This is a genomic window from Myxococcus sp. CA051A (genome assembly GCF_013336705.1).
GTDB lineage: Bacteria > Myxococcota > Myxococcia > Myxococcales > Myxococcaceae > Myxococcus > Myxococcus llanfairpwllgwyngyllgogerychwyrndrobwllllantysiliogogogochensis.
In genome coordinates, this window is record NZ_JABUMS010000006.1 from 1 (window position 1) to 57,671 (window position 57,671).

Consider the following 57,671-nt stretch of genomic DNA (forward strand, 5'->3'; position numbering starts at 1 on the left):
TGACCGCCGCTACCTCGACATGGCCCTGCTGACTTCAAACCCAGACACCGCTGAATGAATCCGCCAAGGAGCCTTCCTCCCCCGTTCCCCCTCCGAACCAACTACACACGATTCGGGACTTGACCCGAGCTGACGCAGAAGGAATTCGCGGACAGACACCAGGTCTCGCTCGGTGCCTTCCAGTACTGGCTGTACAAGAAGTCGAGGGCCACGCCGGTTCGACGGTCCGAGACGGCGGGCAGCCCTCGAGCGGCGTTCCTTCCCGTGGAGGTCATCGCGCCCCCCCGCGCCGCGAGTCCGAGAAGGATTCATGCTTGAGGTGGCGCTGCCGCGCGGGCTGCGCTTGCGCTTCCCGGAGGGGACACAGGCCGAGTACCTCGCGCACCTGGTGGCGGTGCTCGGCTGATGCTGCTGTTGCCCCGAGCGGTGCGAATCCTGCTGGCGCGCGAGCCGGCCGACATGCGCAACAGCATTGATGGGCTGGCCGCGATTGTGGAAGGAGAGTCTCTACGCCGGCCACCTCTTCGTCTTCGTCTCGCGGCGCGGGGACAAGGTGAAGATTCGCTCCTGGGAAAGGCAGGGCGAAATGCGGTCGACACTGCAAGCGATTTGGAAGAAGTCACCATCACCCTGGCGGTCCATCCCTTCCACGGCAGATGGTTTCAGTCTTGCGTGTCGACCGCGACGTATCCCCGTCACTTCCTCGATACGTCTCAGGCTCCAACCCAACCGCCCCAGGGCGATGACCTGCTGCTGCTTCTCGTCGCTCAAGACGTTGCCCATTCCCCGGGCGGACTCCACGTCCTACCCGCGCGTCAACGTCTCGGCCCTCCCCTTTGGCCGGTTTTCAGGGGACCTTCATTGGCCGGTTTTGGGTGACCACTGAGGCCTTTGTTGATGGCCGTGTGAACCGGCTGGGTGATGGCCTTCAGCGCAGATGTGCCACCGCGTGCCAGGCAGGTTGATTGCCATCAGCGACCTGCGCGGCAGTGGCGCACGACTGCTGATGGGAAGGGCTCGCCGGCCCTCCTTCCGCTGCTGGCTGCCACAGTCCCCCGAAGTGCACGGCGCCTCGGCCGAGCGGCGAAGCCTTGGCCGCACCGCGCCCCTCTCTCACCAAGCCGCCTCACGAAATCGCTGGCACCCGAGAACGCATCAGGCATGCCCTCCTCGGGGGTAGTTGCTGCGGGCGGCTTGGTCTTTCGGCACGCCTTGTCGCACGGCCCTTCGTACGCTCAGTAGCATCGGAACAGCGTATGGAAGACGTTGACCAACCCGTGTCGCGCGCGGTCATGCATGCTGTGAAAGGTGTCGGGCAGCGCCGAGCCAAGCACACGCGCCTTCCACGCAGGAGCGCCGGTCGGCATTAGATGCAGCGAGCGGCCTGACTCAAGCCGCTGTTCTATCTCGAAGGCCCATTCGGAAACCTTGCGTGCCTGCACATACCCCAGCATCCCGACGTCGCGGAGATCCGCGCCGTACCTACCGGACACGAAACAGCCGAGCCCGTCCCTGCCGAGGAACGCAGCCACGTGGCGGGGCGTCTTTAGCCGCTTCGCTTCGAATTGGAACCAAGGCCGTGGTCCGGGCGCTGCCCGCTCGATCGCGATGTCCACACGGGGGCGTCGCTTTCCGAGCCTCCGCCCCCCCTTCAACGGCGGGTCGTCATGGAACGAGAAGTGCTCTGCGTTTCGCGGGCAGAGCCGCCCCTTCACAACCTCCCGCATCTTCTCGACGAGCAATCCCGTGATCTCTGGCTCCTGCAGTCGCGAGAGTCGTGCCGGCACAAGACGACTAACGGCGAGGCGCAGCACTTCGTGCACTGCGCGTACGAAAGCGCGCCTGTAGGCGTCCGCTCCGGGCGGGCGTGCCGCCGGTAACCGCCTCGCCTCGCGCATCGACATCTAGGCACCCTCCCCAAAAGGAGCGGCGGCAGCGGCAAAGATTTCATCCGCGTCGTACAATGCTTGGCTCTCGGTCCACCAAAGTCGCTGGAGGGGCTTCAGGATGACCGTCCGGTCCTCCAGGTACAGAAAAACGTTCCGGTCGAAGTAAATCCATTGCGGATCCAGTGCATCGCGGCCTTTGGTGAGCCGAGTCATCTCGCGGCTGACCTCGGGGGAGGCAGTCCGTACGCGCGATCGGCGCTTCGAGAGTCGCGTCTCGAGCCTCACCTCCACGGCGCCCCAGGGCCCGCCATTGAGCACGGTGACCGCGTGCCGGAGCGGCTCGCCTTCGACGAATGCATCTAGTTCCGTCTCAAGCCGACGCGCGTAGGCTTCGAGCTCCTCGGCCTCCGGCTCCCCCACTGACAAGTCCGGAACCTGCCCGTCGATCATCGGCATGCGGACATGCACTAGATCGTGGACGAGCACGCGCTGCTCCTCGGTCAGGTCAAACAAGTTCGCGACGAGCGCGTTGAGCCTCGCCTCAAGCGGCATGAGCGTGTCCCCGTCCGCTTTTCCGACCCATTGCCGTCGCTGTGTCGCCACAAGCTCGTCGTGAAGCGCGACCCATTCCCGGAGTTGCGCGCCTTCAAGCTGCTCAAGCGGCGTCGGCAACCGCTTCAACGTTTCGAGCGTGGAGCGTCCGCCGCGGATGCCTCCCTCGGGAGAGAGGAGGAATTCGCAGTACGCGGCGAGTTCCGAGTTCAGGAACAGGCTCACTGCTTTGAGCAAAGCCGAGCGCGACGGCGCGCCCGCTATGCCGATCTGGCGATCGGGAAAGACCACGAACTCGTCCGAGTATGCAGCGAACGTGCGGCCCCCACTCACAATGACGTGCGGAGGGCGGCTGACCAGCAAAGGACGAGGCCCGCCCCGCTTTCGGTAGAAGCCTAAATCGGGGCCAATGCGCGACAGTGCATCTTCAGGAAGCACGTAGAGCCGTCCCCGATCCTTCAAAGCGCTCGGTTCGAGCCATAGCTTCCCGACAACCTCGGGAAGCGGCTCCACCGGCTCTCCGGCATCCTGCGTCCGGAGCTGGAGCCCTTGCGAGACGATTAGCTCATGCCGTCGGGCGAAATCCTCGAAGCTCGGAAAGTGCGAGACAGTCTCGATCAGCCGCGCATCCCGCAGCGAGCCCCACATAGCGAGCTTCCACGGTAGCGCCGCACCCGTTCGAATCTCGTTCCGCGAGACCGAGCGCACCTCGCTCGCGTTGAGTGTGATGGTCCAAGGGCGCAGCCGTTCACCGGGCGCCGATCTCACCGCAGACTGATTCGCGGCCATTGGCGAGAAGACCAGCACCCTTCCGTCGTCCTCGTCAGGCCTCGAGCGAAAGAAGATTGCTGCGGTCGGCGTCTCGGCTCGCCCACCGAAGAGATCCCGCCTCAGGTTCGAGAAGTTCGCGACGCCCTTGATCGACACCGCGTCGAAGAACCGGCGCCGGAACGCGTCGTCGTCCTTGACCAGCGTCATCGCGGGCAGAAGCAGGCCGACCGTGCCGTCTTCGGCAAGATGATCAATCGCCTTCCACGCGAATGCCTCAGCCACGTCGCGTTTTGTCACCGGCGCAGTTGCCGCGTGCGCGTCGATCCACTGGCGGCCGGCGTCGTCGTCGCCGGCCTTCACCCAAGGCGGATTCCCGACGATCCAGTCGAAGCGCCGTCGCCCGCTCGCTGTCCACGGTGGGTCGGCCTGGAAAAAGTCCCCGTGAAACACGTTCTGGCCCAGCAGGTCAGGTAGCTTGAACTGTGGGGTGCTCTGGAGGTCCGGCGGGGTGAGATAGTCGAGCATCGCGAGCGTGAGACTCAGAGCCGCCACGCGGCAGGCGTCCAGATCGCTGTCGACACCGTAGATGCTTTTCGTCAGCAGATCGCGGAGCGTCGTCGGCCGGAGATCGCCGCCATCCCGCCGGTGCCTTGCGATCAGCCGCCGGTAGCACTGCACGAGGAACGCCCCCGAACCGCAGGACGGGTCCAGCACCTTCATGCCTGGGGCCAGTTCTCGCAGGTCGTCCAGCTCCGCGAGCATGAAGTTCACGAGCGGGATCGGGGTATAGTAGGCACCCTTCTCCTTGTTCGTTCCCTCGACAGCGAGGAACTGCTCATAGACGACCGACAGCGTCTCTACCGGGATAGACGAGAAGTCGTAGGCCTCGAACGGCAGGTGCCGCTGCCCCGTCGTCGGGTTGTCGCCAAGGAAGACCGAGGCCACCTCCTCGATCTGGGTCTTCGTCGGCGCATCCTCACCGGTGAATGGAAATGGAAAAATTGAGCCGTTCAGCCAATTGTCAACGTGGCCAACGAGTGCCTTGATGTCGCTCGGTCGTGCGCCACGCCCGAGCACCGTCCCATCCAGGCCCCAGTCGGCGAGCCGACGATCGGAGAGGATCTCCCGCGCGCGCAGGTAGCGTAAGTAGACGAACTTCCCGATGAGAGCGTGCGCGACGTGCCGCTTTAGTTGCTGCGCTTCGGTGAGCTTCTGCCCGAGCGCGCGGAGGTGCCCAAGCAGTCGCTCGTCAACGCGCGAGGCCCGGCGCATAGCGTCTGCGCGTGACTGCCAAACCGACCCGTCGTCGATGCGCGCGGCCTGGAGGTCGCCGAGTCGTCGCAGGACGTCGTTGAAGCCGACGAGCGCCTCGAGTACCCCTCGCTGCTCGCTTTGGACGCGCTCCTCCCCGCGCTCCCACGAGAACCCCGAGTAGAGCCGTACGCCGCCCGGCAGCCGCACGAGTAGGAACGGCACCACGTTCTGATTCCAGACGGCGTGATGGATCGCGTCAGCGGCGCGCTCCGACTCCGCTTCCGCCACGTAGACGACAGGCGTCGACGTCGCGTTCTCGTCCGAAGAGTCTCGCCGGAGCAAGTAGACGCCCCGCACGTTCCATTGCCGGGCCGCTCGCTCGAAGACGTGCGCAAACTCAGGAGCGCTTCCGAACGCCGCCGGACGCAGGAAGCGGGGGGAGTCGGTGTAGCCAAGGGTTTGGAGCAGGTCGTCGGTCTGCATCACACAGTTGAAGCGGGCAGCTAGATGCCGTGAGCCGCAGTTTGCGGGCACCTGAAAGGCGAGCATCATAGCAGTCGGAGCTGATAAGCCTCAGAACATCTCCCCTGCTCCTCCTGTCCGCAGCGACCGCCCCTGCGTAGGAGCCGGCCACCCCACGCTGCGCAAGATGAGGTACTTGAACGTATAGGCGGAATTGGCGGCCACTCTCACCTCGAAGTATAGGACGGATAGGCGCCCTGTTGAGGGCGGCGGGCTGGTGAAGAGGGGCGAAGAGGGGCCCCTGGAGGGTGACACGCGGGCTGTGCGCCGGACCGGAGCAGAGTCTGTGCTGCGCAGCGCGGGAGACACCCGCTTCACCTTCCTGGTCAACATGGTGGGGCACTACGCCATCGGCCTGCCGCTCACGTGGCTGCTGGGGCTGGGCGTGGTGGGCATCTGGTGGGGCCCGTGCGCGGCGGGACTCATCGCGGTGGCCTTCGCGCTGCTCTGGCGCCTCCACCGCGTGAGCGCCGGCATGCTGCGCCCGCTCGAGGCCTGAGCGGGCGCCAAGGCCCGGTGACTACCAGGGCAGGTACTGCTGAATCATCTCCCGCCACACGGGCCAGTCGTGATTGCCGCCCTGCCAGATGGCGAGCTGGTGGGCCACGTCCTTCTTCCACAGCAGGCTGGAGAGGGCCTCGTCATGCGCTGAAATCAATATGCGCTGAAATCAATCTGCAGGACGGGTGTGTCCGCTTCGATGTCGCGCCGGAACCGCCCCCACCGGTCGAGCGTGCTCTCGTCGAGCACGGCCGGGTCGCGATACTGGTGGAACAGCGCGTAATTCATCGAGCGCTGGAGCGCGAGCAGGTCCGGCACGGCCGCGAGCCACTCGCGATCCATCCGTCGGAGCTCCCGATACCCTTCGAGGAACGGCCCCAGGAACGCGGCCACAGCTTCGTCGCGCGCCTCTCGAGCCTCGCCTCGCGCAATGTAGAAGAGGAGGACCGCGATGTCCTTGACGAACCACGCGTACTCGCAGTTGTCGAAGTCGAACGCGGTGATCTTCCCTTCGGCGAAGCAGAAGTTGTGCATGTGGAGATCGGCGTGGATCAGCCCGTAGCTCTCCGGTGTTCGCGGGAGCCGGTTCAATCGCGCGATGATCGCCGCGGTGCGCTCGCGAACGAGCTTCTCCTCGGGGGGCGCGAACCGGTCGATGTCGACCACGTCGTACTCATGCCATTCCTGGCGCTTGAGCCTGGGGCTCGAAGGCGCGTAGGTCTCCGCGCGGTTGTGGAGCCGCGCGAACAGCCGGCCCATGTCGCGGAACAGGGGGGGCTTCCAGTAGCGCTCCTTGAGCGGAGGCGCGTCGTCGAAGACGACGCCCGGCGCGCGCTCGAACGCGGTGACGACGAAGTAGCTGCCGGGCTCGCGGTCTTCGATCCGCTCCACGAACTGCCCCGAATCGGAGAGGATCGGCGATGCGACTGGAATGCGCGCGGCGGCCAGATAGCGAACGAACTCGACCTCCCCCTGCGTGTAGTCAATCGTTCGCCGCGTACTGTGCGAGATGCGCAAGATAAGGCCATCGCCGTCGTCGTTCTCCGCCTCGTAGACGAAGTTCTCGAAGGCCTGGAGCTCGGTGAGCTGCTCGGGCGACAGGCCATACCGGCGCGCGGCCTCATCGCGAATCGGTTCGTGGAAGCGGCGGACAAGCTCTGGATGCATCGAACCCTCTAGTCCTTCAACGTGAGGCTGCTCCCACCGTAGCCCAGCACGGTCGAGGCAGAGTCGCTGGTGACCGAGACGCCCAGGCCGCGCGCGAGGGTCTCCGCCAACGGGGGGCCATTGCGCGGACGCGTGAACACAGCCAGGTCCATGCCGGTCAGGGGGTGATCCGGGCGCCGGAGCCGCTGGTTCAGCATCGCCTGCTCGCGCTCGACGACGCGCAGGCACCGGCGCTCCAGGGCGAACGCGCTGGCGGCGACGTCAGCGAGCTCGCCGCGGATGGGCTCCGCCACGACCGCCTCTTGCGGCAGCCCGTGCGCGAAGAGCTCGGCCAGTCGCCGCCGGCTCGTGTCCTGCTCGGCGGGATCCAGCTTCGCCAGCTCGTCCAGCGAGGTGCCCTGTGGCGTGCCGGGGAACGCCTCGCCGATGCGCGCGAACAACCAGCGGCTGAGCTTGATCTCGCGCTGGTATGTCTCCGCGAGTGGGAAATCGTCCCGGAGCAACGGGTAACGCGCGACATCGATCGGCGCCTCCACGAACTCTTGCAGCGCGGTGCGCGGGAGGTGTCCGGCGAACGCCGCCCGGAGCCGTTCGTGGAGCAGCCCCTGGCTCGCGCCGAGGAAGCGGACCACCGCTTCGACGCGCTGCCCGAGCAGGCCGTAATCGATCGCGGCGTCGAGATCGCCGAGGCGCGCCGCGATGTCGGGCTGGGCCTCAATCGGCGCAGGGGCCACGCCGGTCAACACCTGCATGTATTCATTGATCAGCGCCGGCGGCCCGGCGCACACGCCGTGCGGACCATTGAAGACCGCGTGACGCTCGGCATAGTCCACGATCGTTTGCACGGTGACGGGCTGCTCGGGGGCGTCGCGCACCAGGTCGTTGGTGACCAGGCGAACTCCGTCGATCAGCCGGAACATGGCCGCGAGCCCGCTGTCGAGCTCTCCGTTCGGCACGGGCTGGTTGCCCCGCACCATCACGTACCCGACCGACGCGAGCGTGCAGACGACCATCATGTGGAGTTCGCCCGCGGTGAGCACGCCCGGGGTCCGGGGCGGCATGCGCGCGAAGAAGGCCTTGCGGAACTGCTCGGTCAGCGAGAGCAGGTCCGGCCACTGACGCGCCATGGCCTTCATCGCGGTCACGTTCATCGGGAGTTCGTTCTGGTACCGACTCCCCGCGTAGTGGCACTGCTTGCGCACGGTTGGGAGATCGAGGAACAAGGTGCGAGGTCCGACGTTGTTCTCGCCCACTTGCCGGCCGTCACCGTCGACCGCCGGATGCGCCACGCGGTAGACCGGTACGACCACCTCGAGGTTCGACAGCTCCAACGCCCGTCCGTACGCCTGTTCGGTCAGCACGGGGCAACGATTGTCGTGGGCGCTGAACGTGAGCGGCTCACGCCCGGCTGGCACCTCACCCAACCGCTCAGGGTAGGACACCGAGGTGCGGCCCGTGGGCGCATCCGAGACCCGCTTCAACACCCCCTGTTCGATCAATGCCTCGAGCAGGTCCCGCATCGTGTCCCAGGAATGGGGCGCGCCGTCCGACCACGCCATGGCGTCGGAGGCTTGAAATTGCTCGACCTGGAGCAGCTTCTCGCCCACGGGCGCGATGTCCGGCTCGTCGAAGATGAGCTCCACCTCGCCATAGAAGAGGTGCAGGACCTGCTGGCCATTCCCCGCGTCGATCCGGTCGTGCGTGAGTCGCCTTCGATGGGGAATGTAGAGAATCTCATCCGCTTGTAGCTGTGCCATGGCTTCTCACTCCCGATTCAGTGTGACGTCGCGCGACCAGGTGCCGCCGAGCGAACGATAGACCGCGACGCGATGGTTGAGCAGCAGCCGCTGTGCTTGCAGACTCGCGCGCTCCAGCCCGACCAGGTTCGTCAGGGCGGAGAGCACCGTCAGGTAGTCCGAACGCCCCTGCTCGAAGAGCCGCCTCGCCTCGTCCAGGAGCCGCCGCCCGAGCTGGACCTGCGCGCGCAGGGCGCGCAGGCTCGTCGCCCCGGTCTCCTCCTGGACCACGGCATCCTGCACCCGTCCGATCGCGGTGTTCAGCGCGAGCTGGTATTGGACGTGGCGACGGTGGAGCTGGATCGGCAGGCGCATGTGCTCGGTGAATCGCCTTCCATCGAAAAAGGCCCAGGTCAGGTTCACGCCGACGACGGACTGGTGGAGGACCGGCTCCGAGAGGCCGACCTTCGCGGCGCCCACGCTGCCCACCAGTTCGATTGTCGGAAGCCAGCTCGCCCGGTTCGCGTTGATGCGGTGCTCGACCTCGGCGACGCGCAGCTCCTGGAGCCGCATCTCCGGCGTGTTCGCGTTCAGGTCTCCTGGCGTTCCGAGTCTGGGCGGAGGCGGGAGATCGGGGAGCTGTCGCTCGAGGGGGACGATGTCGTCCGCGGGATTGGGGACCCGGCCCAGCAGCGCCTTCAGCTCAGAATTCAAGAGCGCGCTCCGGGCGGAGATCAGCGGCACCTGCGCTTCGAGGTTCAGCAGCAACTGCTCCTGCTGCAGCACCGCGAGCCGGGGCGTGAGTTGCTGCTCGAACCGCGCTTGAATCAGCCGCAGCAGCTCCTTGTTGTAGTCGATCTGCCGCAGCGTGAGGTCCCGGAGCGCGCGGGCCTCGAGGATGTCGAACCAGACCTGGGCGATCCGCTGCGCGAGGTCCTGGACGCGGGCCTCGGTGAGCTGCCGCTGCTGCTCGGCGAAGTTCATTCCCGCGCTCCGCTGCGCGGCGAGGTTTCCGAACAGGTCGACCTGGTACCTCACGCCGACATCGGCGGTGGCGATGCTGTACCTGGCCCGGGTTGCCGGCGCGGGCGGAACGATGGCGACCACATGACTCAGCCCCGCCGGGTTGAGGACGCCGACCTGGAGCGGGTACCACCAACCTTGCGGCACGTTGGGGTCGAGCTGGTTCTCGTAGATCAGATCCCGCACGTCGTGCAGGACCAGGCTGTTGGCGAAACACTCCTGGATGGCCGTGTCGAGCGCCGGATCGGCGAACGCCGACCACCAGACCTCGTCCTGGGTGACGTGCTCGGCGGGCCGCGAGGGTGCGCCCTCCTCCTTCGGCGGCCGAGGGCTTGGAGCCCCACCCTCGGGTGCGCTGGACGGTGGAGGCGGCTCGGTGCTCGGCTCGACGGAGGTCGAGTAGCTGCCTGGCGCCTGAGGCGGTGTGACGACGACGGGACGGATCAGCCCACAACCGGAGCAGGTCGTCGCGAGGAGTGCGAGCGTGAGTCGAAGGCTCATGGGTGACTGACGACCACGAGGGCTTTGGCGTGGTTGAGGACGCAGCGCTGCGCGACCCGCATGGTCTCCGGATCGAGGGAGGCGAAGCTCTCGTCGAGGATGACCAGCTCGACCCCCTGCAACAGCGTGCGCGCGATGTAGAGCCGGCTCTTCTCGCCGTGCGAGAGTTGCCAGCCGGTCTCGCCGATCATCTCCTCGAGGCCGGCGGGCATCTTGGCGACCAGTTCGTCCAGCCCGAGCTCCTTGCACAGCGCGGCGGCCTTGGTCCGCAGCTCGGGCGAGGTCGGCCACTCGCGCCCGAGCAGGAGGTTGTACGCGAAGCTGCCGGACAGGACGTGGTTCTCGTGGAACTGCGGCGCGGCGGTGATGCGCTTGCGCCAGCCCGAGGAGCCGAACGTCGCGCGGTCCAACGCGTGCAGCAGCATCACCCCGCCCTGCGGCGTCCTCATGCCCGTGAGCAGCGACACCAGCGTCGACTTGCCACCGCCGGATGGGCCCTCCAGCAGGATGCGGTCGCCCTGCGCTATCTGGAACGAGCAGTTCTCGAGCACCGGCCGGGTGCGCGCGTCGTGCCGGAAGGTCACGCCCCGCGCCTCGATGAGGTTTCCGCCGGCGGCGTCGGTGGGCTTGCCTCCCTCCATTTCGAGCGGGACTTTCGATTCGAGCTCCGGGCGGCCCACCGCGAGCAACAAGTCGCGAATCTGCTCGAACGACACCGCCGCCTGGGAGACCTGCTGGAAGAAGACGGAGACCTCGTCGAAGGCTCGCAGCGCGAGCAAGATGCCGCCCACGGCCACCGCCAGCGCGCTGGCATTGGCCGTACCGCTGGCGAACGTCGGCAGCAAGGTCAGCAGGGCGAGCACCAACCAGCCGTCGCGCAGGAGCGCGGTCAACTGCATGGTCCGGCGATCCATGACCTTCGAGATCTCGGAGTAGGAGCTCAAGCGGACGTCTTCGCCATCATGCCAGCGCTCGAGGGGGAGCTGCGCCAGCCGCGTTCGATGGCCGAGCATGCGCTCGAGCAGGTCGTGGGTGATCTCGACGCGCGCGCCCGACCACGCCCGCTGGACGCCGTAGTGGCGGCGCGCGAGGACGAACGCGACCACGACCCACAGGACGAGCACCATCGCCTGGAGCCACCCTCCCGCCCCGAGCACGAGGATGACGCCCGCCAGGACCAGGTCGACGAGCGACAACACCGCGAGCAGGGCGCCGCCGACCGCGAGCTGCTCGACGACCTCGGCCTCGGCGACGCGGCCGAAATGGCGGCCGATGCCGTCGAGCCGCACCTCGTCGGGGGTCAGCTTGAGGGTTCCCGCGAGGAGCTGCTGCTTGAGCAGCGTTCCGAGCCGGATCGAGAACACGCCCTGCCACCACACCTCGAGCATGCGCAGCGGAATCGCGCACGCGATCACGGCGATCCACCCCAGGAACCAGCCGGTCTCGAGGTGGGCCTGGAGCGCGGCGCGACCGAGCAACCAGAACGAGGCAGCCAGCACCAGCGAGAGGAGCGTGTGGCTCACGAGGATGCCGACGACGAGCGACGGGATGTCGCCAAGCAGCGTCCGCCGGCTCGCGGTGCGCCTGGGGCGCATGATCCAACCGGTGCGCAACTGCGCCTGGCCGAGCCGCTGCAACAGCATCTGGGAGCGGGCGTGCTCGCGCGCACGGGGCGACATCTCCACGCCGCCGAGCAGCTGGTCCACCTCGGCGACGGTGGCTTCCTGCTCTTCGCGCAGGAGCGCGAGCGCGCTCTTCGTCGGGACCGAAACCGCCGTGGCGTCGCGCGCGAGCAGGCGCAGCTTCCCGCGCCGCATCCCCAGCAGCACCAGATAGGACGGGACGCCGTCTCGCCGGACCTGGAGGATGCAGGGCGCGGCGCGTTCGAGGACGTCGGGCAGCTCGCTGTAGAGCGGCGTGATTGGCTCGAGCTCCACGCCGAGTCGATCTCCGAGCGCGAACATCCAGACCCGGCTCGGCTCGACGGCCGCCGCGGGCGGGGCGATCTCACCCGCGGCCCTGCCATAGCCTTGCCTCTGCGCCAGTTGCTCCAGCGCGTCGGGCAGTCGCTCGACCGGCCACAACAGGTCGGAGTTCGAGCGCGTCATCCCACCAGCTCCAAGCCGCCCGCGGCGGGCTCCGCGACCGGCGTCTCCACGGGCTTCGGCGCCGGCCTCTCCACCAGTTGGCCGCCCGAAAGCCACCAATGGCGCCAGTGCCCACCGCCCCAGAGCAGCGTGCGATTCTCCTGGTCGGCGCGAAGGAGCACGGAGTACCGCGACTCCTTGTTCGCGAGCAGCACCTTCGGCGGCCCGTTCTCGAGGATCCGACCGTTCTCGACCACGAGCACGCGATCGAACTCCTGGGTGTGCTCGACGTCGTGGGTGACACAGAGGAGCGTGATGTCCGCCCAGAGCCGCCGGGACTCAGCGAGGAGCCGCGCGCGCCGGTCGCGATCGAGACCGCGAAAGGGCTCGTCGAGGATGGCCAGGCGCACGCCGGAGCGAAGCATCGCGCGCGCCAGGCGCACACGCTGACCCTGGCCTCCCGAGACCAGCCCTCCGCCTTCGCCCAACGACGTCTGCAGCCCGTCTGGAAGCGCCTCGAGGATGTCGAGCATCTCGGCGCCCTTGAGCGCCCCAGACAGTGCCCAGCCGTGCGCGCCATCGTTGCCATACCGGAGGTTGTCGATGAGGCTCTGGTTCCAGAGACTGATCGCCGGATCCACCCAGGCCGTGGTGCGCCGCAGCCGCTCGACAGCGGCCTGATCGAGCACCTGCCCGTCGACCTTGATCTCGCCGCGCGCCGGCCGGAGCCAGCCGAGCAAGAGGCCGACCAGCGTCGACTTGCCTGCTCCGGAGACACCGACCACGGCCACGTGCTCGCCGGGGGCGATGTTCAAGGAAACCTTGTCGAGGATGGTGTGACCGCCGCCTTTCACGCGGACCTTCTCCATCACGATCGAAACGCCGCTCGCGGCGTCCGCAGGCGCGACAGGTTCCTGCACTGGTGCCTCGGGCCGGGCCGGCGTCTCCTTGATGTCGCCGATGATGTCGAGGAGCCGGCGAACCCGGTTCATCGCATTCGGGAACGCGCGGCTCAGCACCATCAGTCGCTGGCCGAGGATGGGGAACCGCAGCGCCCAATAGACGACCAACAACACCAGCGAAGCCCGCTCGGTGCCCGCGAGGTACGAATAGACGAGCAGCATGACGAGGCCGTAGCTCCCCAGCATCAGCCCGCCTTCGAACCCGACCGACAGCGTCTGGATCCAATAGCGCGCCTTGGTCCAGCTGACGAGCAAGGTCTCCTGCGCGCGGCGCAGCGACCGCTCGGCGCCGTGGATCCGGATCGGCGTGAGCCCGACGAGCGCGTTCAGGGTGAATCCACTGAGCGCGCCTGAGTGCATCTGCACGCGCAGGTCGGGCTCGAAAAGCAGCTTCTGCGCGACCAGGGGCACGATCAGCGTGACCGCCGCGAGCGCGAGCACGATGTGCCATGCATACGGTGCGGCCCAGATGAGCGCGGCGGTGATGCTCGCGACCTCGAGCGACAGGATGACGGCCTGCGCGAGCAGCTGCGGCAGCGACCGCATCGCCTGGATGTTGTGCGTGCGAGACGCCATGTCGGAGGCGAGCCGGCTCTGGAAATAGCGGTCCTCCATCTCGGGGAGCTTCTCGAAATACGCCTTCCGCAGCCGCACCTCGAGCCGGCGGCCGATGCCGAGCAATCCCAATGAAATGGGGATCTGGATGACCATGAAGCAGAGCGCGACGCCCGCGAGAACGGCCATGCCCGTCGCGCGTTGCGCGAACGTGCCGAGGTCGCGCCCCAGGTCGAGCACGCCCCGGAGCATCAGCGCTTGCAGGATCCGCCCGAAGGTGGCGAACACCAGTCCCACCGCAATCAGGCCCGGAACGACCCACGAATCTTCGCCTCGCAGGCGGAGCAGCGTTCGAGCCGGGCTCACCTGTTTGGCGACGAGCTCCGTCGCCAGGCTGCTCGCGAGCACGGCTTTCGGCGCGTCTTCGCCCGCGCTCGAAGCCTCGCGCCAACCGCGAACCCGCATCAGCACCGCGCCGGTCATCGACACCTCGCCCTCCACCTCGGGGTTGGGGCGAGCGGACCAATAGGCAGCGGGAATGGGCACTTCGCCGGAAGCGTCCTTCGCAATCATGGATTGCAGCAGACCCGCCGCCGTCCGACCTCGACGGACAGCGCCCGCGCGGATCATCGCTTCGGACGCCCGGCACGCGGCGTCGAGCCTGGCGATCGACAGATACCCGGGGTCCTCGAGCGCCCGGGCAACCAGCTCCCGCGCCTGCGTCGCACCCAGGTCCAGCAGGCGGCGCTCGAACGTCGCGACCGCCTCCTCGGACCCGGCCCATTCGCGCCAGCCGGCCGCCGGAACGGACGTGGTGTGCTGGTACAGGTGGCTCTGCAGCGTCGAAATCCGGGTCCAGTGACGGCCCGCCGCCGGGTCCATGACCTGGATGAATGGGCCGACGCGCTTCCACAGCACGACGAAGTGCGGCCGTCCTCCCGCGCTGAGCGTGACGATGATGGCGGGGAGCGCCTTGGCTTCAGGGACCACCACGTGATCGAGCGGAAGCATCACCTCCTCGGAGTCGAGCCCGAGTTGGTTCGCGACTTCATCCAAGGTGACGATCGAGGTGCCGTCGACGTCCGTCTGACACACTTCGCGAAGGACGCGATAGTTGAGCTCGACGCCCATTCCCGCGAACAGGCTCTTGAGCGAAGCGGGACCGCAGTCCGTCGCCGAGATCTGGATCACCTCGGGAATGATCGAGCGCCGGACCCTGGGAGCAGTCATGGTCAGCGGGCCTCGGCTTCGGGCTGAAACACGGTCATCGGCGGTTCTTCAGGCTGCGGATTCCATTCGCCGAGCGCCCGCATCAGCAGCGCGACAGGCGACGCCCGCGCGACCTCGACCTCCACCGACAGGGTCATGCCGTGGCGGAGCTGGATACGCGGATCGTCCGGCGGTGCGAACTTGAGCTCGACGCGCACCGTACCGGGGATGGCCTCGGGCGTGGCTGTCTGGCCGGGCTCGGTCCCGACGGCCGTCACCCTGGCGGGGACCGTCCCGTAGATGGTGTTCGGGTAGCCGTCGAGCTTGAGGCGCGCCGTCTGGCCGGGCTGGATCAATCCGACGACCTCCTTCGGGAAACGGGCGCGCACCCGCACCTCGGCATTGCTCGCGACGATGGTTCCGACCCGCTGACCATCGGCGATGAATGCTCCCGAGCCGAGCTCCGCCACGTCGACCAGGTGGCCCGTGGCCGGCGCCCGATACAGCTTCCGCTCAATCTGGTACTCAAGACGGTCGATGGCGCCCCGGAGCTCCCGGATCCGCCCCTCGGCGCCCAGCTCCTCGCGCTCGAGTCCGAGCAGCTGCGCGGCGAGGGCTTGACGGCGCACGTTCTGCTCGCGCTGCAGTCGGGTGAGCGCCAGGCCCTGCGCCGTCTGCGCGAAGCTGAGCGCGTCGACATCGGTCTTGCGCTCGAGCTTCTCCATCTCCGAGACCGCGCCGGTCGGGCTCTTGATGGCCAGCTCCGCGCGTTCCACCGCGAGCCGGTGCCTGGGCACGAGCTCCTGCGCCCTCCCTAGCACTTCCTTGACCGCGACCTCGTCCACCCGTGCCGTCAAAGCCGCCTCTTCGCGCTTGTTGGTGATCTGCTGGCGGATGATGGCGAGTTCCTTCTCGGTCGCGGCGAGCGTCGCCTTGCTCCTCTCGAGTTCGAGGCGCTCGGCCCGTGCGTCGAACTCGATGAGAGGGTCGCCTTCCTTGACCTGCTGGTCGAGTTTGAGCATCGAGAGCACGACCCTGCCCGCGCTGGGCGGCTCAATGCGATGGACGGCGTTGTGTGGCTCGATCCGAGCCTGTGAGCTGGCCTTGACGAGCGGGACCTTGGCGAACAGCGACCAGGCGATGAGCCCGCCAGCGCACAACACCATCAGAGCGACGAACACGAGGCGCGTGTCCGACTCGTAGCTCAGGGAACGAAGGGTCCGCTCGAAGGGATATGCCATGGTCCGCGAACCAAAGTCGCCTTAATGGTCGCGCCGTGTCAACACCTCGGCCACTGCTTTGTGATTCACGTTCCCCTTGGCTGAATATGTGCACATCGATGCGACGCGGGACTTCGCCCGCATCGCCGCAATGCGCCACACGTCTGAAGAAACTACTGTTCCTTGGTTCGATTTGACATCCAGTTTCGAGTACACGTAGCGTGTGACTAGAAAGGAGGCACGACATGAAGATCAAGCTCCACGTTCGCGGCGGCCCCAAGGCGCGCGCGTAGTCAGTCGTTTTGACGCCTGCTGTCGAAGCTGGGCGTCCCTCGTTTTCGATACCAGAGAAGGGGTTGATGGGGAGCTTCCATCAGCCCCTTCTCTCATTTCTGGCAACGTCTTGACCTTGCAGGTACTCGTTCCCGCCAGGTTGCTCCAGAACCTCTCAGGTGCTTGAACCGAATATACCAGGGCGCGCCTGAGTGGCTGTTGTAGCAGTCTCGGGGCTTCCCAAAGTGGGGCGGCACCTCAATCCCAACTCCGCAAGTCGGGCAGGTTCGCCCGCCATTTTCTCCCTGCTCCGCCGTGTGCCGCGGCAGCATTGATGAGCAGATCGGCCTGCTTGAGCTGACTTGGCACCATCATCCTCCGACCTGCTGAGTCAGCCACCCTCGGCACGGAGGTTTTGAAGGGTTCAGGCAGCAGCGGCCACTGCTGCCTGGGCCTGGGGGTCCGCTCGCCGAAGCCTGGTGCGGGCGCGGTCTGGAGTGAAACGCCAGCGGACGCGGGCGCCCTCCTTGTTGCGCGTTCGCGCCCACCGGGCCACCTCCCGTTTCCACAGCGCCTCCTTGACCGCGACCTCGTCCACCCCTGCCGTCAAAGCCGCCTCTTCGCGCTCGTTGGCGCTCTGCTGGCGGATGACGGCGAGCTCCTTCTCGGTCGCGGCGAGCGTCGCCTTGCTCCTCTCGAGCGCGAGGCGCTCGGCCTGTGCGTCGAACTCGATGAGAAGGTCGCCCTCCTTGACCTCCTGGTCGAGGTTGGGCAGCGAGAGCACGACCCTTCCGCGCTGGGCGGCTCGATGCGATGGACGGCGTTGTGTGGCTCGATCCGGGCCTGTGAGCTGACCTCGACGAGCGGGACCTTGGCGAACAGCGACCAGGTCATGAGCCCGCCGGCGCACACCACCATCAGAGCAACGAACACGAGGCACGTGTCCGACTCGTAGTTCAGGGAACGAAGGGCCCGCTCGAAGAGATATGCCGGGGTCCGCGAACCAAAGTCGCCTTGATGGTCGCACCCTGTCAACACCTCGGCCACTGCCTTGTGATTCACGCTCCCATTGGCTGAATACGTGCACCTCGATGCGACACGGGACTTCGCCCGCATCGCCGCAATGCGCCACACTTCTGAAGGAACTATTGTTCCTTGGTTCGATTTGACATCCAGTTTCGAGTACACGTAGCGTTCAACTTGAAAGGAGGCACGACATGAAGATCAAGCTCCACGTCCGCGGCGGCCCGAAGGCGCGCTAGTAGTCAGTCGTTTGACGCCAGCTGTCGTATCTGGGCGTCCCTCGTTTCCGATTACCAGAGGGGGGTTGATGGGGATCTTCCATCAGCCCCTCCTCTCATTTCTGGCAACGTCTTGACCTTGCAGGTGCTCGTTCCCGCCAGGTTGCTCCAGAACCTCTCAGGTGCTTGAACCGAATATTCCAGGGCGCTTCTGGGTGGCTGTTGTAGCAGTCTCGGGGCTTCCCAAAGCGGGGTGGCACCTCAATCCCAACTCCGCAAGTCGGGCAGGCTCGCCCGCCATTTTGTCCCTGCTCCGCCGTGTGCCGCGCCAGCATTGATGAGCAAATCGGCCTGCTTGAGCTGACTTGGCACCATCATCCTCCGACCTGCTGAGTCAGCCACCCTCGGCGAGTATCTCGGCACAGAGATTTTGAAGGGGTCAGGCAGCAGCGGACGCGGGCACCCTCCTTGTTGCGCGCCCGCTCCCACCGGGCCACCTCCCGTTTCAAGGTGGCCTTGGTGCCAATTCGCCTGTCCAGGCCTTGGCGGGTGAGCCCACTGATTTCAATCTCCACCGTGTTCAGCGTCGTAACGGCGGGGCTTGACAGTCATGGCCGGCAGGGCGTGCGGGCTTCTCCCATCAACTGGCAGGGAGTCTCATCGAAACAGACCACCGGCCTCTTGGCGGCTGGTGGTTCGAGGGGGGGGGCCGCGAAGTCATCAGATGATCGCCATTCCGCGAGAGGGCGTGCAGGCCCCCCTGGCTCCAGCTTCTCGTTGTGACGCCGGCCAGCGCCCAACCCTCGGAGCTGGCCGGAGTTGCCCTCCGTGATTGACGTCATCCCCTGGCTGAGCCCGTCACACCACGGACTGGCGACAGGCGCGCGACAGATGCTCCTGGCCGTCCTGGGCGAAGCGCCGCACCAACTCGTCCCGACCGCGCTTCCCGTGTTCGAGCAAGTACGCCAGCTCCACGGGCATCAACACCTTGACGGTGACCAGCCGCACCTCGCCCGCCGACAGGGTGAAGCGGACAGGCAGCGTGCTCGATTCCATCCCCAGCAACACCCCCACCCGGCCCTCCTTCGTCAGCAGAGAATCAGGCATCCCCTGGCCTGAGACTTCCATGGAAAGAAAGCCTGCCTTCACCTTCTCACGCACGCTTTCGTGTGCCGCGAGTTCGTCCCCCACCCGCTCCAACACCTGCAGGTGCCAGCTCTTCTCGACATGATCGAGGGGCTCGTTTGTCTCCAGGGCCAATTCCACACCGAAGCCCACCGACGGCTCCGCGCGGTCCACGAAGGAGTCCGAGAGGCCATCCGTCACCAGCAGGGTCCGTTCATTCCCGCGGTGGACGACACGCCACGCCTGACGCCGGGCTGGCCAGCAACCACCGACGACGATGGGAATGATGACCTCTTCGTCCAGCCTCCCCAGACTTCGCCAGAAGGCGCTCCGGGCAGCGTCTGTCTGCTCCGCCAGCGTCATGAGCCTCCGGTTGCGTTCGCGTTCCTCCGGTCTGAGGTCGCTCGGACCGGTGACCTCCTCGAATTTCCCCCCCGTGACGCCCGCTCCTACCAGAGCCTCCTTGATGTCCTCGGACACGATGAGTGTCCCAGTCCAGCCCCAGGTCCGGAACACCTTCGCATCACCTACCTTCGTCGGGTCGATTCGCATGCCCGACACACTGCGATACTGCCCGACCTTCTCCGGGCGCCCATCCTCCGACTTCCAGTACCTCACCTCGCGGGAGGTATTGTCATCAATGCACCGGATCAGTCGAGTAGCCACGAGGATACAGTACGGCCCAGGCAGCCCGTCGATGTCGACCGAGATGACCTGCACATCGTCAGGCGCCAGCTCCGCGAAGATGGTTGCGACTCTCTGATGAACGACGGGAGCGCCACCAACGTCCGTCAGCGTGAAGTCGAGAGGGCTCCCAGGGTGGTAGCTGGGAATCCGGAACCGCTCTCCAATCGCAACGGGGCAGCCCTCCGTGAACTGCCACGGGTCGTCCACCTCTCGCCCCTGTGAGTCCGTGGGGTCTCCCAGCAACCAGCGCCCCTGGATCTCCATGTCATCAGCTAGCTCAAAGAATCGCTTCGCCATGAGTTTTTCCTCACCTCACTCAGTCCGCGTCACCAGCTTGTTGAGATCGGTGCCCGGCGTGGATATCTGTACCGACAAATCCCTCAGTTCCGCCGTCAGACTTTCACGACACTGCTGAATGCTCCTGCAGCGCCTCATCGCGTCCTGCAGTCGGCGGAACACCTCTCGATGATATTCAACGGGGTGAGGCCCTTTGTGGCCCGACACGCGAACCCTATTGACGGCGTCGCCGAGTGACATTCCGGCCCGGTCGAAGAGCCTCTGGAATCTAGGGGACCACGGGCCACCGTTGCTGATGGAGTCCCACCACTTGTTCGTGGCGATGTGGTGTTCGTGCGCAGCGGTCGCCACCGGCTCTGCCGCCACGGCTTGCGTACCCCGTGCTGTCTCCGCGACAGCCTCCGGGTCCAAGGCGATGGTGATGACTCCTCCCGGAGCCACCGCCACGGAGGTGACCTGCCCTGCCGCCGCCAGCCTGAAGCCGCCCTGCTCGACTCCAACCAGTGCCGCCTGTGCGGAACCAGGGAGCGTGGGGATCCGTGCAGCCAGCGTCTGAGCCGTACTGCCCAGCGCCGCCATGGCCAGCATGACGAACGCCCGCGCGGCGTTCTTTCCCATCACCTCCCCGTACTTCTCTCCGGCATCCTCGATCTCATCGAAGGTAGTCGCGACCTCCACCTCCGTCGCCAACACCTTCCAGCCTTGGACAAGGCTCCACACCGTGTCCCAACCCAGGTAAGCAATGAGCGCCACAGTCAGCGTCGCGGCGATTCCCTTCGAAAGAACCGGGTCAGGCGCCAGCCACAACGCGAAGTAGACGGCTCCCGTCGTGGCGAGCATCGTCACCATTGCATCCTTGTCCGTCAGGTCCTCCAGTGCCTCCGCCGTTTCATCCCAGACCGAGTCCAGGGCCAGACGAAAGGCCAGCGTGCGCTTGCCGTCCTCGTTCAGCGTGACGTCCTCAGCCAGCAGATGCAGACAGTCCTGAGGCTTTTTCTGGCGCTGGCACCAGCGTCCGTAGGCACTCGCCAACTCCGTTTGCGCACCCTGCTCCTCCTTCACAAGAAGACGACCCCGCTGCGGATCTTCGACGGAGACCAATCCCAATCGCCCGCGCACATGAGACGAAGTGCGAGCGGGTCCCAGGTTGAACAGCCTCAGCGTTGCTTCTTTTGGTCGAGAGGTGCGTGGCGAGGTGCGCGCCAGCTTCTGGACTGCCTCCTGAAACTCGTCGACCTCCAGTCTGACTGGCTCGTCGTCCGTACGTGGCGTGTAAACAAGGGCGAGCCCCTCGCCCGTTTCCAGGCGCACGACGCGCGTGGTCGCGCAGCCTGTTCCCAGAAACACCAGCAGCACCACCATGCCCCAGTGCAGCGTCATGCGCCTCCCCTCGTCATTGCTTCCCATCTTGAGGGACGAAATCCATGGAGTACCAGCGCGGATTGACCGCTCCCAGGGAGAGTGATGCAGAGATGCTCCACGCCACAGCCCGCGGCAAAGCGACCTGGTGGGAGTCTTTCGCTGACATCCAGCCTTCAGCACGGGTGCCGCTGGCTGGCGACGTCATTGTCCGAAGCAACGGCGCCTGGAGGGCGGCCCCCGCCGCGCGGGCCCCTCTCCGGATTTATCTCCGGGCAGGCAAGGACCCAGCACCACGAGTACGGCTGGGCTGCTCAGGCCCCAGGCTCGGCAAGGTCCTCTGTTCCGCATGCCACCCGGGTGGAAAGGACGCCCGGTCCGGCACGGAGGTCCACTTCCGGAAGGGCCCTGTGCCCGCCCCGCGCTCTGAAGCCCGACGGAGGCAACATCCTGGTCGCCTGGTCGCTTCGAAGTTCTTGCGGTGACGCGACGCTCCCGATATACGGGCCCTCACTTCACGGCCAGGTAGCTCACCTGGTTAGAGCGGCGGTCTCATAATCCGCAGGTAGTCGGTTCAAGTCCGACCCTGGCCACTGCCCCGGAGTCACTTTCTGAGTGATTCCGGGGCTTTTCTTTTTTCGTGGCACTGGGACTCCCCCAAGGGGCCAGCCCCACGCCGGAGCGGCTCAGGCGTCGTAACCCGTGGCCCCCCGCAGCACGACGACCGTGCGCGTCGCCGGGTAGGTTGAACGCGTGGCAGTTGTGGCAGCGGACCTCCTGCGTCGCGAGCCACGCCTGGACCTCGCCACCCACGGCGTAGGCATCAATCCCCGCCAGCAGTGCCGCCCCGTCACCGGAGTCGTTCGACGACAGCAGGAGGCTCTGCGCAAGCCCCGCCCGGTTCGTCGCGATACCCTCCGTGAACGTCGGGGAGTCCTGGTACCGCATTCGAGCCACGGAAGCCGAAGAAGCGCGGATACACACCGTGTAGCTCGTGGCCGTCCCCGTGAAGGTCTCCACGGAGATGAACAGCGGCAGGCCCGACAGGCCCCATACAACCAGACACGCAACCAACAGCAACAGGTTGCAAAGCCTCATCAGTCCGCTCCAGGCGGTTGACTCAGGGAATAAACAAGAACGTGACCATCCGGCCACGAGACATGCCAATCCCGTCACACCCGCGCGAGCACCGAGTCGCTGTCGGATTGATACACCCTCGGAAAGCAGCGCCGGCCCGAACCCAGGGCCGACGCCTCACGACCTTCAGCTCAGGAGTCGTAACCCGTATAGCCCTGCAGCACGACGACCTTGCGACTGGCCGGGTAGTACAGCACGGCATACTGGTAGAACTCGTGGCAGTTGTGGCAGGGCACTTCCTGCGTGGCAATCCATGCCTGGATTTCCCCACCGCCCGCGTAGGCATCAATGGCCGCCAGCACCGCGAGGCCATTGCCGTAGTAGTTCGAGCTCAGGAAGATGCTCTGGGACAGGCCCGCGCGGTTGGTGAAGATGCCGTCCTCGGGGAACGGAAGGCCCTGGTTCAGGTCCGCCACCTTGGCCAGCACCGCCTGGATGGTCACCGGAGTCGCGGGGCACTGCGGGGTGATGTAGGCATTGATGGTGTCCAGATAATGCCAGGCACCACTGTTGGAGCCGGCATTCCAAGCCACCCGCGCCGGCTCCAGCGACGACGCGTTGATGGCCGTCAACGACAGCGGCACCGCGGGACATACCTTCGCCAGCGACGCGGCGGACTCGTCCGCCTGCACCAGCGACACGGACTCCCGAACTCCCTCGGCGCCAGCGGAGAACGAAAAGACAGCGGCAGCGGCGACGCACACACGACGAATGTTCATCAGTTCGCTCCAGGTGAGAAGTCCGCGAATTACCACACTAATTTGAGAAAACGGATAACAAAGGTGTCACTTCCACCCCGCGTGGTCCGGGCCGTTTTGTTGACGAGTCCCCGGAGCGCCCTCCTAATGCCAGGACAGGTCGGTAGCGGCCTGTAGCAGCCACGCCAGGAGGAACCCCCGATGCAAGATGGAAACGCCAGCCCCCTGAGCCCCGAGCTTCCCGTGTCCCCGGCCGCAGCCGAGGTCTCCGTGGACGCACGTGGGCCCGAGGCCGACATCGTCTCCACCCACGTCCTGGTGCCGGAGGAGCAGGTCCAGAAGCTGCGCGAGCTGGCGCGGCGGACCCGCATCCACCAGAGCGAGTACCTCCGCGAGGCGGTGGAGGACCTGCTCGGCAAGTACGGCCGAGGCCCCGCGAAGGAAGAAGGCCAGTCGTGACGCGTCGGGCCTTCATGCAGCACGGAATGCCGCCCCGCACGCGCGAGCACCTGTCGCCCGCGCGGCTCCATGACGCGGAGACGGCGCGTGGCCCGCGCGCTCGTCCGGCCTCCGAGCGCCCCACCTCCATCCGCGACGCCATCATTCGCTGGTTGGACCAGGAGTTGTAGGACCGACACACCCGGCCCCTGTCTGGAGGCTGGCGACACGCGCGGGCTAGGCTGGCGGCATCCTTTCGCAGGAGCCCCGCACCCCATGCGCTCTCTCATCCTGACCGCCACCCTCGCCGTCGCCGCCTCCGGCTGTTCCACCACCGGTGGCTTCCAGAAGCTCTACCCCGGCATGACGGCGCGGGAAGTCGTAGATGCCATGGGCGAAGGCCCCACCCGGGCCCAGGAGTTCCCCGACAAGTCCACCGCCTGGTACTACGGCGAGGACCGCTGCGTGCTGATGCGCGACGACAAGCTCGTCTCCAAGGCGACGTCGAAGGAGCGCGTCGCGGTGGACACCCCCGTCGTCTCCATCCGGGACACCGCCAAGGCCTGGTGCGCGCCGGACGGCTACGCCGACGAGGGCCGCAGCGAGCACCAGGTCGACACGCCCTTCGGCACCATCAAGCGGAACATCGACCCGTCGGCGCCCTGAACAAGTCCAGGGCGCGCTCCCGCGAGGACCTCGCGGGGCTCACGTCGTGGGAGCCGCGGCTTCGCCTTCCTTCTCCAGCTTGCCCGCGATGTCCTTGAAGGACAGGTGGCCCAGCGACATGAGGAGGATGCCGAAGCCCACCGTCTGCGCCGTCTGCGCGAACCACATCACGTTCGCGTAGGCCAGCCCGCTGGCATTCACCACGGAGGCGGGAAGGAAGAGGCTCAGGCCCACCTTGCAGGCCGCCTGGAACGTCCCGACCATGCCGGGCGCCGCCGGAATCATCACTCCCACCACCAGCACGCACAGCACCACGTAGGCCTGGAAGAGCGACAGCTCCAAGGGCTGACACGCGGTGCCGGCCGCCACGCCCGAACAGTCGAAGGCGTTCGCCAGCAGCATCATCCCGAAGCCGTTCAGGCCCCAGTAGCCCAACGTGAAGAGGAAGAAGTAGACCACCTGCTTCGCGTCCGGCAGCTGCCGCATGGCGCCCACGAAGGTGTCGACGATGTCCGCCACCTTGTCGGCCAGGCCCGGAGCGAGGCGGCCCACCGTCGCGCGCACCAGACGCACGGTGCGCTCCTGCTGCCACAGCCCGACGAGGAGGAAGAGCAGCCCCCCGCCGAACACGGCGAACATCAGCCACGAGCCCAGCTTGACGTAGCGGACCTCGGGCGTCTCGTTCGGGACGAAGAAGAGCAGCACGCGCATCGACGAGGCGACGAAGAGGCCGTCGACGATTCGCTCCAGCACCACGGACGTCATCGCCGCGCTGCGGCGGATGGAGCTGCGCTGGGCGATGAGGAAGGGCCGGGCGAACTCCCCCAGGCGGAACGGCAGCACCAGCAGCATCATGAAGCCGATGCCGGACGCCTCGTTCAGCTTGCGGAAGGGGATGCGCTCCATGCCCGACAGCAGGCTCCCCCATCGCAGCGTGCGGAACACGTGGATGGCGAGGAGGCAACCGAAGTACGGCACCAACCAGACGTAGTTGGCCGACTTCAGGCTGGCGAGTTGGGTGCCCCAATCGGTGTCCCGAAAGGCCCACCACAGGAAGAGGACGGTGACCAGCAGACTGGCTGTGAGCTTGACGGCGCGTTTCACGGCGGCCGGGTATACCGTCAGTCCTGGCCGGACTCCAGCGACTCTCCCACCAGAAGGCGAGACGGGTTGCCCCGAAGGAGGCGGCCGAATGCCTCCTCCCCTGCCCTGCCCTTGAGTTCCTCCAGTGCCCGACCGAGCCAATCCCGGGCCCCGACGGGGCCGTGGAGGTCCGTGGCGGCCACGGAATAGAGGCCGTCGTCCAGGAACGCCCGGGCCAGCTTCTTCGCCGTCGCGCCATAGCGGCCGATGAGCGCGCCCACGTCGAGTTGGAGGTGGGCACCCGAACGAACGGCGTCGGCCGCGCGCCCCTTGCGCTCGAACTCCAGGCACCGCTCGGGATGGGCGATGAGCGGCACCACGCCCTTGGTGCGGATGCGGAAGAGGATGTCCAGGAGCGCCGGGACGGGCGCGGTGTAGGGCAGCTCCACCAGCGTCACACGGCCCGTCCCCAGCATGCGCGCCGAGGGCGTTCCCAGGCCGCGCAGGAAGGCGTCATCCAGGATGTTCTCCGCGTTGCGGCCGAGCGACAGCGGGATTCGCTCCCGCGCCAGGGCGGCCTTCAGCTCGGCGAGCCGGGCCTCCACGACGTCGACGGGCGCGTACTCGGGGCGGGCGTGGGGGCTCGGCGCCACGGTGGAGAAGCCCAGGTCGACCAGGACGCGCGCCATCTCCAGCGCATCCTCCAGCGTGCGCGCGCCATCATCCACGGCCGGCAGCAGGTGACAGTGCAGGTCGACGAAGCCGCTCACGCATCCTCGCCCTGGCGGTCGGGGTGGCTGCCGGATGGCAGCTCATCCTCCGACTGCTCGGCCTGGCGATCGGGCATGCGGTACTCCTCCCCCAACCACCGGCCCAGGTCCACGGCGCGGCAACGCCGGGAACAGAACGGAAAGGCCGGGTTCTCCGACCGCGGAGGGGAGGGCTTCTTACAGATGGGACAGGGGGCAGTGCTCATGATGGACCTGTCCTTAGATAAGCCTTGACGCTCTCGCGAGCCAGGACGTTTCGTGCCCGCTCGTTCGAGAGGGAGGTCCGCGCCATGAAGGTCATGCGAATCACCGAACCCGGTGGCCCCGAAGTGCTCGCGGAGGAGGAGCGCCCCGAGCCCACGCCCGGCCCCGGCGAGCTGCGGGTGCGCGTCCGGGCCACCGCCCTGAACCGCGCGGACCTGCTCCAGATTCGCGGGCACTACCCCGCCCCGCCCGACGTGCCCCCTGACGTGCCCGGCCTCGAGTACGCGGGCGAGGTGGAGGCCGTGGGTCCTCGCACGCGCCGCTTCAAGGTGGGCGACCGGGTGATGGGACTGGTGGGTGGTGGCGCCTGGGCGCAGCAGTTGCTCACGCACGAGCGCGAGGCCCTGCCGATGCCAGAGGGGATGGACTTCGCGGACGCGGCGGCGCTGCCCGAGGCGTACCTCACCGCGTACGACGCGCTGGTGCTCCAGGGAGGCTTGAAGCCCGGCGAGACGGTGGTCGTACACGCGGTGGCCAGCGGCGTGGGCTCCGCGGCGGCGCTGCTGTGCCAGGCCATGGGTGCGCGCGTGGTGGGCACGGGACGCAACGCGGCCAAGCTGGCGCGAGCCTCCGAGTGGGGCGTGGCGCGCACGGTGCTGTGCGAGTCCTCGCCCCCCAGCTTCGCGGACGCCGTGCGCGAGGAGACCGGAGGCCGGGGCGCGGACCTGTGCCTGGACCTGGTGGGAGGAGACTACGTCCCGGAGTCGCTCCAGGCCCTGGCCCCTCGGGGGCGGATGATGCTGGTGGGACTGGTGGCCGGGATGCACACGGACCTGAACCTGGGGCTGCTCTTGACCAAACGTCTCACCATGACGGGCACGGTGCTGCGCAGCCGCCCCGTGGAGGAGAAGATGGCCCTGGCGCAGAGCGCGGAGCGCCACCTGCTCCCCTTGTTCCGCTCCGGCGCGTTGCGCGCCGTGGTGGACGCGGTGCTGCCCAAGGCGGAGCTGCGTCAGGGCTTGGAGCGCATGGCGCGCAACGACTCGGTGGGAAAACTGGTCGTGCGCTGGGAGTGACGGGCCAGCGCGGGACGGCCGAGTTGTCCTGGCCGCCCCGCTCCTGGAATGTCGTGGCGCTCAGCTCAGGGAGGCCCGAGGCGGCCCACGCGGATTCGCCCGTCCGCCGTGGCATAGAAACGCCCGCCACCGACTGAGTCCCACAGGGTCCCGCCGCTGTAGGGATTGTTGTTGTCGACGGCGATGGTGAGCGGCTGGGTCCCCGTGCCAAAGGCAACCGTATAGGTGCTCAGGGCCGGCATGGACACCCCCGCGAACGTGGCCCGGTACCAAGTGTAGGTCGCGCCGAAGGGGCTGCACTGGACTCCCGTATTGAAGACAGACGTAGCGACTCCCGCCACGGCGCCGGCGAAGCCATTGCCCACGCGAATGTGCGCGGCCGTCGGCGCCGCCCCCGCGGCGAAACAGCCCTCCGCGAAGTTCGTCTGCACGTCGATGGGGAAGTAGAACGATTGGGCCACCTGGGCCGTCACCGACACGTTGTGGGTGTGCGTCGCGGGCACGGAGCGGTCCACGTTGGCGTTCGTATGCCAGCCGTAGAGGAGGGCGGCGCCCGCGGCGTCCGGATAGGTGATGTTGAGCGTGGAGGTCGTCACGCCGTTGCACCAGGGATAGTGCATCGTCGAGTTGACGTCATAGAGCGTAAGGGCGCGCCAGTTGTTGTCCTCGAAGCAGGGACTGGGGTTCCGCGTGTGCTCATGACGGAAACCCAGGATGTGCCCCAGCTCGTGGATGAGCACCGTGGCCGTCGTCACGTTGGGCGAACTGGGCGGCGCGGGGTCCAGTCCGGCGATGTTGATGACCAGCGTGCGCGCCACACAGCCACCTCCGGAGGGGAAGAAGGCACACGCGCCGCTGCCCGTCCAAGGCTGCACGGAGAACGTCACCGCGAGGTTGGCATTGGTGCAGTTCGCATCCTGGCTCGCGTCATAGATGAACTGGACGTCCGCGACGAACCGCCAGGTCGCCGCCGCGTTCGCCATCTCATTGACCATGCGCGCCTTGTTCGTGCCAAACGCATTGCTCACGCAGTAGCGCAGGTTGAAACGTGAAGCCCAGGGCCAGATGTCGTCCAACCCACCCACCGTGTTGACGATGAGCGGTGACGTCCGAGTCCCCAGCGGCTCCGGGGCTCCTCGCTCCCCCGAGTCCTCCGCCTTCACATACCGGTCATAACGCTCACGGAGCGCCTCCAGCGACACACCCAGGTCCCACTCGACGATGTAGTGCTCCTTGCCATCCACCACCTGCCGGGCGCTGCGCTGGTACTCCTCCCATGACACCACGCCTCGCGCGGACTCCCCCGCCGGCGGTGAGGCCGACGGTCCTCCGGCGTCCCCCGTCGCCGACCCACACGACCACAGCAACGGAATGACCAACAGCCCCCACCCCATGAACCTCGGCGCTGCACCTCGGACTGGCGTCATGATTGCTCCTCTTTGGAATTGCGTGTCTGGGTACGGCCATATGCAGACTCGCACCTGACAACCACTCGCGGTCAATCGTGGAAGGCCTCTATTCCCTCACGTCTTGGATTGCCAGTTCCACTGGCGTGGCCTTTTGGTGTGAGCGATGGAATCCCGCGAGACATCAACGCGGTGCATCAGTGACGGGTACGTCACGCCCCCCATCCGCGAGACTCCACGCACGGTGCTTGACGGCGTCACGCGCGGCGACTTATCTGAAGACTGAATCAACCCTCAACTCACGGATTCGCCGCACACGTGCGGCCCGGGAAGGCAACGCGCGACATGGGACACCTTCGGCATGGCATGGTCATCGGCTTGGCGCTGCTCGCGGGATGTGGCGGCCTGGAGGGCACGGAGGCAGGAGTGCAGCGCCCCGAGGACACCGGCACCGTCGAGGCCGCCGTCTACGAGTCACCTGACAGTCTGGCCGGGCTGGTGGGCACCTACTCCCGCACCTGGCCCCTCGCGGCGCCGGAGGAGCTGCTCACGATGACGCTGACCGGCACTGAGTACGCCGACCGCGTGGAGGGCAGCTACGTGCGCACGGTGAGCCGCACCTGCCCCGTGCTGGGCTGCAACACGGAGACCGCCAGCTTCTACGCGCTCCCCAACAACCCCGCCATCGGCTCGTTCATCGCCTTCAGGGACCTGGCTGGGGAGACGCGTGACGTCTATTCCATCAGCCAGATCCAGCGCAGCCTCTTCACGGGGAAGATCACCGGCATCGTCCTCCAGAAGGGCGTCAATGGCTCACAGCCCTTCACGATGACGCGCGTGGGTTTCTGACCCGCCTGGGGCGCCCGGACCTCGGACCCGGGCGCTCCTTCAATCCCAGCCGTACCAATACTTCTTCACGGGGTTGTACGAGTACTTCCAGAAGACGATGGTGTAGCAGGTGATGCCGTAGTCGTCTGGTCCCTTGCGGTAATAGCCGCCATCCGAGAGTCCCTGCCTCACCGCGGGTTCGCTCTCCAGCTCGCACGACGGCGCCTTCGACAGGTGCGCTGGAATCAGCTCCGCCACCGCCTCGGGGTACTGCCCCTTCTCGGCGTGATAGGCGTCCAGCGCCGCGATGAGCGGGGCGAACTCCTCCTCGACTCGATCAAATCGCCAGGACATCCCGCGCACCATGCCCGCGCCCGCGAGCGCGACGCCGCCCAGCAGGTAGGCCAGGGTGACGAAGTTCACCGACCTCCGTGCGGGCAGCACCGCGAGGACCAGCGTCACAAGCAGCAGCAGCCCTCCCCCCAGCGCCAGCAACGGCACGAAGAGGGCCGCGTTGAACGAGAGGTGCCCCAGCGCCGTCATCATCGCCGCGCCCACCAACACCAGGACGGGCACGAGCCAACGTGTCATTCCCTCACCGTAGCAGGCGGGCATGACAAGGTGTCGCGCAGTCGATACCCCACCCCACCTCCCGTCCCGAGGCCTGTTTCCGCCCGGGGCGCACGCGCACGCCCAAGCGCCGCTCACACGACACAGCCCTGCCCTCGCGTTCACATAGGCAAGCAGGCAAGTGTGCTCAAGATTGGCAACGAGAGCTTTCTCCGGAAAGTCCGTCCTCCCCTTCTAGAGCTCTCGTCAACGGCTGGCATCAGTCTCCCCGCGAACAGGGACCCGGTTGCGGTCTCGTCCCTGTCGGACCCGCCCTCATCGAGATTCGCTGAAGCACGGCCCGCACCCTTCGCGGGGGCGATGGGCCGCTCGCGCTTTCCCGAGGCCCCCCTGCCTCACCGAGTACCCCTATGAAGCCAGAACCCTCTTCATCCGCCCGCAGTGCGCCCCATCCCCATGCCCCACTGCCCGGAAGCCTCGGAGCCTTTGGCCCGGGCACTCGCATCCAGCACTACGAGCTGATTCGACAGCTCGGCAGCGGAGGCATGGGGACCGTCTTCCTGGCGCGCGACACCCGGCTCGGCCGCCGCGTCGCCATCAAGCTGCTGCACACGCAGGACGCGCAGTTCGCCCGCCGCTTCATCCTCGAGGCCCGCACCACCGCCCGGTGCAGCCACGAGAACATCGTCATCATCTACGAAGTCGGTGAAGCCAACGGCAGCCCGTACATGGTGCTGGAGTACCTGCAGGGCCAGCCGCTCGACAAGCTCCTCAAGAGCAGCCCGCGCCTGCCGCCCTCGCGCGCCGTGGAGCTGATGTCGCCCGTCCTCCGCGCCCTCTCCTGCGCGCACACGCACAAGATCGTCCACCGGGACCTCAAGCCGGAGAACATCATCGTGACGGACTCCGGCACCATCAAGGTGCTGGACTTCGGCATCGCGAAGGTGCTCCAGGGCGATGAGCACCGCGGCGAGACGGACCCGCGCGCGCTCCTGGAGGGACTGCGACTGCTACCTGTTCCGGGGACCCGGAATGAGTCGCTTCACCTGACGCGCCAGGGCGCGCTGCTCGGAACGCTGGCGTACATGTCCCCCGAGCAGTGGGGCAACGGCATCCCCGTCGACCACCGCACCGACATCTGGGCTGTCGGCATCATGCTGTTCCGGATGCTGGCGGGCCGCCATCCGCTGGAGCCCCTGCGGGGTCCCCAGTTGATGGTCACCGCGCTGCTCAACGAGCCCATGCCGACCCTCCGGGCCGTGGTTCCGGATGTCCCCGTGGAGCTCGCCTCCGTCGTCGACCGGTGCCTGCTCAAGCACAAGGAGCAGCGCTTCCCGGATGCACTCGCGGTGCTGCGGGCCCTGGAGCCATTCCTCCCCGGTCGGTTCGTCCACGAGGCGGGGCTCGACGAGAGTCCCTATGCGGGCCTCGGCTCGTTCCAGGAGGCGGACTCGGCGCGGTTCTTCGGCCGCGCACGGGAGACCGCCGCGCTCGTCAACCGGCTCCAGGACCAGCCCCTGCTCGCGGTCGTCGGCCCATCGGGTGCGGGCAAGTCGTCCTTCGTTCGCGCGGGACTGGTGCCGGTGCTCAAGCGGACCGGCATCCCCTGGGAGTCGCTCATCATCCGCCCGGGGAGAGATCCGCTCGGGGCGCTGGCCAGCATGGTGGCTCCGCTCGTCACGTCGTCGCCCACGCTGGAGGAAGACCTCCGGAAGCAGCAGCAGATCACCGCGCACCTGCGACTGGAGCCAGGCTACGTGGGCGCCGTCCTGCGAGCCCGCGCCCGACGCGAGCGCCGGCGCATCGTGTTGTTCATCGACCAGTTCGAGGAGCTCTACACGCTGGTGCCCGATGCGCGGGAGCGTCGCGCCTTCACGGCCTGCCTGTCTGGAATCGCCGACGACGCCACCTCTCCCATCCGCGTCGTCCTCTCGTTGCGCTCCGACTTCCTGGACCGGGTATCGGAGGACGAGCGCTTCATGGCGGAGCTGTCTCCAGGGTTGTTCTTCCTGGCGGCGCCCCAGAAGGACGGCCTGCGTGACGCACTCGTGCAGCCCGCGGAGATGGCGGGCTATCGCTTCGAGTCCCCTGAGATGGTGACCGAGATGCTCCAGCACCTGGAGACGACACCCGGCGCCCTGCCCTTGCTCCAGTTCGCGGCCACCCGGCTGTGGGAGGCGAGAGACCCGTCGCGCCGGATGTTGACGGAGAGCGCCTTCCAGCAGCTCGGCGGAATCGCGGGGGCGCTGGCCACGCATGCGGACAGCGTGCTCGCGGGCATGTCATCGCAGGAGCGGGCCCTGGCCCGGGCAATCTTCCTGCGGCTCGTCACGTCCGAGCGCACGCGCGCGATTGTCTCGTTGGAGGAGCTGCGAGAGCTGACCCGGGACGCGGAGGAGCTTCAGCGGCTCATCGACAGCCTGGTCCAGGCGCGACTGCTCGTCATCCAGACGGGGAACAAGGCCACGGGCGCGTCGGTGGAGCTGGTCCACGAGTCACTCATCTCCGGCTGGCCCACGCTGCGCAGGTGGCTCGAGGAGGGCCAGGAGGACTCGGCGTTCCTGGAGCAACTGCGAAACGCGGCCCGACAATGGCAGGCAAAGGCTCGGGACAGCGGACTGCTCTGGCGCGGCGAGATGGCGGACGAGGCTCGGAGATTCCAGCGGCGAAATCGGGGAGAGCTGCCGCTGTTGCAGCGGGCGTTCCTGGACGCGGTGTTGGCGCAGGCGACTCGGATGGCTCGCCTCAAACGCGGGTTCGTCGTTGGCGCGGCGACGTTGGTGACGCTGTTGTTCGCGGCGGCGGCGGTGGCGCTGGTGTTCATCCGCGAGGCGAAACAGGAGGCGGAGCACCAGGCCATCATCGCGTTGCGCGCGGAGGCCTCGGCTCGAAACGCGGAGTTCCTGGCGAAGCGTTCCGCGGCGGAGGCCGAGGAGCGACTGGCGGAGGTCCAGGCCAAGGAACTGGACCGCCAGGAAGCGGAGCTTCGCGCGCTCGAGGCCAACGCCCAGGTCGAATCAACCAACGAAGAGCTGTTGAGGAAGAACGCCGAGCTGGTCAAGGCCGTGCAGCGGGCGCGATGGGCTCAGTACCTCGCGAACCAGGCGCTGCGCGGGGCCGAGCAGAGCGCTCAGCAGGCGCGACTCGCGCGCGCGGAGGCGGAACGACTGCTCCAACGAGAGCAGGAGCGGACGTTGCGCATCCAATCCACGCTCGGAAGTTCCTTCATCGAAACCCTGAGGTAAGGCACCCATGACAGCCATTCAGAGAGGCGGCTCGCGTGGACGCGGGCTGGCCGTGGTGTTGATGTGTCTATGCGCGAGCGCTTCCATGGCGCAGCGTGTGGACAAGCCGCTGGACGTGGGCGGAGACCGCCCCTGGGCCCTGGGCGTGCCCCGGGATGAGCAGCAGGCCGCCCAGGCGCTCTTCTTCGAGGGAAATGAGCGCCTGCGAGAGTCGGTCTTCGTCGAGGCGAGTCGGAACTACCGCCGTGCCTTGCGGCATTGGAACCACCCGGCGATTCACTACAACCTGGCGCTGGCGTTGATGAACCTCGACCAGCCCATCGAGGTCCACAAGCACCTGAAGGCGGCGATGGGCCATGGACCCGAGCCGCTCGATGCCGGCAGGTACGAGCATGCCCGCTCCTACAACGCACTGCTCGAGAAGCAGCTTGCGTGGGTGGACGTGCGGTGTGACCAGGAGGGCGCCGTCGTGACGTTGAACGGGCAGGCGCTGTTCACGGCGCCTGGGAGATATCAGGCGCTCATCCGGCCCGGTGTGCACAGCATCGTCGCCTTCAAGGATGGGTATCTGCCGACGGAGAAACGTCAGCCATTGCTGCCCGGCGAGAAGGCGGAGCTGCACCTGGAGCTGTTCACGGAGGACGAGGTCATCCGTTATCGGCGCCGATGGTCGGCGTGGATTCCGTGGACGGTGCTGGGCGTGGGGGTGGTGGCGGCGGGAGGTGGCGGGCTGATGCACTGGAAGGCGAATGAGGCTTTCCGGGACTTCGATTCACGCATCGACCCCAAGGGGAGCCTCCTGGAGGGAGAGCTGTCGGCGCTCCGCAGAACGGGCTCCAGATTCCACGCGGGAGCCGTGGGTGCCTATTCCCTGGGAGGCGCCGCCGCCGTCACGGGGGCGGTGCTCATCTATCTCAATCGTCAGCGGGCCTTCCGCCTCAATCCCGAGGAATCAAGTCCATCCATGGTCATTGCCCCCGCTCTCGACTCCGAATCGAAGGGCGTCGTGGGCACGGTTCGCTTCTGAAGAGGTGATTCATGAACCAGGACTCCTTCCTCCGTGGAACCGTTACGGCGTTCATCCTCTCATTCCTGACCGCCGGCCCCCTCGCCTGTGTCCAGCCCGAGAGCACGGTCTGTCCCTCCGGAATCGTGTGCCCCGAAGGCCAGAGATGCGCCGCGTTCCAAAAGGCCTGCATCCTCAACGATTGTGGTGACGGGCTCGTCCAGCCCCACCAGGGCGAACAATGCGACGATGGAAACATCAACCAGAACGACGGATGCAACTCCGCGTGCCAGGTCGAGCGGTGCGGCGATGGAATCCTCAGCGCGGCCGATAGCGAGATGTGCGACGACGGAAACAACACGAACAACGACGGATGCAGCGCCGACTGTCTGTCCGATGAGTCCTGTGGCAACCGCGTCGTCGACGCCGTGACCCAGGAAGCCTGCGACGACGGCAACACCGTCGGTGGCGACGGGTGCTCCCAGGACTGCAAGTCCCAGGAGAAATGCGGCGACGGCTTTCTCAATGTCGAGTGGGGTGAAACCTGCGACGACGGAAACAACGAGAGCGGCGACCAATGCAGCGCTGACTGCCGGTCCCGGGAGGTCTGTGGCAACGGCGTCGTGGACGCGGCCACGGACGAGAAGTGCGACGACAGGAACACCCTCTCGGGTGACGGCTGTAGTGCCGACTGCAAGTCCACGGAGACGTGCGGGAACGGCGTGGTCGATTCCGTCGTGGGGGAAGTGTGTGACGACGGCAACAAGCTCAGGGGTGATGGGTGCAGTCCAGACTGTCACTCCAACGAAACGTGTGGAAATGGAGTGCGCGACACGGAACAGGGCGAGCAGTGTGACGACGGAAACACCGTGAGCAACGATGGGTGCCGCGATGACTGTCATTCCACGGAGCGGTGCGGCAACAGCCTCATCGACACAGCCTCGGGCGAAGTGTGTGACGATGGCAACACACGTGACGGCGACGGATGCCGCGCGGACTGTCGGTCCAATGAGCGCTGTGGCAACGGCCTTGTCGACCCCGGAGAAGAGTGCGACGACGGGAATGAGGACAGCAACGACAACTGCGTCGACACCTGCAGGGTCGCGAAGTGTGGCGATGGACATGTCAATGTCACGAGCCTGGTTCCCGAGAGTTGTGATGATGGGAACTCAAATGCATGCGGCGCGTGCAGCCACGACTGCACCCAGGAACAGACCCCTGGCCGGGCCCAGGGCCACATCCAGGTCAACGGGACAGTGAACGACGGCGAACTCGTCATCCTCAGCGACGGCAATCGTCGGTGCATCTTCGAGTTCGACACCAACGGCGTGACGCCTGGCACCCACACTCCCGTCGCCATCGCGGCCGGTGCCGAATCGATTGCAATCGCCCAGTCACTCCAGACCGCCATCTTCATGGCGACGAGAGATGCACTCGAACCGGGTTGTACGGCGCCTGAGACGAGACCCTCCGAGCTGCGGCTTCGTGTCACCAGGGAGGAAAGAACCCTGGAGCTGCGCCACGTCTCCGCGGGCGCCGTGGGCAATCAGCCCATCATCGAATCCGTCGCGAACTCGGACTTCACGGTGACATCCCTGAGCGGGGGGGCCGGCCATGACTGCCCCGTCGACATGGGCTGCACCAAGGACCACGACTGCGCGCCAGGCGACGGAACCCTCCACTGCCTGAAAGAGGTGGGCCAGACCGTGGGGAAGTGTGGCCCGCGCCCCTAACGGACAGTTGCACCCCGTTCCCGGCCCCTTATCCTCCGCCGCCATGGCCACCCACTTCGACCCCAGCGCCGCGGCGCAGCCGGGCTCCGGCGTCTTCGGACTCCCCCACTCCCCCGACGAGGCGCACGTCGTCCTCATCCCCGTCCCCTTCGAGGCCACCACCAGCTACGGCGGCGGCACCTCCGAGGGCCCCGCCGCCGTCCTGGACGCCAGCCGACAGGTCGACCTCTTCGACGTGGAGACGGGCCGCCCCTACGAGCGCGGCATCGCCATGCTTCCCGAGTCCGAGGAGCTCCGCGACTGGAACACCCGCGCCAAGGAGCGCGCCCAGGTCGTCATCGAGGCCGGCGGCATCCACTCCGGCGAGGCCGAGCTGCTCGCCGCCGCTCGCGACGTCAACGCCCTCTGCGACCAGATGAACGAGCTGGTCTACCGCACCACGAAGCACTGGCTCGACCAGGGCAAGCGCGTGGCCGCCGTCGGCGGAGACCACTCCATCTCCTTCGGCATCATCCGCGCCCACGCGGAGAAGTACCCCGGCCTGGGTGTCCTCCACCTGGACGCCCACGCCGACCTGCGCGTCGCCTACGAGGGCTTCACCTGGTCCCACGCGTCCATCATGTACAACGTCTCCGAGCGCATCCCCGGCGTGAAGACGCTCGTCCAGGTCGGCCTGCGCGACATGAGCCAGGAAGAGCACCGGTACATCGAGGACTCGAAGGGCCGCGTCCACGGCTTCTTCGACGCCACCCTCCAGAACAAGCGCTTCGACGGCATCCCCTGGAACCGCCAGGTCGATGAAATGGTCGCCCTGCTCCCACAGCAGGTCTACCTCTCGTTCGACATCGACGGTCTGGACCCCGTGCTCTGCCCGCACACCGGCACACCTGTCCCCGGCGGCCTGTCCTTCCCGGAAGCCATCGCCCTCATCTCCGGTGTCGTCCGCTCCGGCCGCACCATCGTCGGCTTCGACCTGACGGAAGTCGCCCCGGACCCCGAAGGCAGCGAGTGGGACGGCAACGTCGGCGCCCGCCTGCTCTACAAGATGATTGGCTGGATGCTGAAGTCCCAGAAGGCCTGAGCCTCAGCTCACGCTCCCCTTCGGCACCCGAGCCCCGAACAACAGGCCCCGCCCCAACGGGGACTCCACGGACAGCGCGCCCCCATGCAGGCGCGCCAGCTCCGACGCCACCGTATCCATCGACTCGAGCTGCGCGCGCAGAACCTCCAGCGCGGCCCGGTCCACCGAGGGCCCCGACTCCAGGCGTCGAAGCTGTCGCCGCGCTTCCTCCAGCGGCCCCTGCAGCGCCCTCGCCGCCCACTGGCTCAGCGTCGCCCCAGGTGGGACTTCGACTCCCACCACGGGCTTCGGCGCGTTCACCAGCGACTGGTGGATGAGCGCCTCGAAGTCCGTGATTTCGAACGGCTTGTGCAGGAACGCGTGCGCCTCCGGCGCCCCCTGCGGCAACACGGCGCTCAGCAGGATGACGGGCACATCCTTCAGGTCCGCGTCTCGCTTCAGCCGGCGGCACAGCTCCACCCCGCTCAGCCGAGGCATCATGTGGTCCGTCACCACCAGGTGTGGGCGACACGCCCGGGCCAGGCCCAGCGCCTCCTCGCCGTCTCGGGCCCTCACCACCTCATGCCCGAGGTCCTCCACCACCTGGCTGAGAACTTCCAGCACGGCGGGTTCATCATCCGCGACCAGGACGAGACTCATTCTTCCGCTCCTCGGCACCAGCGCGGCCCCCAAGCCACGCCGCCAGGACTTCGCCTGCCCCTGGGATGAACCGGAATCCTCGGGGAACGGCCGCCTCCCGGTGATGCAATCGTTCACGGACGTGCGGACTGATCTATGAAAGGCAACGCACCGCCTCCAGCGAATCGTGGGAATGACGCCGGCTTCCCGACAGTCTGCGTGTCATTCGCCGGACAATCCGCTGCGGGCGCACGGAGGGCTGACATGAAGGCTGGAGTCATGAGGTGGGGACCCCTGGTGGTGACGCTGCTGGCATCCAGCGGCGCGAGCGCGGACATGGCCCGGCGTCGAGATGCCGTGGTGGAGGTCGTCCAGAAGGTCTCCCCGGCCGTCGTCTACATCGGCACCGAACAGGAGGTGGAGTCGCGCTTCCGCCGCCGGTCTCCGCTGGAGGAGTTCTTCGGGGGCATGGGCGGCGAGCAGGGCCGCCAGAAAATCGAGGGCCTGGGCAGCGGCGTCATCATCGACCCGACGGGCATCATCGTCACCAATGACCACGTCATCCGGGGCGCCTCCGCCATCCACGTCGTGCTCGCGGACGGTCGCTCGTACGACGCGGAGGTCATCGGCAGCGACGCGGGCAACGACCTGGCCGTGCTCAAGGTGACGGCGAAGGAGGCGCTGCCCATCGCCCGGCTGGGCACCAGCGCGGACCTGATGATTGGCGAGACGGTGGTCGCCATCGGCAGCCCGTTCGGCCTGAGCAAAACCGTCACGGCGGGCGTCGTCTCCGCCGTGGGCCGCACCTTCCGCGCGGACAACCGCGTGTACAACGACTTCGTCCAGACGGACGCGGCCATCAACCCCGGCAACTCGGGCGGCCCGCTGCTCAACGTGGACGGAGAAATCATCGGCATCAACACCGCCATCTTCGGCGGCGGCGCGCAGGGCATCGGCTTCGCCATCCCCGCCGACAAGGTGCGCCGCATCGTCGATGAGCTCACCCGCTTCGGCAAGGTGCGCCCGTCCTGGGTGGGCCTGGATGCCGTGGACCTGACGCCGCGGGCTGCCCGACAGCTCGGGTGGGACCGCTCCTACGGCGCGCTGGTGACGTCCGTGGAGGCCGGCAGCCCGGCGGACCAGGCCGGCGTGAAGCGAGGGGACATCGTCGCGGAGCTGGGCGGCTCCCGCATCCAGGACGCCGAGGACTTCGACACCCGCGTGCGCGGCTACCCGGCGCGCTCCGCCTTCCCCCTGGTCCTCTTCCGCGAAGGGGCCTCGCGCACCGTCCAGCTCACCCCCTCCGAGTTCCCCCCGCGCATGGTGGAGTCCCTGGCCTGGGACCGACTAGGACTCAAAGTGAAAGAGTCCCGGGGCGTGCTGGCGCTGACGGGGGTGAGGGCGGGGAGCGCGGCGGCGGAGGTGGGGCTGGAGCCCGGGGACATCATCCTCCGGGTGAACAACCAGCCGGTGGCCTCGGCGGACGCGTTCAAGGAGGCCCTGGTGACGGCGAGGCGCGGACGGAGCGTGTTGTTGCTCGTGCGGAGGGGCCGCTACGGGTACCACATCACGCTGCCCTTCGAGCAGGACCGGGGCCAGAGCCTGTAGGGCTGGCCTCCGGGCAAGCGTGGCAGCGGCTTCCTCGGATTTCGATGGGCGCGCAACTCGCACTAGCATGCGTGCCCCATGAGCACCGTGCGCTACCTGTCACTTGGTCCCCTGCTCGCCGGGGCGGGCTCCCGAGCCTTCCTGGGGCTTGCCCTCGAGGATGGCTTGCCTCCTCGCCCCGTCGTTCTCATCTGGGCTCCGCAGGAGGTGGTGCAGAGCCCGGAGCTGACGGCGAAGCTGACGCGAGAGACGGGCCGGGCGCTCGTCTTCGAGCACCCGAACATCCTGCGCGTCCACAGCCTCGCGGCCCAGGACGGCGGCCTGGCGCGCGTCACCGAGTTCGCCGATGGAGAACCCCTGCGCCGCGTGCTGGAGGCGAGCCCTCGGCTGCCTCCGCCGCTGGCCGCGCTGGTGGCCGCGGATGCCGCCACGGGCCTGCACTACGCGCACATGGCCGGCAACGACGACGGCTCGCCGCTGGTGCACGGCGACGTGCGGCCCGAGACGCTGATGCTCTCGTTCAGCGGCCTGACGAAGGTGACGGGCTACGGCGCGCTCAGCGTGGCCCCGCGCGAGCGCGATGGAAAGCGCGTGAAGAACCGCCGCGCGTACAGCGCTCCCGAGCAGCTGCTGGGGGGCCGCGAGGCCGTGAATGTCCAGTCGGACGTGTTCCTGCTTGGACTCGTGCTGCACGAGTGCCTGTCCGGGAAGATGCCCTTCAAGGACAACGCGGACCCGGACAAGGCGACGCTCACGCGCACGCTGCCGACGATGTCCGTGGACGTGCCGCTGAAGCTGGATGCGGTGGTGCGCAAGGCGACGGCGAAGCGCGCGTATGACCGGTACCCGTCCGCGCACGCCTTCCGTGAAGCGATTGTGGAGGCGGTCGGCACGCTGCCCGCGCACACGTCGCTGGCGGACTACCTCGCCAAACTGTTCCCGCCGGAGAACGAGGCCCGCGCCGCGCGGCGCCGGGTCATCGAGGCGGGCATCGCGGACGTGCTCCAGAAGGTCGGCGTCGCCCCTCCGGCCGTGGCGGAGTTCCTCGTCACGGGCACCCTGCCCCCTTCGGCCATTCCGAAGGTCTGGCCGGCGATGCAGGGCCAGCTCTCCATCCTCGCGGCCATGTCCGGCGGCACCAGCGGCGTGCAACTCGCCGAGGTGAGCACGACGACGAGCCCTGCTCCGTCAACGGAGAGCACGGGCTCCTCCGCGACCGTCGCGGCGGGAGCAGCGCCCGCCACCGAGGCGACGAGCATCACCGCTTCCAATCCCACGCTGCCCGCCGTCGCGACCCTTCCCGCGACGGGGAGCGCCTCCGCCACCGCGTCGACGAGTACCCCGGCCGGGACCAGCAGCGCGGGTGTCTCAACCGCGAGCACGGGAACTCCCGCCGACACCGGGTCGGCTACCGCGAGCGCTGGAACTCCCGCCGCCACCGGGTCGACTACCGCGAGCGCTGGAGCTCCCACCGCCACGGGGTCGGCTACCGCGAGCGCTGGAACTCCCACCGCCACGGGGTCGGCTACCGCGAGCGCTGGAACTCCGGCTGCCACTGAGTCGGCGACATTGAGTTCGGGAACTCCCGCCGCCACCGTGAGCTCCGGGCCCTCCGCGGCCACCGCTTCCTCAACCATGGGTGCCGCGCCGCTCGCGGGCACCTCACCGGGCGTCGCGAGTGGAACGGGTGCATCCGGGGTCTCCGCGCCGCAAACGGGCGCGGTGCCTGCCTCGGGCCCCGTGCCGCCCACGGCCGGTACTCCTCGAAAGTCCTCTCGGGCCTGGCTCGCCGCCGTGGGCGTGGGCACGGTGCTCGCGCTGGGTGGAGCGGCCGTCATCGTCCAGCGACTGCCCCCTCGAATCGAAGCGGAGCTGGAGGACGCGGGTCCTCCGTCCGTGGCGATGATCGGCCTGGATACCGACGCGGGGACGAGCGCTGACAGTGGCGTGGATGCGGGCGCCGAGGTGATTGCGACGGGCTTCCTGGACCTCACCGTCGACCCTCGTGTGGACGTGTCCTATTCCGGCGGGTTCCTCGGTCGCACGCCGCTCAGCGTGGCCCTGCCCGCCGGCCGTCACGTGCTCACGCTCACCAATGCCGTGCTCGGCATCCAGGTGGCACGCACGTTCACCATCACCGCGGGCGGACGGAACGCGCAGCAGATCTTCCTCAACAAGGGCTTCATCAACGTGCGCGCGCCCAAGGACGCCATCGTCACCCTCAACGGTCGGCTCGTCGGCGCCGCCCCCGTGGAGGAGCAGGACGTCTACGAAGGCACGCACCAGCTCCTCGTCATCGCCAACGGCGCGCGGTGGCAGAAGACCTTCAAGCTGGAGCCCGGGCAGCGCGTCTCGTTCGACGTGGACTTCGAGTCGCCCTCCGAGGAGTAGGCCCCCTCGACGCTCGCTGGCAGGCGCTCCCGGAAATGAGCCCTGCCAGCGCCTACGCGCGGCGCTCCAGGCGCAGCAGCGCGATGACCTGGTCGGTGTCCAAGGGGCGCGTCACGCAGTCGCTGGCGCCCGCGTCCAGGCACTTCGCCCGCTCGTCATCGCGCGGATTCGCCGTGACGACGACGATGGGCAGCCCCCTGAAGCGCGCATCCGCGCGGAGCGTCCTCAGGGCCGTGTAGCCCGCTTCCGTCATCGCGATGAGCAGCAGCAGTCCATCCACTTCGGGCGAGTCCGACAGGACACGCAGGGCCTCGTCCATGCTCTCCGCGTGGAGGCTCTCCAGCCCGCGCGACTCCAGGACGCTGATGAGTGAGAAGGCCTCTCGGATGTTGTCGTCCACGACGAGCACGCGACGCCGCATGACCGTCTCGGGCGGCGGCTCGTCGTAGCCGAGCATCCTCGACTCGCGCCCCTCTTCCAGGACCCCAGCCCCCGCCACCTCGCCTGAGTTCGAGCCATCGTCAGGCTCTCGAGGACCGCCCTGGGTCGGCTCGCCCCGGGCAAACGCCGGGATGTCGGCCGCGGAAAGCTCCACCGCGCCCTGCACGACGGACCTTCCAGCACGCGTGGAGTCCCGCGACTCCTCCACCTCGTCCAGGACGTCCGCCCCCACGTAGACATCGGGCAGGTAGAGCGTGAAGGTGCTGCCACGCCCCAGTTCGCTGGCGACCTGCAGCTCTCCGCCGAGGAGGCGCGCCAGCTCGCGGCTGATGGACAGCCCCAGGCCCGTGCCCCCGTATTTGCGGCCCGTGCCCGGCTCCGCCTGCTGGAAGGCCTCGAAGATGCGCTGGAGCTTGTCCTGCGCGATGCCGATGCCCGTGTCCACGACGCTGAACGACAGCACCTCGTCGGCCTGATTCAGGACCGGGTTGTCGAAGTGGAACAACCCCTGGGCCATCTGGGTGATGCGCAGCTCCACTCGCCCCGCATCCGTGAACTTGAAGGCGTTCGACAGCAGGTTCTTGAGCACCTGCCGAAGCCGCATGGAGTCGGTGCGCAGCGTCGGAGGTAGCGTGCCCGAGAGCGCGACGCCGAAGCCCAGGCCCTTCTGCTCGGCGACGTGTTGGAAGTCGCGCTCGATGAGCGACTTCACCTCCGTGAGCGCCACCTCTTCCGGTTCGATCCGCAGCTTCCCTGCCTCCACCTTGGACAGGTCCAGCAGGTCGTTGATGAGAGAGAGCAGATCCACGCCCGAGGCATGGATGGTCCGCGCGTACTCCGCCTCCTTTGGCCCCAGCCGCTGGTCCGAGTCCTCCGAGAGGAGCTTCGCGAGGATGAGCAGGCTGTTGAGCGGCGTGCGCAGCTCGTGGCTGATGTTCGCCAGGAACTCGCTCTTGTGCCGTGACGCGAGCGCCAGCTTCTCCGTGAAGCCCACGTTGTCGTTGAGCTCCTTCCACACGCCGGAGTGCCCCGTGTCAGCGCCGCCGCCCGTGCTCTCCACACCGACCCGCCGCGAGACGCGATTCACCTCGCTCGCGAAGGTCGTCAACTGCGCCACCATCCTGTTGACGATGTTCTTGAGCTCCAGCGACTCGCCCCGGACCTCCACGGTGAGCGTCTGCGACAGGTCCCCTTGCGCCACCGCGCCGCTCACCCGGATGAGGTCCCGCACCTGCGCGGAGAGACTGCCGGCGAGGACATTCACTCCGTCCGCCAGCTCCCGCCACGCTCCGACGGACCGCGCCACGTCCACCCGCGCGCCGAGCCGCCCCTCGACTCCCACCTCGCGGCCCACCCGGGCAACCTCTCGCGAGAGGGCCGACCACCGCTCCGCGCCCGTGTTGAAGGTCTCCGCCAACCGGTCCATGAGCGGATTCGTGCCCCGGACGGACACGCGCCGTGAGAAGTCACCCTGGTTGGCTGCCTCCATCGCGGCCAGGAGGTCCCGGAGCTGCGCCTCGTGCGGTGCTGTCCCCTGGTTGCCGTCGTCTTCCAAGCCTTGCTCCCGTGAACCCGCGTCCGTCACTGGGACGAAACGCACCCGGTCTCGCGACGCCACGTCACCGCGGCGTCAGCGAACACCCGAACCGTCTTCGAGAATCCCGAACGGGGACTACGCGCTCTTGCGGCGCCGCATCATCGCTTCGTACGAGCGACCCACGCTCTGCGAGAGGATCATCAGCTCGCCCACATCCGGCGGCGTGAGCTGATCCGGCCCATTGTCCACGTACAACAGGTGCACGACCTTGCCCCGGACCAGCAGCGGCAGGATGACCGCCGTCGTCGGGAAGCCGCCACCCAGCAGCTTGTAGAACACGCCCATCGCCGCGTCCCGGCGCACCGGCCCCACGTAGTGCGAGCGTGTGTCGCGAACCAGACGGAACGTGCTCTGCTCCCGGAGCGCGACGCCGATGCGACGCACCGCCGCCTCGCGCACCCCCGGGCCCATGCCGTGCCAGCCCGTCACAAGGCTGCCCTGCACCGACAGCAGCAGGTTGCGCCGCCACTTGCCCAGCGCGAAGCGCAGCACCGTGCGCGCCACATCCTCGCGGTCCGTGCTGCGCGCCAGCTCCGCCTGCGCCTCCGCGAACGTCAGCGGCGTGGGAGGTGGCTCGGGCGGACGCTGCACGGGCGCGGTGGCCACGGGAGGACTCGCCACGGGTGCCACCAGCGGCCTCGGAGGCACCGGGGCCGCGGGCACGCCCACCTGCATCGGAGGAGGCGGGGGCGGCATGGGCGGCGGAGGCGCCACCGGGCGCGGCGCGGGGGGCTGCGCCTGCATGGCGGGAGGCGGGGCCACCGGACGCGACACGGGCACCGTCGCCATGGGCATCGGCGGGAGCTCGGGCAGGGCCTCCACCACCTCGACGCCAGTGATGACCTCCTCCTCGCCGACGTCGCCCTCGTAGTCCGCGCCACCGCGCAGGGCCTGCGCGTAGACGGACTGGAACTCCTCCTCGCTCATCAGGTCGGGCGGCTTCTCCTGCGCCTTGGCGATCTCCGCTTCCGCCTGGGGCGAGCCCGGCTTGGGACGGGGCCGCACCGCGTTCATGTCGATGGCGCGCAGCGGGCGGAACGCCTTGGTGTAGCGGCGCAGCAGCTGGTTCATCCGGAACTCGGGGATGACCACCGGCACCACGCGCTTGCCCGTCTTGAAGGCAATCGCGTCCAACGTCTCGAAGTCGTGCGGGTTCACCACCGCGACGCTCAGGCGCGTCGCGTCCACCCGCATGGGGAGCAGCTCCTTGTCATCCGCCTGGTTGGCGGGCACCAGCTCCAGCGCCTTCGGGTCCGGCACCATCTCCCCGGAGGCGAACGCGCTGTTGTGCAGGGAGCCCAGCACCCGGGCCAGGTCCACCTCGGACACCAGCCCCAGCTCCACCAGGTTCGTCCCGAGCCGCCCGCCATGCACCACCTGCGCCTCGAGCGCCTCCTCGAGACCCTCCGCGGTGACGAGGCCATCCTTCAGGAGCTGTTCGCCCAGGCGCATGACCGGCTTGTAGCCGCGCCCCATCCCGGTCCGCAAGCACGCACACCCCGCCCCCTAGTCCTCCGGGTGGTGACTGAGCGCCACCCGGTTGCCCTCTGGATCCCTCACGTACACCGTCCACCGCGTCTCGTGCTCCAGGGGTACGCCCGCCTGAGTAAGCTCGGACACCACCGCGTCGCGCTCCGCCCTCGCGATGCGGAACGCCAGCATCAGCAGGCCCGGACCCGGGTGCCGGAAGGGCTGGGGTTCGGGCTCCGCGCCCGCCGCCTCGATGGCCAGGAAGCCGCCCCCGGGCACGCCCACCCAGATGCTCCGCAGGGTGCCGTCCGGGCGCGGATGCCGGGTGAGCTCGGGAAAGCCCAGCAAGTCCCTGTAGAAGGCTGTCACGCGCTCGATGTCCCACGCCTGGATGGCCACGTGGTGGAAGCCCTGAACGTTCATGGGGGCGATGCTATGGTCCGGCCGCCCATGGCGCGACTGCTCATCGTCGAGGACAACCACGAGCTGGCCTCCCTCATCGTCTCCACGGCCCAGAGCCGGGGCCACGACGCGCGCGCCGTGCACACCGGCGAGGCCGCGCTGGAGGCGCTCAGCCCCGGCTCCACGTGGGACGCGGCGCTGGTGGACCTGTTGCTTCCCGACATCCGAGGCAGCGAGGTGCTCGGTGCCCTGCGGGCCCACGGCATCCCCGCCATCGCGGTGAGCGGTGTGTACAAGGGTGACCGCTTCGCGCAGGAGGCCGTGCAGGTCCACGGCGCCCGAGGCTTCTTCGAGAAGCCCTTCGAGCTCATCACCGTGATGGAGGCCCTGGAGCGCGCGGGTGGCGTCGAGCCCGTGCCCCGCGCCGCGCCTCCCGTGGAGGAAGACGCGGCCCAGGATGAGCTGCTCGACGACGTGGACCTCATCGTCCTGGAGGAGCTGATTCCCGACACGGAGGAGGACGCGGGCGAGGCGAGTGCACCCATGCAGGCCATCCCCGACTCCGCGCCGCTGCCCGGCCTGGAGAGCGAGGAGCCGGCCCTGCCGCTACCCTTCGCCCACCGGGGGAAGGTGTGGACCGACGCGCAGCCCGCTTCGGCCAAGACACGGCGCGCGCTGCCCGAGTGGTCCCTCGGTGGAGACCTGAAGGACACCTCCGTGGCGCGGCTGCTCAACGCCTATTACGAGGCGCGCCACCACGGGGAGCTGAAGCTCCAGCAGGGCTCCATCCTCAAGGTCGTCTACTTCGAGTCCGGCCGCATCGTGTACGCGGCCTCCAACCTGGCACACGAGCGATTCGGTCGCTTCTGCGTCCGGCGCGGTGTGCTCACGGAGGAGAAGCTCGCGGAGGTGGCCGCCATCGCGAAGCAGCAGGGGCTGCGCACCGGTGAGGCGATGATTCGCCTGGGTGTGCTGGATGCCCCACGGCGGCGACAGCTCCTGGAGGAGCAGGTCCGCGAGCTGCTCTGGTCCACCTTCACCTGGACGGAAGGCGCCTACGGCTTCAGCGCCATGAGGCCGCAGCGCGCGGACCTGGTGAAGCTGTCCGTCTTCCCGGGCGACCTGGTGCTGGAGGGCGTGGAGAAGACGGAGACGCTGGTGGCCCTGCGTCAGCGCATGGGCCAGGGACGTCGCCTGTTCCCCACCGCCGACCCGCCCTACGGCCTGCACGAGCTGAAGCTGCAGGGGCCGCAGGCCTTGCTCCTGGCCTACGCGGACGGCAGCAAGACGGTGGAGGACCTGCTCGCGCTGACGGACCTGTCGGAGCGACAGGCCCTGGCGACGCTGCGGGGCCTGGAGCTGCTCGGCGTGCTGGAGGAGCGGCCGGAGACGCCCAGCCGCCGCCACCGCATCTCCTTCGGCCTCTGACTCAGCGCCGCGCGCCGTCCCGACGACGGCGCAGCCACTGAGCCACCGCGAGCAAACCCAACAGGGCCCCGCCCGAGCTTCCCTGCGAGCAGCCACAGGACGAGGACGGCTCGCGAGACAGGGCTCCCGATACGGGCACGCCGTTGAGGAACACCTCGCCAGTGAAGCGCGGCGAGGACAGCAGCCGAGGCCGGGCCACGTACGTCAGCGTGCTCGTCGCGTGCGCGGCGAGCGCGACACCCTCCACGGCGAAGCCTCCCTCGTCGGACTGCTCCGCGAGGGCCAGCCCCGCGACCTTCACGCTGCCGGGCACCAGCTCCATGCCCTCGACGCGCTCCACATAGCGCAGGCCCGTGACGGCACAGTCGGTGGTGTTGCTCAGCTGCACCACCACGCCCACCAGTCCGGTCTCCTGGCCGGAAGCGGTCTCCGTGGAATGCGCCACGTCGACAAAAGGCTCCGCGACAATCGGCACCGTGTGCACCCGCGCCGCCGCGTTGCCCCCACCCGCGTCGGCACTGACGCGCAGGGTGACGGACGTCCCCACCAGTTCCTGCAGGCCTGTCTCGCGCGTGGCCACGGTGACGCTGCGGCCCGACAGCTCGCCCTGCGCGAGCGCGGGGCCACCTTCCTGGGACCAGGAGACGCTCACGTCCGAGCACGCGTCGGGAGGAATCTCCTGCGTGAGGGTCGTCGTCGCGCCCTCGCCACAACGCGCGACGAGCGCCTCACCCTCCAGCTCACCCAGGGCGACCGCTCGCGCCTCGGAAGTCACCGTCTGTCGCGTCCGGCCCGCCTCGACGGGGGCGGCGACGTCGGAGAAGAGTTCGCCTCGCACCGTGTACGGGGTGGCCGAGCAGACCGCTGGCAACTGGAAGCGCCACGCACCGGGCACGGGCACCACCTGGGAGGAAATGGGCGCGCCATCGGCGGACTCCAGGAACATGCGCGCCTTGAGCGCATGCGCCCCAGGGCAGCGCAGGGACGTGCCCAGCGTCGCCTCGACGTCCTGCCCGCCCGTGACGCGCATCGACAGGTCGAGGCTGGCGGCCGACACATCCTCCGCCTCCGGCTGGGCCTCCACCTTCACCACGGACTCCGGCCCTTCCAACAGGCCGACTCCCGCGACGGTCATCCGGTTGCGGGCCACCAGCGTCAGCGACGTGCTCGCGCAGCCTTCCGCTGACACCTGGAGCACTGGCGCGGTGACGGGCGAGGTCAGGTCGACGGGGTTGCCGGCACCATCCTTCACCGTCAGCCCTGGAGGCACCACGCCCCCATCCTGGAGCCGCCACACCGTCTCCACTTGTGGCAGCCCCGCCGTGGCTTCACAGGGGTGCAGCGCTTCGGGACGCAGCTCCACGGTGTGCCCGGAGGTCAACGGGCGCACGGTGTTCGGCGCAAAGGGCGCCGCGGGCTTTCCCCACGGCCGCACGTCCACGGTGAACGTCGTGGGCTCGGATGGAGCCAGGCCCTTGTCCCTCGCCCGCACCTCGTACGTGTAACGCGCGCCTGTCGCCGAGCAGAGGAAGTCCGAAGGCATGAACGTGGCGGAGCGGCCGCCCGCGTCCGTGTGCAACACCGGCTGGCCCGGGGGCGTGCTCCACACGTAGTCCACGGACTCGCAGATTCCGGCGCCCGGTGACGCGGCGAACACGAGCGCGGGGCCTCCCGCGGACGTCGTGGCCTGGAGCGGCATCACCACGGGCGCCCCAGGGCCCTCCGTGTTTTCAATGAGCACGGACACGGTGGCCTGCCGGTCATGCGTGCCCAGACCATCCGAGGCGAACACCGTGAACTGGGTCATCGTCGGCTCGCAGACCACTGGAGCCGTGAGGGACAGCGACACCGCGTCCACTCCGGGCGTGGCGTTGACCTGCACCAATGACTGCCCCACCTCCGCGGAAACTCGGACCGCGTCGCCGTCCTCATCGGTCGCCGTCACATCCAGCGTCCGCGTCGTGGCCTCGTTGATGTTGACCGGCGCCGGAATCGCGCCGAACACCGGTGCCACGGCGTTGACGTAATAGATGACGTTCTGCACCGGGTTGTGCAGGGTGATGACGCAGAAGGTGGAGTCCACGCAGGACACCTGGGCGAACGGGTCCGACACCGGCAGCGACGCGTTGGCGAACGCGGGATGAATCCGCCACGTCACCCCCGAGTCGGCCGCGCTTCCCGTCGGCACCGCGCCGAGCACGACGTGCTCTCCGCCGTTGCGAGTGCCCACCGCGAGACCAAAGCCCGTGCCCCGGCTGCTGCTCAGCTCGGTGTTCATGTCCACGGACACGATGCTCACCGGTCCCGAGTCGAGCAGCGTGACGCGCTGGAAGTCCTGGGGAACCGGCGAGGCGGAGAGCGGCGCGCGGAACAGTCCATCCGAGTTGCCCACCAGGGCGATGGGATACACCCCACTCGTGGGAATGAGGTCCACCGTCAGGAGCGGCAGCGTCGTCAGCGAAGCGTCCATGTTGAACGCGGCCTCGCTCCGGTTGCCTCGGATGTAGAGGAGGTTCGGATTGCCGACGACGGGGATGAACGCATGGGCAACTCCCCCCGCGGTCTCCGTCACGCCCATCACCGACGTCGCCTTGTACTGCCCCGTCTCCAGGACGCGGGTGTTCCACGGGAAGGTGGCGGTTTCGGACGGACTCGCGTGCAGCAGCAGGAACTCGTTCGTGTCGACCGCGATGGAGGCGTAGCCAGTGCCCGACGCGGTCTGCATCACCCGGCGAACCTCGGTCGTCGTCGAGGTGGGCAGCTCCGGGATGATTTTGGCAGGAGGAAGGCAGTCGTTGTGGGCGAGGATTTGCCCATCCACCCGCACGCCCGCGAAGCAACCCGAGGACATCAGCAATGTGCCCACGGCGGGCGACAAGACCCGGTTGGCCACCTGCTCCCCGTCGATGTGGAGCTCCACGCCCTGGGAGGAAGCGAGGGCGACGGTGCCAGGACTCCACACCCTCACATCGCTCGGGTCCCCCGCGACCGAGAGGCCTTCCTTCCACTCCGCGGCCGCCACCGCGGACAGTCCCAAGCAGAGGCAGATGAGGATGCCGGAGCGCACGCGATACTCCTAGTAGGCGAGCTCTGCCCGGAGGTAGAGCCGGTCCTGATCTTCGGACGACTCGGAGCCCAAACCCAAGCCGCTGAAGCCCAGCAGTGTGTACCCGACGGCCATTCGGAGCTTCTCATCCATCCGATATGCCACTTCAGCCCGCACCGCGGTCAGCCGGTCGCCGTCGGGTGAAGCCGTCCGACGCGCCAGCTCGCCCGCCACTTCCAGCCCACCCACCACCCGGACGGCGGGGCGCACCGTGCCCGTCCACACCCACCGCGAGGAGCCTTCCAGGCTGCTGTGTCCCGCGTGCAGTCCCGCCGCGACGGAGAACCTGTCGCCCAGGCGCACCGCGGGAAGCAGGGAGAGAATCTGGAGCGCCCTGTCGCCGAAGGCGGCGCGAGTGCCCGGCAGCAGCTCCCGGGTGACTCCGTAGCGCGCCACCACGAGCCACGGTCCGGGTCGCCACGCCAACGCCGCGTAGCCCTCCAACAGCCGGGCCTCCAGCGCGTCGTCGTTGAGGGTTCGCGAGAAGTCCACGCGACCGGAAGCCGTCACGTCGCGCGCCAGCTCCGCCTCGGCGGCCAGCGCCACCACCGTCTGCAACCGGTCCACGGCCTCCGTCGTGCCGCGCTCCGGCGTGCCCTTCTCCCGTCGCAGTTCGAACCGGCCCTCCACCCGCAGCTTTTCCAGGAGCAGCTGTCCGAAGACGCCGCCCGCGTCGCGCCGCAGCGGAGGATTCACGTCCAGCAGGCTGCGCACGCCGCGCTCGTAACGAGCGCCCACGCTGAAGCCATCCAGCACCGACTTCTGGAGGCCCACCGCCCGCGACAGCCGCACGGACGTCGCGTCATGCAGGCCCACCTCCTCGACGAACAGCGCGGTGCCGCTGTCGGGCAGCTCCGTGCGAGCGCCCGTGAGCGTCCGTCCGGCACCGAAGTCCGGCCCATCCACGTCCACCGAGTAGCCGCCGTAGTACACGTCCGAGCCGCGACGAGACTCCACGTTGGCCCACGCGCGAGGCCCCAGCTCGGGCCCCCAACCACCGCGCACCCCCACTCGCGTGTCGCGCCCCAGTTCGACGTCCACGCCCGCCGCGCTGAATGTGTCGTCCACGCGCCCCGGCCCCGCGCCATGCAGAGCCAGCTTCTGGCGATGAGAGGCCTGGAGCCAGAGGCCGTCGAGCAGCCGGTAGCGACCCGCGACGCCCATGGAGGTGCGGCCGCCTGTCAGCGCCTCGCCCTGCCCCACGACCTCCGCCGCCTTGAGCCGAGCGTCCCGCGCCTCCACGCTCACGCCCCAGGTGGACTCCTCCCACCCCACGCTCGCGCCCACGGTGCTCGCGGAGAAGGGGTTGTCCACGAAGGGCTCGCGAGGGTCCGCCGAGTTGCGGCCATCCGCGAGCAGCAACAACCGCAGCCGGCCCACGGGCTGGCGCAGCCTCAGCGCGAGTTGCTGGAAACGCGCCGCATCCAGGTGCGCACCGTCCGAGAAGCCCCGCCCGCGCCAGCGATAGGACGCATCCACGGAGCCATCGCCCCACAGGCCCGGCCCCCGCATGCGCAGTCCCAAGGCCTCGCCGCCCGTCGCCAGCCCCGCGCCAGGGCGCAGGAAGCTCAGGCCTCCGTCGTCGGACACCCCGAACACGGCCGAGTCCACCGCCATGCCACGACTGGAGGCCGCCTCCGCCTCCAGCGAGTACGCGCCCAGTCGCGCCGAGCCCCGGCCCGAGTACAGCGTGTAGGGACGGCCCTCGCGGCCTTCCCGCACCGCGGCCAGCCCCACGCGCGCGCCGCCCCACTCGGCCCACACCTCGCCGCCACCGGAGTCCTCCGTGCCCGTCGTGCGCAGCGCCGCGTAGTCGACGACGAGCACCGGCTCCGGCGCCTCCGTGAGCATGTCGGTGCGAAGGAAGGTGTCGCCCGCGAGGAACGACAACGGCCGCGACAGCAGGATGCGCCCGGCGAAGTAGTCGATGTCGTAGTCGCGCCCGCGCACCAGGTGGCGCTCCGCCAACGGCAGACCGGTGACGCCGTCGCGCACCTCCACGCGAACCAGCTCCGAGCCCTCCGCCACCGACACCGCGCCCAGGTAGAAGAGGCTGCCGCCCGTCGCGCGCAGCTCTTCATGGGCGGGAACAGCCGAGAGCCCGCGCGTCGGGTCCGTGAGGCTGCCGCCGAAAGCATCCACACCGGCGCGGAGCCCCGGGCCCTTCTCGCTCGAGGTGGTCAGCTCCGCATAGGGGCCGAAGAGGGGGCGGTGGTAACGGCCCACCTCGCGGTCCTGCACCAGCGCCCGGTACGTGCCCAACCCCGCGCGGCCGAAGTCCGGGTGACGCGCCTCCACACGAAGCCGGGCCTCGGTGGCGTTCGGCGTCAGCGACACCGAGTCGTCGCCCCACTCCTCCGGCGAGAAGTCCGGGTCCGCCACCCGGTCGAAGCGCTCGGGGACGCGAGGACGCAGCCAGTCCGGAAGCTCCGCGCCGCGCAGCGTGCGGCCATCCGTATCGCGCAGGTCCAACTCCCCCACCACGTCCACCGGCCCCAGGCGCACTTCCGCGTGCGCGGAGCCCCGGCCTCGCAGTTGGAAGTCGCTGTCCGCCGGCGCAAAGCTCGCTTCGAGGTCCAGCAACCCCACCGCGAACGGCCTCGGCTCCGCGAGGATGTCCACCACCGTCTCGTGCGCGGAGCCTCCTGGCGGCGTCAGGGCCAACGTCACGCGGTTGTTCCCTGAAGCCAGCGTCACGGGGACCTCCACGCGACCCTCGGGCCCGACCACGGAAGACTCACCCTCAGGGCCTCGCACCGACGTCCCCGCCGGAGCCTCCACCTTCAGCCGGGTGACACCACTGGCCGCGGCCTCGTCACGCGCGGAGGGGAGCTGGAAGGAGCCCACGAGCACCAGCGGCCTCGGCACCACCAACCAGCCTTCGGCCCGGCGCACGACGTCGACCTGCTGCCGTGACAGGCGCACCCTGCCATCCGGAGCCGTGGCCTGGATGGCCAGCGTGTTGTCCCCGGCGATGAGGGGAACCCAGGCGCTCCACCCACCGCGAGCATCCACCTCCGCGTCCAGCGCACCGACGCGCACGCGGTCTCCCACGGCGGCCTGACCCGCGAGACGAAAGCGCACGGCCCCCTCGCCGGCGACCACGTCCGCCACGGGAGGTACTCGCGAATAGGACAGCTCCAGCGGCGGCGCATCCGAAGCCAGACTGCGCACCGCGAAGTCCTGGAGGGCGACGGCGCCCCACGGCACCTCCACCGTGGCGGCCTCCGGAGTCACACGACTGGCGGCCGGCAGCGAGCGCGGATCCACCTTGAGCCGGTGGCGCCCCGGACGCAGGTGCAGGCCGCGCGTGGCGTCCGGCGTGCGGGAGTCCACGCCCGTGAGGTGGAAGCGTCCTCGCGAGTCCGTGCGCACCTCGCGCCCCGTCGTCAGCACCAGCCGCACTCCCGCGACACCTGGCTCGTCAACGCCACAGCGCCCATCCCCATCGACATCCAGACACACGCGACCGGCGATGGTGGACGCCAGCGAGGGCACGTCCATGGACACGCCCTGTCCCCAGGCCGCCCCGGTGCAGAGCATCGCGCTCACGAGAAGCAGGCCCGGAAGCCTCATGGGCGCACCTCGATGAGCGCGGTGACACCCGTGGCCACGTCCGCCACGGAGACGCTCACCGGACGCGTGGAGCGCACGGTGAACGACGTGCGTCCCTCGCGAACCTCTTCGCCCTCACGCGTTCCGTCCGACAGCGCGACATGCACCGCGCGCCCTTCCAGGACGTGCCCGCGAGAGTCCTCCAGCCAGTACGTCACGCGAGCGCCTTCCCCGCGGAGCCGCACGTTGACGGGAACCTCGGGCGCCACGCGCACCTGCTGCGAGACGGCCTCCGGCACGAGCGGCACATCCAGCGGATACGCCAGTCCCTCGCCGCCCAGGACGTGGACGGTGCGCACCAATCCCGTCCACAGGCCATGCGCCACCAGGTGCGTCCCCGGCGACAACGCGCCCAGGGCCACCGTGCCGTCCAGGCCCGTGGTCAGCTCATGTCCATCCAGGCGCAACGGCTGCGAAGGCACCGGCAGTCCCGCCAGGTCGGAGACGCCCGCATACAGCACGCCTCCGCGCGGCCACACTGCGATGCGCGCGGGCTCGCTGCCCACCGGCCCCCAGGCCCGAGCGCTCAGCGTCACCTGCTCCGCGCCCCCAGCGACAGGCGGCTGCCAGGCACTCGCGAAGTCACCGGGCGCGGACTCCACCGCGGGCGTGAAGCCACCCTCGGGAGCCTCCAGCGACAACGTCGCTCCGGGGCGTGCACGGCCGAGCGCATCCCGCGCGCGCACGGACACCCGCGCCTGTGCGCCCCGGTGCACGAGCGCCTCCGACACGGACATGGCCAGCTCCGCCACCGGCCCCTGCACGAGCTGCAGCGACAACACCTCGCGAGAGCCCGCGCCGCGCTGGGGCCACGCGGCTTCGATTCGCTCGTCATCGCCGAGCGTCCGAGGCGCCGTGTAGAGCCACTCCAGCATGCCGCCCGCCGCGCGTGACGGTCCTCGCAGGACACCGCGACGCGCCTGCGCCGTCACCTTCGCGTCCTCCACGGGCTTGCCCAAAGGGTCGCTCGTCGCGCACAGGAGCCGCGCCTGAGACACACCATCCGCCGGCAGTCGCTGCGGTTGAAACACACACGCGAGCCCGTCGGTGGGCGGCAGTTTCAAGTCGATGTTCTCACGCCGCGCATTGCCGGCCCTGTCCACCACGCGGCCCTGGCCGAAGCGATGTCCCGGCGGCACGACGATGGGAAGACGGAAGCGGCCATCCGGTCCCGCCGTCACGGGGCCAAAGCTCTCCCCCGCGATGTCGATGGACATGCGCGCATCCGGCTCCGTCGTGCCCGGCAGGTTCACCGACGCGGCGAGCGGCACCAGCACGCGCCCATAGGCCCCGTGGACGGACTGCGGGCTGGGCCACGCGGAGAACGCCACCAGGATGGCCACCTCCGGATGGCGCGTGTCCGGGAGGACGTAGCGCGCGCGATAGGTCCCCGGCGCGACGCGCTCCAGCCCTTCCACCCTGCCGGTGCTGACCCGCACCACTGGCGGCGCGCCGCTGTCGTCAGCCGTGCCATCCGGCCGCAGCAGACTCACCGTGAGCACCGCTTCCTTGTCGCGCCCCTTCACCGGCGCGGCGGGCTCCAACCCCAGCTTGACGTCCGTGGCGGGTGGTCCGAGCACGAAGCGCGCCTGCGCCTCCAGTCCATCCACCCGCGCGCGCACCTGCACGTCGCGCGCGCCCGGGCGGGGCACGACGATGAAGGTGCGAAGCGGCGACTGCGCGGGCCCTTCTCGAAGCTCCGCGCCATCCACCGTGAGGGTCGGCGTCCCCACCAAGGGCACCGGCACTCCGGACGCATCCTTGCGAACCACCGCCACCGGGAAGCCCTCTGGCGTCACGGCGGACGACGGCCCAAGCAGTTCGAGTGTGTCGGCTCTGGCCGAAGCACACACGCACAGCATCACAAGGACTGGGAGCGGAAAATGTTTCAGGACGAGACGAAGTCTACAGGGCCCGTCCGCTCCGCCGAAGTTCCTTCCGCGAAACCCTCACGGAGACATGCCGGGGACGCGCCAGCCACAACGCCACCAGCGCCAACCCGGCCGCCGCCATCGACGTGCCTCCCGCGCTACACCCTGCTCCATGTGTTTCGCCTTGCGGCACAAAGGTCAGGGATGACACCCCACCCACCTCGAGGGACAGGGGAGCCACGTACTCGCCGGGGATGCGCTCCTCCCCCTTCACGGGAGGCGGCGTCACGTCGCACTGTGACGCGGTGCCATAAATGCGAATGCGGAAGGAGCTTCCGGCATTTCCGGAGATCAGCGCCGCCAGCCAGGTGTTGCCATCCAGGGTGACATCTCGGGCCACGAGCGACACGGTGGGCTTGAAGCTGGAGGGGTCGACGATTTCGGCGCCGTCCAGCCACACCCAGCCGGACGTGGCGCGCTCGCCGCTGTAGCCGTTGTCGACGCACAGCACCCCGGCCCCCAGGCCGTAGAAGCCGAGTGACACCGCATTGGGCTGGCCCGTGGTCCGCGCCACTTCCAGCGCGGCGAGCAGCGGCGTGGACCCCGGCTGCGTGCACACCGCCTCGGCCGTGCGCGGAGGCTCCGCGGACGCCACGTCCTCGCAGGGGGCGTTTCCCGGCAGCTTGAAGGTGAACGAGTGCACGTTGAAGTCACCGTTCTCCGCCACCGTCCACACCACCCGCACCGTGCCGTCGTCGGCCACGCTCAAGTCGTTGAGGTTCTCGTTCTCCGCCGATTTGGTGAGCAGGTAGAGCGTCTGCGTATCCAGGTCGTAGAGCGCGATGTCGAAGTCGCCCTTCGCCGGGTCCTTGCGCTCGAAGGCGATCAACGAGCCGCTGATGCTGGGGTTCGCATCCAGTCCCGGCAGCGCGAGTCGCTGCTCGGTGCCGCCATTCACCGGCTTCCAGTAGATGTCGCGGTCCGACACCCCATCCACCGTGCGCGTGCTGGCGTAGACGACGATGTCCCCATTGGTGTCGGGCTGCGACTCCTCGCCCTCGCTGCCGGTGAGCGCCTGCGAGTTGAAGCCATTGCCAGCCCAGCGCGCCTGCCAGATGTCGCAGTGCTGCCCCTGCGCGTCGCACTTGGCCCAGACCACCGTCTTCCCGTCCGGAGCCACCGACGGCGTGCGGTCCAGCATGCGATCATCCGTGAGCCGGGTGAGCGTGCCCTGGTCCAGATCGAAGAGGGCGATCTCCGGCTCCAGCGTGCTGCCGGTGTAGCCGAAGTCCTGCCACGCCACGGTGCGACCGCCAATCACCGCCGCCCTGCGACTGCTGCCCGCTTGTGGCGCCAGCTCCACCGGCGCCTGCGCCTTGCCCACCTCGTACGTGAAGATGGCGCTGGAGGTGTTGACGCGGGTGAACACCACGGTGCTTCCGCTGATGTCCGACACGAAGTCGAACGCGCCGTCGTTCGGAATCGCCTGGTCCGTCCCAGACGCCAGGTCGTGGTAGCGAATCTCGCTCGTGCCTCCGGATTCGCTCGTGTAGGCGACCAGGGCCCCGCTCACGTGCGGGTCCGTCTGGTCTCCAGGGCCACCGTTCACCAGCTTCGCGGACCCGGAGAGACTGCCGACTTCAGGGGAGGCGGGGGACAGCGCAGGCAACAAGCACGTCAAGAGGGCCAGAGCGCGCAGCATCGGAAACCACCTTCCCGGGGGGACTCAGGAACGACAGACCCATGGCCCGCACAAGGCGCAGTGGGCCCGGAATGCTCCCCGGAGCGTGCTTCCCACGGCGGTCACGGCCGGCCGGACTTCAGGCCCCGCGGCTTTGCGCACCAAGCCTTTCGGCCAGGATTGCCCTTGAACAGGAACGACTGTGGTTCAGAGTCTAGGGAGACCCCCTGGCAGGGGTCAAGCCGACTGCTTGCCCGCACGCTCCCCGAGTCAGGGAGCCGCGTCGCTGGCCTGGTTCCAGATGTCGGGGTCCGTCTTGAGCGAAGGCGGCCGGGTGTCGACGATGAGCTCCGCCTTCTCGTGCTGCTCGACACGACCCACACCCACGGCGCGCACGTCCACGGTGTTGGAGCCTTCGCGCAGCTTCACCTTGCGCTCGAAGCGTCCGTCCGCGTCGGCGAGGACTCGCACGTCGTTCACCTGGACTCGGCTGCCGGGTGTCGTCTGGCCCCGAACCACGAGGTCCTTCTCCCGGCGCGTGCGCTCCGAGGGCCAGTCCACCTTGAGCAGC

The 57,671-nt window shown here is 68.4% G+C and carries 40 protein-coding genes, 1 tRNA gene and 2 pseudogenes (1 of these 43 running past the window's edge); 15 read left to right on the forward strand and 28 right to left on the reverse strand.

Translation table 11 applies throughout. The features are described from left to right. Positions 1-507 precede the first annotated feature (507 nt). The 3 genes from HUA74_RS18590 to HUA74_RS18600 form a co-directional block, all read right to left on the reverse strand. Positions 508-783: a hypothetical protein gene (locus tag HUA74_RS18590; RefSeq protein ID WP_174455570.1), complete on the reverse strand. Its 276-nt coding sequence runs from the start codon at positions 781-783 to the stop codon at positions 508-510. Between the two features lie 452 nt (positions 784-1,235). Next, positions 1,236-1,742 (reverse strand): hypothetical protein, encoded by a 507-nt coding sequence (locus HUA74_RS18595; protein ID WP_217443506.1) that lies wholly within the window; start codon positions 1,740-1,742, stop codon positions 1,236-1,238. Positions 1,743-1,904: 162 nt separating this feature from the next. Beyond that, complete coding sequence (locus HUA74_RS18600) at positions 1,905-4,949, reverse strand: class I SAM-dependent DNA methyltransferase (RefSeq protein ID WP_174455575.1); 3,045 nt, start codon at positions 4,947-4,949, stop codon at positions 1,905-1,907. A gap of 325 nt (positions 4,950-5,274) precedes the next feature. Between HUA74_RS18600 and HUA74_RS18605 the strand changes: the two are divergent. After that, a pseudogene (locus HUA74_RS18605) lies at positions 5,275-5,487 on the forward strand (MATE family efflux transporter); the annotation flags it as partial. Between the two features lie 21 nt (positions 5,488-5,508). Here the strand turns inward: HUA74_RS18605 and HUA74_RS18610 are convergent. The 10 genes from HUA74_RS18610 to HUA74_RS18655 form a co-directional block, all read right to left on the reverse strand. Beyond that, the gene (locus tag HUA74_RS18610) at positions 5,509-5,646 is read right to left on the reverse strand and encodes a hypothetical protein (protein WP_254625128.1); all 138 of its coding nucleotides are present in this window, start codon (positions 5,644-5,646) and stop codon (positions 5,509-5,511) included. Beyond that, positions 5,643-6,656 carry a phosphotransferase enzyme family protein gene (locus HUA74_RS18615; RefSeq protein WP_174455576.1) on the reverse strand — a complete coding sequence of 338 codons (1,014 nt, stop codon included), beginning with the start codon at positions 6,654-6,656 and terminating at the stop codon, positions 5,643-5,645. The genes HUA74_RS18610 and HUA74_RS18615 overlap by 4 nt, the downstream gene beginning before the upstream one ends. An 8-nt stretch (positions 6,657-6,664) precedes the next feature. Then, complete coding sequence (locus tag HUA74_RS18620) at positions 6,665-8,413, reverse strand: hypothetical protein (protein ID WP_174455577.1); 1,749 nt, start codon at positions 8,411-8,413, stop codon at positions 6,665-6,667. Between the two features lie 6 nt (positions 8,414-8,419). Then, positions 8,420-9,916, reverse strand: coding sequence for a TolC family protein (locus tag HUA74_RS18625; protein WP_174455578.1), 1,497 nt, complete (start codon positions 9,914-9,916; stop codon positions 8,420-8,422). Further along, positions 9,913-12,024 carry an ABC transporter ATP-binding protein gene (locus HUA74_RS18630; protein WP_174455579.1) on the reverse strand — a complete coding sequence of 704 codons (2,112 nt, stop codon included), beginning with the start codon at positions 12,022-12,024 and terminating at the stop codon, positions 9,913-9,915. Before HUA74_RS18630 ends, HUA74_RS18625 begins: the two co-directional genes overlap by 4 nt. Further along, entirely contained in the window at positions 12,021-14,750 is a 2,730-nt protein-coding gene (locus HUA74_RS18635; protein WP_174455580.1) for an ATP-binding cassette domain-containing protein, read from the reverse strand. Before HUA74_RS18635 ends, HUA74_RS18630 begins: the two co-directional genes overlap by 4 nt. A 2-nt stretch (positions 14,751-14,752) precedes the next feature. After that, positions 14,753-15,970 (reverse strand): HlyD family secretion protein, encoded by a 1,218-nt coding sequence (locus HUA74_RS18640; RefSeq protein WP_174455581.1) that lies wholly within the window; start codon positions 15,968-15,970, stop codon positions 14,753-14,755. A 676-nt stretch (positions 15,971-16,646) separates the two neighbouring features. Further along, positions 16,647-17,006 (reverse strand): hypothetical protein, encoded by a 360-nt coding sequence (locus HUA74_RS45680; RefSeq protein WP_254625129.1) that lies wholly within the window; start codon positions 17,004-17,006, stop codon positions 16,647-16,649. A 1,315-nt stretch (positions 17,007-18,321) separates the two neighbouring features. Further along, the gene (locus HUA74_RS18650; protein WP_174455582.1) at positions 18,322-19,572 is read right to left on the reverse strand and encodes an imm11 family protein; all 1,251 of its coding nucleotides are present in this window, start codon (positions 19,570-19,572) and stop codon (positions 18,322-18,324) included. 15 nt (positions 19,573-19,587) lie between these two features. Then, entirely contained in the window at positions 19,588-20,952 is a 1,365-nt protein-coding gene (locus HUA74_RS18655) for an AHH domain-containing protein (RefSeq protein ID WP_254625130.1), read from the reverse strand. A 498-nt stretch (positions 20,953-21,450) separates the two neighbouring features. Between HUA74_RS18655 and HUA74_RS18660 the strand changes: the two genes are divergently transcribed. After that, positions 21,451-21,524: transfer RNA gene (locus tag HUA74_RS18660), tRNA-Ile, on the forward strand. A 675-nt stretch (positions 21,525-22,199) separates the two neighbouring features. Here the strand turns inward: HUA74_RS18660 and HUA74_RS18665 are convergent. Next, positions 22,200-22,787, reverse strand: a complete 588-nt coding sequence (locus HUA74_RS18665) for a hypothetical protein (protein ID WP_174455584.1) — start codon at positions 22,785-22,787, stop codon at positions 22,200-22,202. 180 nt (positions 22,788-22,967) lie between these two features. Here HUA74_RS18665 and HUA74_RS18670 point away from each other — a divergent pair, with 180 nt between their 5' ends. The 3 genes from HUA74_RS18670 (at position 22,968) to HUA74_RS18680 (ending at position 23,870) form a co-directional block, all read left to right on the forward strand. After that, positions 22,968-23,225 (forward strand): ribbon-helix-helix domain-containing protein, encoded by a 258-nt coding sequence (locus HUA74_RS18670; RefSeq protein WP_141645598.1) that lies wholly within the window; start codon positions 22,968-22,970, stop codon positions 23,223-23,225. Continuing rightward, positions 23,222-23,395, forward strand: coding sequence for a hypothetical protein (locus HUA74_RS18675; RefSeq protein ID WP_174455571.1), 174 nt, complete (start codon positions 23,222-23,224; stop codon positions 23,393-23,395). Before HUA74_RS18670 ends, HUA74_RS18675 begins: the two co-directional genes overlap by 4 nt. An 85-nt stretch (positions 23,396-23,480) precedes the next feature. Continuing rightward, positions 23,481-23,870 carry a hypothetical protein gene (locus tag HUA74_RS18680; protein WP_141645597.1) on the forward strand — a complete coding sequence of 130 codons (390 nt, stop codon included), beginning with the start codon at positions 23,481-23,483 and terminating at the stop codon, positions 23,868-23,870. A 39-nt stretch (positions 23,871-23,909) separates the two neighbouring features. Here the strand turns inward: HUA74_RS18680 and HUA74_RS18685 are convergent, their stop codons facing one another. From HUA74_RS18685 to HUA74_RS18695, 3 genes are read right to left on the reverse strand one after another with little or no spacing between them, the layout of a single operon-like run. Next, on the reverse strand, positions 23,910-24,974 hold the full coding sequence (locus HUA74_RS18685; RefSeq protein ID WP_141645596.1) for a lysylphosphatidylglycerol synthase transmembrane domain-containing protein: 1,065 nt from the start codon (positions 24,972-24,974) through the stop codon (positions 23,910-23,912). A 17-nt stretch (positions 24,975-24,991) separates the two neighbouring features. Then, complete coding sequence (locus HUA74_RS18690) at positions 24,992-25,723, reverse strand: CpsB/CapC family capsule biosynthesis tyrosine phosphatase (RefSeq protein ID WP_174455585.1); 732 nt, start codon at positions 25,721-25,723, stop codon at positions 24,992-24,994. Then, positions 25,720-25,929 carry a DNA gyrase inhibitor YacG gene (locus HUA74_RS18695; RefSeq protein ID WP_174455586.1) on the reverse strand — a complete coding sequence of 70 codons (210 nt, stop codon included), beginning with the start codon at positions 25,927-25,929 and terminating at the stop codon, positions 25,720-25,722. The genes HUA74_RS18690 and HUA74_RS18695 overlap by 4 nt, the downstream gene beginning before the upstream one ends. Before the next feature lie 84 nt (positions 25,930-26,013). On the opposite strand from HUA74_RS18695, the gene HUA74_RS18700 reads away from it, so the two are divergent. Further along, positions 26,014-27,003 carry an NAD(P)H-quinone oxidoreductase gene (locus tag HUA74_RS18700; RefSeq protein WP_174455587.1) on the forward strand — a complete coding sequence of 330 codons (990 nt, stop codon included), beginning with the start codon at positions 26,014-26,016 and terminating at the stop codon, positions 27,001-27,003. A 65-nt stretch (positions 27,004-27,068) separates the two neighbouring features. Here HUA74_RS18700 and HUA74_RS18705 read toward each other — a convergent pair whose 3' ends face one another. Further along, positions 27,069-28,430 (reverse strand): M57 family metalloprotease, encoded by a 1,362-nt coding sequence (locus HUA74_RS18705; protein ID WP_254625131.1) that lies wholly within the window; start codon positions 28,428-28,430, stop codon positions 27,069-27,071. 324 nt (positions 28,431-28,754) lie between these two features. Between HUA74_RS18705 and HUA74_RS18710 the strand changes: the two genes are divergently transcribed. Continuing rightward, entirely contained in the window at positions 28,755-29,258 is a 504-nt protein-coding gene (locus HUA74_RS18710; RefSeq protein ID WP_174455588.1) for a hypothetical protein, read from the forward strand. Positions 29,259-29,297: 39 nt separating this feature from the next. Here HUA74_RS18710 and HUA74_RS18715 read toward each other — a convergent pair whose 3' ends face one another. Continuing rightward, positions 29,298-29,828 (reverse strand): hypothetical protein, encoded by a 531-nt coding sequence (locus tag HUA74_RS18715; RefSeq protein ID WP_174455589.1) that lies wholly within the window; start codon positions 29,826-29,828, stop codon positions 29,298-29,300. 389 nt (positions 29,829-30,217) lie between these two features. Between HUA74_RS18715 and HUA74_RS18720 the strand changes: the two genes are divergently transcribed. The 5 genes and pseudogenes from HUA74_RS18720 (at position 30,218) to HUA74_RS18735 (ending at position 36,872) form a co-directional block, all read left to right on the forward strand. Next, positions 30,218-33,052 (forward strand): serine/threonine-protein kinase, encoded by a 2,835-nt coding sequence (locus HUA74_RS18720; RefSeq protein ID WP_174455590.1) that lies wholly within the window; start codon positions 30,218-30,220, stop codon positions 33,050-33,052. An 85-nt stretch (positions 33,053-33,137) separates the two neighbouring features. Continuing rightward, on the forward strand, positions 33,138-34,079 hold the full coding sequence (locus HUA74_RS18725) for a hypothetical protein (protein ID WP_174455591.1): 942 nt from the start codon (positions 33,138-33,140) through the stop codon (positions 34,077-34,079). Between the two features lie 11 nt (positions 34,080-34,090). Continuing rightward, a pseudogene (locus HUA74_RS46840) lies at positions 34,091-35,227 on the forward strand (DUF4215 domain-containing protein); the annotation flags it as partial. An 87-nt stretch (positions 35,228-35,314) separates the two neighbouring features. Then, positions 35,315-35,791 (forward strand): hypothetical protein, encoded by a 477-nt coding sequence (locus tag HUA74_RS45690; RefSeq protein WP_254614516.1) that lies wholly within the window; start codon positions 35,315-35,317, stop codon positions 35,789-35,791. A gap of 43 nt (positions 35,792-35,834) precedes the next feature. Further along, a complete protein-coding gene (locus HUA74_RS18735) occupies positions 35,835-36,872 on the forward strand; it encodes an agmatinase family protein (RefSeq protein ID WP_141649308.1) in 1,038 nt (345 codons plus the stop codon). Positions 36,873-36,875: 3 nt separating this feature from the next. Here HUA74_RS18735 and HUA74_RS18740 read toward each other — a convergent pair whose 3' ends face one another. Beyond that, positions 36,876-37,511, reverse strand: a complete 636-nt coding sequence (locus HUA74_RS18740) for a response regulator (protein ID WP_141649307.1) — start codon at positions 37,509-37,511, stop codon at positions 36,876-36,878. Positions 37,512-37,754: 243 nt separating this feature from the next. Between HUA74_RS18740 and HUA74_RS18745 the strand changes: the two genes are divergently transcribed. After that, positions 37,755-39,098 carry a trypsin-like peptidase domain-containing protein gene (locus HUA74_RS18745; protein ID WP_174455593.1) on the forward strand — a complete coding sequence of 448 codons (1,344 nt, stop codon included), beginning with the start codon at positions 37,755-37,757 and terminating at the stop codon, positions 39,096-39,098. 78 nt (positions 39,099-39,176) lie between these two features. Next, positions 39,177-41,489 carry a protein kinase gene (locus HUA74_RS18750; protein WP_174455594.1) on the forward strand — a complete coding sequence of 771 codons (2,313 nt, stop codon included), beginning with the start codon at positions 39,177-39,179 and terminating at the stop codon, positions 41,487-41,489. Between the two features lie 52 nt (positions 41,490-41,541). Here the strand turns inward: HUA74_RS18750 and HUA74_RS18755 are convergent, their stop codons facing one another. The 3 genes from HUA74_RS18755 to HUA74_RS18765 all read right to left on the reverse strand — a co-directional run bounded on the left by HUA74_RS18755 (position 41,542) and on the right by HUA74_RS18765 (position 45,420). Next, positions 41,542-43,485, reverse strand: coding sequence for an ATP-binding protein (locus HUA74_RS18755; RefSeq protein WP_174455595.1), 1,944 nt, complete (start codon positions 43,483-43,485; stop codon positions 41,542-41,544). Positions 43,486-43,602: 117 nt separating this feature from the next. Next, the gene (locus HUA74_RS18760; protein WP_174455596.1) at positions 43,603-44,979 is read right to left on the reverse strand and encodes a general secretion pathway protein GspE; all 1,377 of its coding nucleotides are present in this window, start codon (positions 44,977-44,979) and stop codon (positions 43,603-43,605) included. Positions 44,980-45,033: 54 nt separating this feature from the next. After that, positions 45,034-45,420, reverse strand: a complete 387-nt coding sequence (locus tag HUA74_RS18765) for a VOC family protein (RefSeq protein ID WP_174455597.1) — start codon at positions 45,418-45,420, stop codon at positions 45,034-45,036. Between the two features lie 12 nt (positions 45,421-45,432). Here HUA74_RS18765 and HUA74_RS18770 point away from each other — a divergent pair, with 12 nt between their 5' ends. Further along, positions 45,433-46,827 (forward strand): response regulator, encoded by a 1,395-nt coding sequence (locus tag HUA74_RS18770; protein ID WP_174455598.1) that lies wholly within the window; start codon positions 45,433-45,435, stop codon positions 46,825-46,827. Position 46,828: 1 nt separating this feature from the next. On the opposite strand, the gene HUA74_RS18775 is transcribed toward HUA74_RS18770, so the two are convergent. The 5 genes from HUA74_RS18775 to HUA74_RS18795 form a co-directional block, all read right to left on the reverse strand. Continuing rightward, a complete protein-coding gene (locus HUA74_RS18775) occupies positions 46,829-49,894 on the reverse strand; it encodes a hypothetical protein (protein WP_174455599.1) in 3,066 nt (1,021 codons plus the stop codon). 9 nt (positions 49,895-49,903) lie between these two features. Beyond that, positions 49,904-53,509, reverse strand: coding sequence for a flagellar motor protein (locus HUA74_RS18780; protein ID WP_174455600.1), 3,606 nt, complete (start codon positions 53,507-53,509; stop codon positions 49,904-49,906). Continuing rightward, positions 53,506-55,410 carry a hypothetical protein gene (locus HUA74_RS18785; RefSeq protein ID WP_174455601.1) on the reverse strand — a complete coding sequence of 635 codons (1,905 nt, stop codon included), beginning with the start codon at positions 55,408-55,410 and terminating at the stop codon, positions 53,506-53,508. The genes HUA74_RS18780 and HUA74_RS18785 overlap by 4 nt, the downstream gene beginning before the upstream one ends. A 43-nt stretch (positions 55,411-55,453) precedes the next feature. Next, positions 55,454-57,121, reverse strand: a complete 1,668-nt coding sequence (locus HUA74_RS18790; protein ID WP_174455602.1) for a hypothetical protein — start codon at positions 57,119-57,121, stop codon at positions 55,454-55,456. A gap of 249 nt (positions 57,122-57,370) precedes the next feature. After that, positions 57,371-57,671, reverse strand: partial view of a FecR domain-containing protein gene (locus HUA74_RS18795; protein ID WP_174455603.1) — the 3' portion only. It continues 668 nt past the right edge of the window; 301 of the gene's 969 nt are visible here — the last part of the coding sequence; its start codon lies beyond the right edge, outside the window; the stop codon is at positions 57,371-57,373.

Bases quoted from the DNA above. Each gene is read 5' to 3' on its own strand.
- HUA74_RS18590 (WP_174455570.1), bottom strand. From the start codon at position 783: ATGGGCAACGTCTTGAGCGACGAGAAGCAGCAGCAGGTCATCGCCCTG.
- HUA74_RS18600 (WP_174455575.1), bottom strand. From the start codon at position 4,949: ATGCAGACCGACGACCTGCTCCAAACCCTTGGCTACACCGACTCCCCC.
- HUA74_RS18615 (WP_174455576.1), bottom strand. From the start codon at position 6,656: ATGCATCCAGAGCTTGTCCGCCGCTTCCACGAACCGATTCGCGATGAG.
- HUA74_RS18620 (WP_174455577.1), bottom strand. From the start codon at position 8,413: ATGGCACAGCTACAAGCGGATGAGATTCTCTACATTCCCCATCGAAGG.
- HUA74_RS18625 (WP_174455578.1), bottom strand. From the start codon at position 9,916: ATGAGCCTTCGACTCACGCTCGCACTCCTCGCGACGACCTGCTCCGGT.
- HUA74_RS18630 (WP_174455579.1), bottom strand. From the start codon at position 12,024: ATGACGCGCTCGAACTCCGACCTGTTGTGGCCGGTCGAGCGACTGCCC.
- HUA74_RS18635 (WP_174455580.1), bottom strand. From the start codon at position 14,750: ATGACTGCTCCCAGGGTCCGGCGCTCGATCATTCCCGAGGTGATCCAG.
- HUA74_RS18640 (WP_174455581.1), bottom strand. From the start codon at position 15,970: ATGGCATATCCCTTCGAGCGGACCCTTCGTTCCCTGAGCTACGAGTCG.
- HUA74_RS18650 (WP_174455582.1), bottom strand. From the start codon at position 19,572: ATGGCGAAGCGATTCTTTGAGCTAGCTGATGACATGGAGATCCAGGGG.
- HUA74_RS18655 (WP_254625130.1), bottom strand. From the start codon at position 20,952: ATGACGCTGCACTGGGGCATGGTGGTGCTGCTGGTGTTTCTGGGAACA.
- HUA74_RS18665 (WP_174455584.1), bottom strand. From the start codon at position 22,787: ATGAACATTCGTCGTGTGTGCGTCGCCGCTGCCGCTGTCTTTTCGTTC.
- HUA74_RS18670 (WP_141645598.1), top strand. From the start codon at position 22,968: ATGCAAGATGGAAACGCCAGCCCCCTGAGCCCCGAGCTTCCCGTGTCC.
- HUA74_RS18680 (WP_141645597.1), top strand. From the start codon at position 23,481: ATGCGCTCTCTCATCCTGACCGCCACCCTCGCCGTCGCCGCCTCCGGC.
- HUA74_RS18695 (WP_174455586.1), bottom strand. From the start codon at position 25,929: ATGAGCACTGCCCCCTGTCCCATCTGTAAGAAGCCCTCCCCTCCGCGG.
- HUA74_RS18700 (WP_174455587.1), top strand. From the start codon at position 26,014: ATGAAGGTCATGCGAATCACCGAACCCGGTGGCCCCGAAGTGCTCGCG.
- HUA74_RS18705 (WP_254625131.1), bottom strand. From the start codon at position 28,430: ATGACGCCAGTCCGAGGTGCAGCGCCGAGGTTCATGGGGTGGGGGCTG.
- HUA74_RS18710 (WP_174455588.1), top strand. From the start codon at position 28,755: ATGGGACACCTTCGGCATGGCATGGTCATCGGCTTGGCGCTGCTCGCG.
- HUA74_RS18715 (WP_174455589.1), bottom strand. From the start codon at position 29,828: ATGACACGTTGGCTCGTGCCCGTCCTGGTGTTGGTGGGCGCGGCGATG.
- HUA74_RS18720 (WP_174455590.1), top strand. From the start codon at position 30,218: ATGAAGCCAGAACCCTCTTCATCCGCCCGCAGTGCGCCCCATCCCCAT.
- HUA74_RS18725 (WP_174455591.1), top strand. From the start codon at position 33,138: ATGGCGCAGCGTGTGGACAAGCCGCTGGACGTGGGCGGAGACCGCCCC.
- HUA74_RS18735 (WP_141649308.1), top strand. From the start codon at position 35,835: ATGGCCACCCACTTCGACCCCAGCGCCGCGGCGCAGCCGGGCTCCGGC.
- HUA74_RS18740 (WP_141649307.1), bottom strand. From the start codon at position 37,511: ATGAGTCTCGTCCTGGTCGCGGATGATGAACCCGCCGTGCTGGAAGTT.
- HUA74_RS18745 (WP_174455593.1), top strand. From the start codon at position 37,755: ATGAAGGCTGGAGTCATGAGGTGGGGACCCCTGGTGGTGACGCTGCTG.
- HUA74_RS18750 (WP_174455594.1), top strand. From the start codon at position 39,177: ATGAGCACCGTGCGCTACCTGTCACTTGGTCCCCTGCTCGCCGGGGCG.
- HUA74_RS18760 (WP_174455596.1), bottom strand. From the start codon at position 44,979: ATGCGCCTGGGCGAACAGCTCCTGAAGGATGGCCTCGTCACCGCGGAG.
- HUA74_RS18765 (WP_174455597.1), bottom strand. From the start codon at position 45,420: ATGAACGTTCAGGGCTTCCACCACGTGGCCATCCAGGCGTGGGACATC.
- HUA74_RS18770 (WP_174455598.1), top strand. From the start codon at position 45,433: ATGGTCCGGCCGCCCATGGCGCGACTGCTCATCGTCGAGGACAACCAC.
- HUA74_RS18780 (WP_174455600.1), bottom strand. From the start codon at position 53,509: ATGAGGCTTCCGGGCCTGCTTCTCGTGAGCGCGATGCTCTGCACCGGG.
- HUA74_RS18785 (WP_174455601.1), bottom strand. From the start codon at position 55,410: ATGCTGTGCGTGTGTGCTTCGGCCAGAGCCGACACACTCGAACTGCTT.
- HUA74_RS18790 (WP_174455602.1), bottom strand. From the start codon at position 57,121: ATGCTGCGCGCTCTGGCCCTCTTGACGTGCTTGTTGCCTGCGCTGTCC.